Source organism: Pseudoclavibacter sp. 8L, assembly GCF_902506465.1.
In the GTDB taxonomy this organism is placed as follows: domain Bacteria; phylum Actinomycetota; class Actinomycetes; order Actinomycetales; family Microbacteriaceae; genus Pseudoclavibacter.
The window spans coordinates 1-57,671 of sequence record NZ_LR733191.1; the positions used below are offsets into that span (position 1 = coordinate 1).

The following is a 57,671-nucleotide window of genomic DNA, read 5'->3' on the forward strand; positions in this document are numbered from 1 at the left end:
CCTCCGCTGAGGAGGTCACTTTAACCCCGTAGCGGTCGCCAAAACGGGGCGAAAGTGACCCATCCGCGACGAACGCCCCGGCCGATAACCCCTCCACACCACGACCTCCGCCGACTAGGTCACTTTCACCCCATATCGAGCGCCAAAACCGGGTGGAAGTGACCTATCCGCAGCGGACACGACGGCGGAACGGGGTGAAAGTGACCCACCGGCGGCAGCGGCGGCGGGTGCGGGTGCGGCCGCGAAACCGGGGGAAGGTGCCCCATCCGCGACGAACTCGGCGTCGAGCCGGGCGAAAACGACCCATCCGCGGCAGGTGCGGCGGATGCGACAGCCGAGCCGGGCGAACGCGCTCCATCCGCGGCGGACAGCCCGGTCGCCACCCCTCCGCGCCACGACCTCCGCTGATTAGGTCACTTTCACCCCGTAACGAGCGCCAAAACGGGGCGAAAGCGACCCATCCGCAGCGGACACGACGGCGGAACGGGGTGAAAGTGACCCATCGGCGGCAGCCGCGGCGGATGCGACAGCCGAGCCGGGCGAACGCGCTCCATCCGCGGCGGACAGCCCGGTCGCCACCCCTCCGCGCCACGACCTCCGCTGATTAGGTCACTTTCACCCCGTATCGAGCGCCGAAACGGGGTGAAAGTGACCCATCGGCCGCAGAAGGGGCGGCGGAACGGGGTTAATGTGCCCCATCCTGGCGGACGCGACAGCGGAGCGGGGCGGAGCGGGGCGGAACGGGGCGAAAGCGACCCATCCGCGACGAACGCGGCGTCGAGCGGGGCGAAAGCGACCCATCCGGCGGACGCGACGGCGCCCGCGGGGACGTACCGCTACGCGCCGAGCTGGTCTTCGAGGTTGAAGACCTCGACGAGGGGTGACGCCGCCTGGTCGGCGCGGCCCTCGAGTCCGTCGAAGAACTGCGACATGTCCGCTTCCCAGCGCGCCGCGACCGGCGAGGCCGCGAGGTAGGCGTTCGCGGCCGCCTCGTCGTCGACGTCGTAGCTACCGAACAGGGTGCCGTCCGGGGCGAGGAACAGGGAGTAGTTGCGGCGGCCGGCCGCCGCGATCTCGGCGAGCATCTCCGGCCACACCTCGGCGTGACGGCGCACGTACTCGTCGATGTGCTGAGGTGCGACCTTCAGCTGGAATCCGATTCTTGGCATGTGGTTCTTCCTATCTGCGTTCGTGTTCCCGGAGTTCGTGACCCCTGACCGTGCCGGACCGGACCGGACCGGACCGCGCGGATGCGGACGCGGACGCGGAGCGCGCCGGGAGCTGGGCCGGGATGCGCGAACGCCGCGCCGGGAGATGGTCCCGGCGCGGCGTCCGCAGTTCAGCTCAGCGGGGCTACTGGCCCCGCCTTCAGCTCCTAGAAGCTGAAGTCGCCGATGTTGGCCTTGTCGAAGACGAAGGGGTCGCCGAGGAGGACGACGCCGTCGGCGCCAACCGTGTACTCGCCGAGCTTGCCGGCTTCGAAGGTGTCACCCTCGGCGCCGGTGATGTCTCCGGCGATGAGCGCCTGGGCGGCGAACGCCGACAGGTAGCCGAGGTCTTCCGGGTTCCAGAGCGCGAACGAGGTGACGGTGCCGTCCTCGACGAACTCGCGCATCTGGTTCGGCGTGCCGAGACCGGTCACCGCGACCTTGCCCTTGAAGTCAGAGGTCTGGATGTAGCGTGCCGCAGCCGCGATGCCGACCGTCGTGGGCGAGACGATGCCCTTGAGGTTCGGGTGCGTCTGGAGGAGCGCAGCGGTCTTGTCGAACGAGGTCTGGTCGTCGTCGTCGCCGTAGACGGTCTCGACGATGGTGATGTCGGGGTACTCGGTGCCGACGTACGCTTCCATCTTCTCGATCCAGGCGTTCTGGTTCGTGGCGTTGGCCGCGGCGGAGAGGATGGCGATCTCGCCAGATCCGCCGATCTGCTCGGCGATGAGGTCGATCTGCGCCTTCGCGATGCCGTCAGCGTCTGCCTGGTTCACGAACAGGTCGCGGCACTCGGGGTTCGTGTCGGAGTCGAAGGTGACGACCTTCGTGCCGGCGTCGCGTGCCTCGTTGAGGGCGTCGCAGATCGCTTCGGGGTCGTTGGCGGAGATGACGATGCCGCCGACGGCCTGCTGCGTGAGCGTGTTGATGTAGCTGACCTGCGCGTCGGGGGTGGCCTCCGAGGGGCCGACCTCGGCGAACGTTCCGCCGAACTCGGTGGCGGCTGCCTGGCCGCCGACGGAGGACGCCTCGAAGTACGGGTTTCCGAGGTTCTTCGGGAGGAAGGTGACGGTGAGGTTGCCGGTGTCTCCGCCGCCTGCAGCGGTGTCGTCGCCGCCGGTGGTGCATCCAGTGAGCACGAGTGCAGCGCTTACTGCGAGTGCGCCTGCTGCGCTCAGCCGCTTCGTTGCGAGCTTCATGGGGGTTCCCTTCGGGTACTGAGCCGCTCGGTGTTCCGGGCGACGGTTGGGGTGTTGCGTGTTGGGTTTGAGGTGGGGCTGCAGTTCTTGGGAGGCGATCAGCCCTTGGGAACTGTCCCGCTGGTCGTACCGACCAGCGGTTTCTCTGCCTTGGGCCGCTTGCGGCGGATCCTGGGCAGGAGGCTTGCTCCGACGACGGAGGCCACGAGGAGCACTCCGGTGATGATGTTGATGACGTCGGAGGTGACGTTCGCGAGGCGCAGGGCGCTGGCGAGGACGCCGATGAGGAGGACTGCCGCGACGACTCCGTAGAGCTTGCCGCGTCCGCCGAAGACGGACACGCCACCGAGCACTACGGCTGCGATGACCTGCAGTTCGAGGCCGGTCGCGTTGTCGCCTCGCGCTGAGCCGTAGCGCAGCGTGAAGTAGATGCCGGCGAGGGCGGCGAGGCCGCCTGCGAGCACGAAGAGGACGAACTTCGTGCGGCCGACGGGCACTCCCGAGAAGTGGGCGGCTTCCTTCGAGAGGCCGATGGCGTAGACGCCGCGGCCGAAGGGCGTGTAGTGGAGCACGATGATGAAGATCGCGAGCAGGATGAGGAACGGGATCATGATGGCCGGAATGGGAGTGCCCACGATCTTGGCCTTCGCGATGTCCGTCCAGAACTCGGGGAACGAGGTGACCGCGGCGGTGCCGAGCACGCCGACCGCGATGCCGCGGAAGAGCGCGAGGGTACCGATCGTGACGGCGAGCGACGGCAGGCCGACCTTCGTGACGAGGAAGCCGTTGAAGGCTCCGCCGACGACGCCGACGATGAGGGCGGCGAGGGCGGCGAGCTCGAACGGCACCCCGGCCTGGTAGAGGGCACCCGTTGTGACGCTCGAGAGGCCGACCATGGAGCCGACCGAAAGGTCGATCTCGCCCGTGATCATGATGAGCGTCATCGGCAGGGCGATGATGAGCACCGCGGCGACGTCCATGAGCAGGTACGTGATGGTGATGGGCTGCGAGAAGCCCTTGACCGCGGACATCGAGACGACGCACACGACGACGAGGAGGGCGACGATCGCCATCTCGCGGGTGAACAGCATCCGACGCCAGGCTGGCTGCGAGTAGTTCTCGATGGTGCGCTGCGTTGCAGCGGACGACGTTGGGGTCGTGAGAGCGGTCATGATTCCTCCCTCGCTTCGACGAGCTTGCGGGATTGGCGGATGGCGAGGACGCGGTCGAGGACGATCGCGGCGAGGATGAGCACACCGACGACGGCGCGCTGCCAGAAGTCCGGGATGCCGACGAGCGGGAGCACTCGGTTGATGGTCATGAGGAGCATCGCGCCGATGGCGGCGCCCCACAGGGTTCCGACGCCGCCGGTGATGGCGACGCCTCCGATGACGGCAGCTCCGACCGCATCCAGTTCCCAACCGGCACCGGCCTGCGAGCTGACCGTGCCGTAGCGGGCGGCGTAGAAGACACCGGCGAGGCCGGCGAGTGCGCCCGAGAGCACGAACGCGGTGAGCACGCGGCGCACGTCGGGGAGCCCGTAGAGCTTCGCGGCGTCCGGGTCGGAGCCGATGGCGTAGAACTCGCGGCCCGCTCGCGTGTTCTTCATGACCCAGGCGGCGATGGCGAGCACGATGACGGCGATGATCGTGAGGATCGGGATGGTCAGGATCTGACCCGTGCCGAGTGCGAGGAAGTCGCGGGGCATGTCGCTCGCGTTGATGCGGCTCGAGCCGGCCCACATGACGTTGATGCCGCGGTACGCGTAGAGCGTGCCCAGCGTGATCACCATGGCCGGCACTCGCACGTAGGCGACGAGTGCGCCGTTGACGAAGCCGAGGATCGCGCCGAACAGCACTGCCGCGACGACGACGACGGGGATAGGGATGCCCGGGTAGTCGATGAACAGGCGGCCCGTGAGGAAGGCGGTGAGGCCGATCACGGAGCCGACCGACAGGTCGACGTTGCGGGTGATGAGCACGATCGCCTGGCCGACTGCGACGAGCAGCAGGATGGACGGCGTGAGGAACAGGTCTCGCCAGCCGTCGGGGCTGAAGAGGAAGTTCGGGTTGGTGATGGTCGCGACGATGAGGACGACCGCGAGGGCGAGGAGGATGCCGAGCTCGCGGGCCTTGCCGAAGTTGCCGAAGCGGATGGCCTTCTTGGGCGGCATGGGCGCGCCGGCGGTGGGGTGCGGCCCCTGGGTGGTGGTCGTGGTCATCAGAGCACCACCGTCACTGCGCCGGTCGCGGCGCGCATGACGCTTTCGCTGGTCGCCTGGCTGCGGTCGATTTCCTGGGCGATGCGGCCTTCGTGCATGACGAGCACGCGGTCTGCCATGCCGAGGACCTCTGGGAGCTCCGAGGAGATCATGAGGATTCCCATTCCGGTGCCCGCGAGCTCGGAGAGCAGGCGGTGCACTTCTGACTTGGTGCCGACGTCGATTCCTCGTGTCGGCTCATCGATGATGAGCAGCTTGGGGTTCGTCGCGAGCCACTTGGCGATGACGACCTTCTGCTGGTTGCCGCCGGAGAGGGTGCCGGCGATCGTGTCGAGCGCCTGCGCCTTCACTTCGAGCTTGGTCGCCCAGGTGCGGGCGTCGTCGTGCTGCTTGCGGCCGCTGATGACGCCGAGCTTCGTGAGCTGGTTCAGGATGACGCTTGTGATGTTCTCGCCGACTCCGGAGTCGACGACGAGGCCCTGCTTGCGGCGGTCTTCTGGGATGAGCGCGAGGCCGGCCTGCATGGCGGCGACGGGCGAGCCCGGCTTGACGACCTTGCCCTCGACGCTGACGCGACCCGACTTGTACTTGTCGACCCCGAACACGGCGCGGGCGACCTCGCTGCGGCCGGCGCCGACGAGGCCGGCGAGCCCGACGATCTCGCCGGAGCGGACGGTGAAGTTGATGTCGTGGAAGACGCCGGGGCTCTCGAGGTCCTCGACGACGAGCACTGGCTCGCCGATGACGGCTTCCTGCTTCGGGAACAGCTCGGTGACCTCGCGTCCGACCATCTGCTGCACGAGCGCATCCACGGTCGTCTCGCTGATGAGGTTCGTCGCGATGTAGCTGCCGTCGCGCATGACGGTGACCTTGTCGCAGAGGGCGAAGACCTCGTCGAAGCGGTGGGAGATGAACATGAGCCCTCGGCCCTCGTCGCGCAGGCTGCGGGCGATGGCGAAGAGTCGGTCGACCTCGACGCCGGAGAGGGCTGCGGTCGGCTCGTCCATGATGAGCACTCGCGCGTTGAGCGAGACTGCCTTGGCGATCTCGATGACCTGCTGGTCGGCGATGGAGAGGCCTTCGGCCGGACGGTCGGGGTCGATGTTCACGCCGAGTCTGGCGAACAGCGCCTTCGCCTCGTCGCGCATCGCCGAGCGGTTGATGCGGCCGAAGCGGTTCGTGGGCTGGCGGCCCATGAAGATGTTCTCGGTGACCGAGAGGTCGGGGAAGAGCGTCGGCTCCTGGTAGATGACCGCGACGCCCGCGGCCTTCGACTGGGCCGTGGATGTGAAGTTGACGTCTTCGCCGCCGAGCTGGAAGGTGCCGGCGTCGCGCTGGTAGAGGCCAGCGACGATCTTGACGAGCGTGGACTTGCCGGCGCCGTTCTCACCCACGAGTGCGTGGATGGATCCGGATTCGACGGCGATCGTGCCGGATCGGAGTGCGACGACGGATCCGAATGACTTCTGCACATCGCGCAGCTCGAGTACGACTTGCGAACTCGTCACGGTGGCTCCGTTCTCTTCGTTGAGTATTGCGGGGGTGTTGAGGGGTGCTCGGTGGTGAGCGGCGTGAGCCTGCCTGCTGTTTCACGGACTTTGTGAATCGTTTCAAGCGACTGGATGCGACACTACGCGACGCTCGCAGAAAACGTCAAGCCAAGGATGCAGAGTTGTTACCGGAGGGTGCGCCACGCCCCTCGGAAGCTGGCCCCAACAACCCCTCCAACCCCTGGAAAGCTCGCTCGACGGCAGTGTGGGCGGCCTCATCTGCGCTCGCCTCAGTCGCCCACCAGGAGAGCGCCTCGGCCATGGCGGCCTGCACGGCCGCGCTCGCAGCACGCGCAACAAGGCCGTCCGGATGCAGTCCGGCCCTGCGCGCCAGGAACACGGCGACCTCTTGCCGCCAGCCGAGATAGGCATCCGGGCGCGAAGACTGCTCTGGGGGCATGGCTGCGATGGCGCGGAGCCGGAGGCGTGCGGTCGGCTCCTCTTCGACCTCGAGGTCGAAGACCCTGCCGACAGCGACGGCGAGCGCCTGGAGGGGCGCCAACCCCTGGTCGACCGCGTCGAGCTCGCGCCTGAGCGCGTCGTGCCCACCCTCGGCACCCAACCAGACGATGTCACCCTTGGCAGGAAAGTACCGATGCAGGGTGCGCAGGCTGATGCCCGCCTCGGCGGCGAGCTGCGACATGGTGACGTGCTCATACCCCTCGCGGAGGATGATCTCCAGCATCTGCACGCGGAGCTGGCGCGGATCTGCAGACGCGGGTCGCCCGGGCCGACGTGTCTCACTCATGTCCACATTGTTGCTCCTTGCCGGGTTCGGAGTATTGACATACTCTGCCAATACTCGCCTGAACTCAACGTGGAGGTCTCATGCCGCATCCGCTCCCCGACGTCTCGAACGCCCCGATCTCGGACCTCATCTCGCTCGGAGGCCGGCGCGCCGTCGTGACCGGAGGCGCCCAGGGCCTGGGGCGGGCCATCTGCGAACGGCTCGCCGAAGCCGGTGCAGATCTACTCATCGTCGATCTCGACGCGGCTCGTGCGACAGCCGCCGCCGACGAGATCGCCACCAAGCACGGCAACCGCGCCATGGGCGCCGCCGCAGACGTGAGCGTCGCGGACTCCGTCTCCGCCGCAGCCGCCCGCGCCGCCGCTGAGCTCGGAGGAATCGACATCTGGGTCAACAACGCGGGCATCTTCCCGAACACCCCCGTCCTCGACATGCCGGTCGAGATGTGGGACCAGGTCTTCGCGGTGAACGCCCGAGGCGCCTTCCTCGGCTCCCGCGAGGCGGCGAAGCACATGAGCGGGAACACCTCCGGCGGCGTGATCGTCAACGTCATCTCGACGGCGGGGTTCACGGTCGGATTCCCCGGTATGGCCGCCTACGCAAGTTCGAAGCACGCGGCACGCGGACTCACGAAGTCGCTCGCGCTCGATCTCGCTCCCTTGGGGATCCGCGTCCTCGGGGTCGCCCCGAGCTACGTGCCGACCGAGGGCAATATCGCCGCTGCCGCCGCCGGCATGGAAGCCGCGAAGGCCGCCGGCGTGGAACTGCCCGAGCTCGACGTCATGAACCACAGCTTGATCGGCCGCACCGGCACTCCGGATGACATCGCGCGCGTCGTGCTGTTCGCCGCGAGTGATCTGTCGATGATCATGACCGGCAGCACGCTCCTCGCCGACGCCGGGGAGACGATCTGATGTCGACGCAGCACCAGGGGCGCCTGCACGGCAGGGTCGTCATGATGACGGGCGTCAGCAAGGGGCTCGGCAAGCAGAACGCGATCGAGCTGGCGAAGGCCGGAGCGAAGCTCTCGATCTCAGCGCGGAGCGAGGCCGCACTGCGCGAGACCGTGGCGCTCTGCGAAGCCGAAGGGGCAGAGGTGCTCGGCGTGGTCTGCGACGTGACCGACGTGGAGCACCTCGAGCGCTACGTCGCGCGAACCGTCGAACGCTTCGGCCGCATCGACGTGCTGGTCAACAACGCCAACTTCGAAGCTGAACTCACGCCGTTCCTGGAGCAGGACGTCTCGTCGCTTCGCACCGCGTTCGAGGTCGGCGTGGTCGCCGTGTGGCGCCTCATGCAGCTCTGCCATCCGCACATGTGCAGGACGGAGGGGACAGCTTCCATCATCAATCTGGTCTCCGGCGTGTACGAGACCGGGATGGAGGGCTACGCGTCCTACGTTCCCGACAAGGCGGCGATCCGCGGCCTCTCCATGGTGGCGGCCCGAGAGCTCGGGGCGAGTGGCATCCGCGTGAACACGCTCGCGCCGGTTGCACTCACTGACACGATCCTGCACGGCCTCGCGCCCGAGTACTCGGAGTTCGTGAAGCAGCAGATGTCCGTGAACCCGCTTGGCAGGTTCGGCGACCCAGCGACGGACATCGCCCCGGTCCTGATCTTCCTCGCCAGCGACGACAGCCGCTGGATCACCGGCCAGAACTTCAACGCCGACGGCGGAGCCGTCATCCAAGCCTGAGTCCGTCACCCCCGCTTCCTCGAGCAGTCGAGGGAGCGGGGTTCTTCCGGCCCAGTTATGAATCGTTTCACTTTCCAATCGCCCCACTCGAATCCTGCCGAGCGCAGGGAGAGGAACACTCCGTGACCCAACCAAGACGAGGTCGAAGGCGGCGCACCGTCGCCATCGCCACGGCAGCGAGCCTGTCCGTCCTCCTCAGCCCACTGCTCGCCACTCCGGCAACGGCCGACCCGACACCCCCCACGGCCGCGGTTCCCGTCATCGACACCGCCGCCTTCGCTGACCCGCCCTCAGCCGTTCGGCCGATGTTCCGGTGGTGGATGCCATTGGCCTACACGGAGGACAGCGTGCTGCGCGAACAGCTCGACCAGATCGCCGCCTCCGGCGCCGGCGGTGTCGAGGTCGCTCCGTTCATCGTCGCTGGCGAAGGAAACCAGAGCAACGCGTTCCTGGCCGAGTATGGCTGGGGCACCCCCGCGTGGGCACACAAGATGGAGGTCATCACCGAGAAGGCCGCCGAGCTGGGCCTCATCGTCGACCAGAACCTCGGGCCGCACTACCCGCCGACCGTGCCGACGCTGAACAGCTTCAACCAGCCGGAGGCGGAGCAGCAGCTCGTCTTCGGCTGGTCAGCTCACGCAGCAGGCGAGGCCGTCACCGGCGCCCTCCCCTCGCCCCTGACAGCACCACCCTCGGTCGCGACGAAGCTCGCCGAGGGAGCGACCTCAGGCCAGACGGCCCTGACCGTCGCGAGCCTCGGCGGCTTCGCGATCGGCGACGTCGTGACGCTCGGGGCAGAGGGAACGTCCGAGACCGTCACCGTCACTGCCGTCGGCGACCGCCTCGGCGCAACCGGAATGCTCACCGTGACGCCGATCTCCGGCGATCACGCTGTCGATGCGCCCCTCGTGAACGTCGCGGAGACCACGCGCCTCCGCACCGTGATCGCACAGTGCGAAGCCGAATGCGCCCCCGGCAGCGAGGGGCCCGCCGCACTCGTGCCGGGATCGATCGCCGACGTGACCGACAAGGTCGTCGATGGCCAGCTCGACTACACGTTCCCAGCCGACGGCGCACGCTGGGTGATCATCGACTTCCAGCAGACCGCATCCGGTCTGGTCGGACAGCGCGGAGGCTACACGGCGACACAGCCGAACTATGTGGTGGATCACCTCGGCAGGGGCGGCGTCGACATCCAGGCCGACTTCTGGGACGAGAACATCCTCACCGACGCCGTGAAGGCGAACCTCGACAAGGTCGGAGGCGGCGCCATCTTCGAGGACTCCCTCGAGCTCGGCGAGTCGCAGAAGTGGACCTGGAGCTTCCTCGACCAGTTCGAGGAGCGCCGCGGCTACGACGCCACGGAGGTACTGCCCGCACTCGCAGGTATCGGCATCCAGGGCTCGCACGAGGCGGCATTCGAGATCGGAGAGGTCGGCGAGAAAGCCCGCGAAGACTACCGCGAGACCGTCAGCGACCTGTTCGTCGACGAGTACGTGACCCCCATGCAGTCCTGGGCCCAGACGCATGGCCTCGACTTCCGAGTCCAGGCGTACGGCCTGCCCACCTCCACGTCGCACGCTTCCTCCGCATCAGGCATCCCCGAGGGCGAGTCGCTGAACTTCGGCAGCCCGAACCCGCTCGGCGCTGAGCAGAACTACCGCGTCGTCAGCGGTGGCGCCCACCTGGCCGGCAAGGACACCGTCTCGGTCGAGTGCTGCGCCGTGTTCTTCGGCGGCTACCGCTCCGGCATGGCCGGCCCGAACATCGGTGGTCAGTTCTCCGACAGCGGCGAGGGCTCGGTGCTCGGCGGCAAGTACTCGCAGGGTCTCCTCGACAGCGTCTACAAGAGCTACGCGGGTGGTGTGAATCAGCTGGTCTGGCATGGCTTCGCCTACCCGGATGCACCTGCGGGTGTGGGCACAGCGGGCCGCGATGGCGGCACCTGGCCCGGCTACCAGCCGTGGGACATCTTCGGCGCGCTCAACGTGAACGATGTCTTCGGACCCCGCCAGGCCAACTGGGAGGACATGACGGGGGTCAACGACGCCCTCGCCCGCACGCAGTACGTGCTGCGCGAAGGCCAGGCGAAGCTCGACCTCGGCGTTTACTACGAGGACCTGGGCCTCAAGGGCTCGTCGGTGAGCGGACAGCAGGCAGAGCAGCACATGCTCGGCACCGACTCCGCGACCTCATCCGCCGGGTACACCTACGACTACTTCGCGCCCCAGTTCCTCGCGGAAGAAGGACTGGCAGCTGATGCGGACGGCGGCCTGTTCGGCGACCGTTCCGCCTACAAGGCGGTTGTCCTCAACGAGCAGCGCACGATCTCCCTCGACGGGGCACGCTCGCTGCGTAACCTCGCGAAGCAGGGGCTCCGCGTGTATGTCGTCGGCCAGGCGCCGAGCGAGCTGACGGGCGCTGAGCCGGGAGCTGAGGAGCTGGCGACGGTCGTCGCGGAACTCCTCGCGCAGCCGAGCGTCACGCAGCTCGGCACCGAGGCGGAGCTGCCCTCTGCCCTCAGCAGCGACTCGATCGCGCCCGCCGTGTCCCCGAGCGACCAGGGCTCAGCACTCGGCTTCGTCCGTCGCGCGGCAGAAGGCGTCACGTACGACTTCGTGTACAACCGGTCCGGCGAGGCTGTCCAGCAGTCGCTGACCCTCGCGGGCACCGGCCGCCCCTACCAGCTCGACCCCTGGTCTGGAGAGGTGACGCCGGTCGGCGAGTTCACGCAGGATGGTGACAGCGTCACGGTCTCCGTCGACGTCGCCGCTCACGACACGGCGATCTTCGCCCTCGTCGACGACGACGGATCCGCCGTGCACGCGGTGTCCAGCGATGCTGATGTGCTGGCACCGGCAGCTGACGGCAGCATCTCGGTGCGCGCGACCGGCGATGGCACGTTCGGGACGGAGTTCAGCGACGGCTCGTCGACCACGACCGACGTGACCGGCCTGGCGGCTCCGCAGGGACTGAGCACCTGGTCGCTCGCCGCCCAGACGTGGGGCCCGGCGCCCGATGCGACGGGAATGACCGCATCCAAAACCGAGAAGGTCGACCAGCCAGCCATCGACATCACGGCCGACGCCGACGGGAAGCTGCCGTCGTGGCGAGAGGTGACCGGCGAGGTCGACCTGAGCAACGCATCCGGGCTCGGCACGTACTCGACGACCGTCACGCTTCCGGAGGCCTGGACGGAATCGGATGGCGCCTACCTCAGCCTCGGTGACGTGCTCGATACTGCCCAGGTCTGGGTGAACGGCGTGCAGGTCGTCGTGAACCAGGCCGACCGGGCACGCATCGACCTCGGCCACCAGCTGGAGCCGGGCGAGAACCGCATCGAGGTTCGGGTTGCCACGACGATGTTCAATGCCGTCAAAGCGACCGGCGACTCGAACTACCAGACCGCGGAGCAGCAGCGGACCGGCCTCATGGGCCCGGTCACGTTGACGCCGTACCGCGACACGGTCGCGTTCGAGGCACCGACGGCGACGGCCACCCCGCAGCCGACCGGCGAGCCGCAGCCGACCTCGACCGATGGCACCGGGACCACGGCGCCGACCTCGGCACCGGGCAACGGTGGCAGCGGTTCGGGCAACGGCGACTCGGATGCTGGTGGCCAGGACGGCGACCTCGCCACGACGGGCGTCGACGGCAGCCTCGCCGGCTTCCTCGCGCTCCTCGGGGTGGCGCTCGCTGGCACCGGGGCGGCGTTCCTCATCAGGAAGCGCCGCGGACGCGTGACGAGCGAGTAGTTCGGCCCAGAACGCGGCCCCTGCTTCCATGATCGTGTGGATGCAGGGGCCGCTTTCGTTGCACGAGCTCGCCGATTCCTGGCGCGGTTCCTGCCTTACAGCGGCTCGCTCACGTACGACTGCAGCTGCACGCGGAACGCTGCGGCCGCATCCACTTCGGGCGCCAGGAGCCACTGCTGCGTCAGCCCGGCCCTGAGGCCGGCGATCTGGACGGCGGCGAGTTCGACGGGTACGTCAGCGCGAGCGTAGAGCCCCTTCTCCTGCAGATCTGTGAGCGCGTCGAACGCCGTCGACCGGAGGAACTCGTACCACCGCGCGATCGAGGCGTGTGCTGGATGCGTCGGAGCCAACGCCTCCGCGGACACGATGCTGAACATCAGGACCCCGTCCGGCTTCGCAACGTCGCGTTCCGCGAGCGCCAGGAGTCCGCGCAGGTACGAGAGCCCGGTGGAGAAGTCGAGGCCGACCTCCGCGGCGGCGCGCTGGCCACGGCGCTCGAGGAGCGTCTCGAGCAGCACCGCCTTGTCGGGGAAGTGGTGGAGCACTCCCGTGTGGGACATGCCAGCTTCGACGGCGATCTCGCGGATCGATGCCGCGTTGAATCCCTTGACCGTGAAGACCCGCATGGCCGCATCCAGAATCTGGTCGCGCCTCGGATGCGGGGTGACGTCCCTCTGCGAGAACCGCGGGACGGGATCGGCGGCTGCTCCTGAGGACATGGCGACCATTCTCCCTTGCCGAGATTGTCTAACACGTGTTAGGTTCGCGACTGAATCGATTCAACTCCCCGAATCCGGTCTCACTCGCGCCCTCGGACCTCACGAGCTGGCGCGGCAGTTCACACCCCGTCGTTGGCAAAGATGCCAGAGAGGTCACAAGATGAACGATCCACGAAGACGAGGGCGACGAGCCGTTGCGCTCGGCGCAGCGCTCACCGTCGCCTGCACGCTCGCCGTAGCCGGCCCAGCCGTCGGCGACGAGCACACCACGACCACCAGCGCCATCGACCCCACCGAGTTCGCAGAGCCAGGAGTCGACTTCCGCCCAGGCGTGCGCTGGTGGTGGCCCGGCAACGCGGCCAGCCAGGAGGACCTGCTCGCTCAGGTCGACTACCTGCACGAGAACGGCTTCGGCGCCGTCGAGATCGTGGCCTTCTCGAAGGGGTTCCTGACCGAGGAGGGCATCGCGGGCAACGGCGGCAACGGCGGCTCGATCTACGACGCCGCCCCCGGCTACGACACGGAGGCCGTGCTCGGCTACGAGTCGCCCGAGTACTTCGCGAAACTCGACGCAGTCATCGCCCGCGCCAACGAGCTCGGCATCACCGTCGACCTCAACATCGGCAGCGGCTACCTCGCAAGCGACGACTCCATCGACCTCGAGGACAGCCAGAACACGATGGCGCTGGGCCGGGCCACCGTTCGGGTGGATGCGGCCGGCGCGCTCACCCTCGTGTCCGGTGACGTCTCGGTGCCGACCGGCACGGGCAAGCTCTCGCTCGGCATCCCCAAGGCAGAGGTCAGCCCGTTCTTCGCCTCGGAGAAGTTCGGCTTCGAGTTCGGCGAGTGGAAACCGGAGAACGCGCACCTGAACTCCGTCATGCTCGCCCCGATCACGGGCCAGGGCGCTGACCTGACGACGGCCAACCAGACCCTCACCTCCGACTTCAGCTCGGTCAAGACCTACGAGCAGCAATCGGTGCTCGACCTCGATGCCGCGCAGCTCTCCTACCCGAGCGACGGGCAGACGACCTTCGGCGTCGACACTTCGACCCTCGCGGCGGGCGACTACGAGATCGTCGCGCTCTACAGCGCCACGACGGGCGCGTACGGCTTCAACTCGATCATCGAGAACACGACGACAGACAAGCGCAACTACGTCGTCGACCACCTCAACCCCGTCGCGATCACGAAGCTCGTCAACGGCTGGCTCGGCGAAGCCGCGCTGAACGACATCGTCGAGTCGCGCGACATCCGCGCCGCCTTCAACGACAGCTACGAGTTCTACACCGACCGCCACTACAACGACCTCATCCAGGCCGCGGCGGAGTCGCAGGAGCTGCTCGGCTACGACATCACGCCGTACCTCCCCTCCCTCTACTCCATCTACCAGGACTCGTTCCTCATCGACGGAACCCCCACGGTCAAGCCGGAGTACGCAGCTCTCGGACTGCAGACACCGGAGGTCAGCCGCTTCGGCGGCGGCAGCGGAATGCCGCTGCTCGCCAGCAACCTCAGCGAAGAGGAGTCGCAGCGCATCGTGCACGACTACGGAGTGCTCCTCAACGACTCGTTCCTCCAGGGCCTCGAGGCGTTCTCGAGCACCCTCGGCGAGTACGGCATCGACTACCGCCAGCAGGCGTACAACCCGCCCATCGACACCCTGAAGTCGTCGCAGTACGTCGACATCCCCGAGACCGAGGGCCTCGACGAGTACCAGCTGAAGCGCGTGGCATCCGGAGCACACCTCTACGGCAAGAACCTCGTCACCTCGGAGGTCTTCACGCTGGGCTCGGTGCCGTTCCAGATCACGCCGGAGTTCATGAAGCAGGGCTACGACCTCATGGCCACGAGCGGTGTGAACAACTTCTTCTACCACGGGCTCAGCGCAACCTACAGCGGCAACGACGACCCCGCCTTCACGTCCGACGACAACCTCTTCGCCGAGGAGGGCTGGCGCGCCTGGCCCACGATCGGCGTCGAGATGGCCGACACGGCTGGCATCGCCGACTACTACGCGTCGATGAACGACTACGCGTCGCGCGCCAACTACGTCATGCAGTCGGGCAAGAACAGCAGCGACGTGGCGATCTACATGCCGCTCTTCGGGGCGCTGGCGAGCGGCGGCGGCTTCGGCGGCGGCTCCACGCCGCTCGCATCCGTCACCACGGCCCAGGCCAACGGCTGGGCGTGGGATGCCATCAACGACGACACCATCCAGACGGGCCTGAGCTGGGACGGCTCCCAGCTCGTCGCGAACGGCGGCAACGCATCCTTCGACGCCATGCTCGTCGAGAGCGGCACCGTGCCTCTCGAGACGATGCAGGCGCTGCAGAAGCTCAAGAACGCGGGTGCGCCGATCGTCTTCGTCGATTCGGCTCCCGCCGCGCAGCCCGGCTACGCGGGCGGCGAGTACGCGGCACTGGATGCGCAGGTGTCCGACATCGCCGCCGCCATGGGCGGTGCCATCGAGGCAGCCGCCGTCCCCGCGGCACTCGCGGCCTCGGTCGACGCACCCATCTCCTACGAGGAGAACGCGGACATCCGCTTCGGGCGCCGCACGCTCTCGACCGGAGGCGAACTCGCGTACGTGCGCAACACCTCCGCGGAGGCGGCAACGGGGGTCAGCCTGACGGTCGCCGACGACCTCGACTCCTGCTGGTGGCTCGACCCCGAGACGGGCGAGATCTTCGACGCGGAGGTCGACGGCAACGTCGTCTCGGCGACGCTCGACGCGAGCGGAGCGGTTGTCCTGCTCTGCGAGCCAGCAGGCACCGGCATCGCCGATTCTGCGATCTCCGACGGGACCCCCTCGTCGATCGACACGACCGAGCGCGGTGTCGGCCACCAGCTCGGTGCCTTCTCGCTCGAGGTCACGGCCGACAACCTGGGCACGAACGCACCGGGTGAGCCGAGCACGTCCGAGTACACGGGCGAGGTCCTCGGCGACTGGAGCGCCGACGGGTTCCTCGGCAACGAGCTGCGGTACGTCACCGATTCGGGAACGTACCGAACCACGGTCGAGATCCCGGATGCGGCCGACCTCCTCGAGGGCGGTGCGGTGCTGAACCTCGGCACCGTGAACAACGCGGCGACAGTTCGCGTGAACCCCGGCACCGAGCACGAGCTCGTGACGCAGCTGTACGCCGCGCCGTACGAGGTCGACATCGCGCCGGCGCTCGTGAACGGCTCCAATGTCATCGAGATCGACGTGCAGCCCGTGCAGAGCAACCGCCGCGAAGGCCTCAAGGAGCTGTACAACAGCGACCCGGTCGCCAACGTGAAGTACCAGGCGTACAACAGCGTGCACGGCGGTTCCGGTCTCATCCCGGCCGGCCTCGTCGGCCCGGTCACGCTGAACAGCGCGGTCGAGAGCATCGCTGAGCCGAATCCGACGGGCACTGCGGAGCCCACACCGCAGCCGACCTCCACGGACGGTACCGGGACCACGGCGCCGACGTCGAGCCCCGGCAACGGCGGCGGTGACGGGTCCGGGAACGGCGGATCCGACGCCGGCGGCCAGGACGGCGACCTCGCAACGACGGGCGTCGACGGCAGCCTCGCCGGCTTCCTCGCCCTCCTCGGGGTCGTGCTCGCTGGCACCGGAGCGGCGTTCCTCATCAAGAAGCGCCGCGGACGCGTGACGAGCGAGTAGCCGCTCTCGGTCCGAACGAGATCGCCCGGACGGTCGTCACAGCCCCAGCTGACGACCGTCCGGGCGATCCCGTTGACACGAGAGGCACGACGATTGAGGTCGCCTCGAAGGCAGTGCGAGCCTGTCGACGGACGCGGCAGCCCTCAGCCGCGGCCTCCGATCGTGCTTGCGCGCTCGTGCAGACTGGGCGGCAGGACGATCGTGCGATGCTCGTGCCGATCACCGAGAGCGATCTCCTCCATGAGCAGCTCCGCGCCCACCCTCCCCATCTCGAGGCCGGGCTGCCCGACACTCGTGATGCGGACTGGACTGTCGGTCGACATGCGGTTGTTATCGAAGCCGACGACTGCCAGGTCCTCCGGCACCGAGACGCCTGCCGCCAGAAGCGGTTGCATGGCCCCGAATGCCAGGGCATCGGACGCGCAGACGAGCGCATCCGGCCGCTCGTGTGGCGGGCGCTCGGCCAGCATCACGCCGAGGCTATGGCCTCCACGAACGGTGATGCGTGGCGTCTCGATGGTCTCGATCTCGACACCTCGACTCTCCTCGCAGGCCCGGAGCACACCTCGCCGACGCGCCGCGACCGCGGAGAGCGAGAACGGGCCACCCGCGAAGACGAGCCTGCGACGCCCGAGCGCGATGACGTGCTTCGCCGCCAGGTAGCCACCAAGCTCTTCGTCGGCCACGACCCCGCAGGCGTCGCCGCTTCCCGGCCAGTTGACCTGCACGACCGGCATGCCCCTGCCCCGCGCGTGCTGCGCGGCGTCGAGCGGAGCGTCGAGTGGAGCCAACAGGATGCCGGCCACCTGCGTCTCCTCGAAGAGCTCGATGTGCCCTGTCTGCTTGGCGAGGTCGACGTCGCTGTTGGCGAGAAGGAGTCGCTTGTGCTTCGTGTCGAAGGCCTCCTCCGCCCCTCTGGCGATGTCGAGGAACAGCGAGTTCGCGAGATCGACGATGACGAAACCGACCGTGTCAGCCCGTCCCATGGCGAGCGACCTCGCCGTCCGATTCCGGACGAAGCCAAGCTCCTCGATGGCGCGCTCGACTCGTTCGCGCGTTCCTGCCGCGACGAGGTTCGGGGTATTGAGCACGTTGGAGACGGTCCCCAATGACACCCCGGCGAGACGCGCGACGTCAGTCATCACTGGCCGCGGTCGATCCCTGGTCTCATTGGTCGTCGGTGACATGGATCAGAACTCTATACGACAGGAAAGTTATCCGTTCGCTTGCGAATCGTGCAGGTTCGTGGTTGTCTTTGAAGCGCTTCAAGCACGCGAGGTCGACTCGCCCAATCAAGGAGGATTCATGAAGCGAACCCCTCGGGTCGCGCCAACGCGCTTGACCCTGACCGCTCTCGCGGGAGTCTCTGTACTCGCGCTCACGGCCTGCTCTGGTGGAGGTGGCGCATCCGTCAGTGACGATGAGTTATCCGTCTTCATCAACGTGGAGAACACCGAGGTTCCAGCCGTCCTCGAAACCCTAGCTGGGGACACCTGCTCAGCCGAAGCCGGCGCGCAGCCACTGAGCGTCGAGACCGTCCCCCAGACGAACCTCGACCAGCAGCTCCAGCTCAAGGCAGGACAGGGGGACCTCCCCGTGCTGTTCTCAGCAGGCAACGCACCTGCCCTGACGCAGACACTCGCGGAGTCGGGCAACATCGCCGACTTCGAAGCGCTGCTGACGGAGTCCGGACAGCTCGACAAGATCGAGCCGGCAGCCGTCTCCACGATCGAGAACCTCTACGGCAGCTTCGCCGTGCTCCCCTTCGAGTACAACGTCGAGGGCATCTGGTACAACAAGACGATCTTCGATGAGCAGGGCATCGCCGAGCCACAGACGTGGGACGAGCTCACCGCGGCCTCGGAGAAGCTCGACGCTGCAGGCATTCAGCCGTTCTCCGCGAGTGGAGAGCAGGGGTGGCCGATCACGCGCCTGATCTCGAGCTACCTGTTCCGCACCCTCGGCCCCGACGCGATGCAGAAGGTCGCCGACGGCGAGGCCAAGCTCACCGACCCCGAGTACGTCGAAGCCGCGCAGGCGATCGCCGACCTCGGCGCCGCCGGCTACTTCGGTCAGGGCGTCGGTTCGATCGACATGGCGACGTCCGAGAACCAGTTCCTCAACGGCAGCGCCGCGATGTTCTACATGGGCAGCTGGTTCCTCAGCGGCCTCAACGACCCAGAGGCGAACCGGATCGGCGTCGAGAACGTCGGCTTCATGCCCTTCCCCGGCGTCGAAGGCGGCGCAGGCGACCGCTCCCAGCTGGCCGCGAACGTGGGCCTCCCACTCACGATGAACGCGAACGCCACGGGAGAGAACTCCAAAGCATGGCTGAGCTGCATCGTCGAGAACTACGGCAGCACCGCGCTCGCACAGGAGAACCGCGTCTCCGGCTTCGCGCTCTCCGAAGAGGTCGCCGACGTGCCACCGCTGACACAGCTGGTCCAGGACCAGATCGCTGAGACAGAGACCACCGTGCTCTGGTTCGAGGCGCTCTTCTCCCCTGAAGCGACGACCACGAGTCAGCGCAATGCCGCCCAGCTCGTGACGGGCAGCATCACCGCTGAGGACTTCATGGCGCAAGTCCAGGCCGACCTGGGCTAAGTCCCCGCGAGGTGCGGGAGCGTCCGCTCCCGCACCTCCACCGGATTCGGAGATACACATGAAAAACGTGCTCGGCGACAAGCGCACGATCGCCATCCTGCTCGGCCCCGCACTCCTCGTCTACTCAGTCGTGATGCTCGTGCCGGTGCTCGTCTCACTCGGGTACACCCTCTTCGAGGGGAACGCGATCGTCGGCTTCACCTTCGTGGGCTTCGACAACTTCGTGCGACTGTTCGGCGACTCCGAAGTCCACGCAGCCCTCCTCTTCACTCTGAAGTACGCGGTCGTCGTGACCATAGGCCAGGTGCTCTTCGGGTACGGCCTGGCACTGCTCTACGCCTTCGCGCTGAAGCGGGCCTCGGGCCTCATCCGGACACTCGTCTTCTTCCCGGTCGTCATGCCGACCGTCGCCGTGGCCTTGCTCTTCCAGCAGCTCTTCTCCGTCGCCCCCACGCAAGGTGTCGTGAACTCCTTCATCACCTCATTCGGTGGCGTCCCGCTCGACTGGTTCGGCGACGGCGGCAGCGCCTTCTTCGTGATCGCGATCATGGACATCTGGCGCTCCATGGGCTTCTACGGCGTGCTCCTCTACTCAGGGCTCATCGACATCCCCGAAGACGTCATGGAATCCGCCAGACTCGACGGAGCCAGCGGGTGGAAGCTCATCCGCCACATCGTGCTTCCGCTCTCGCTGCCCGTCCTCATCTCCTCGCTGATCTTCTCGATCAACGGAACGCTCAAGGTGTTCGACAGCGTGCTCGCACTCACGAACGGCGGGCCCGGCAGCACCACGAGCCCCCTGACGATCGCGATGTTCGACCAGTCCTTCACCTACGGCCAGTACGGCTACGGCTCGACGATCGCGATGCTCCTGACGATGGTGTGCCTCGCCGTCACGTTCGTCGTCTTCCGCGGGGCCGCCCGCAACCGACAGAGGGCCGCATCATGACCACGACCAACAGCTTCTCGCCGGCCCGTGTCCGCCGGCTGCTCGGCCGGATCCCGGTCTGGATCGGCGTCGCCTTCCTCCTCGTCATCGTCGGCTACCCGCTGCTCTGGCTCCTCCTCGGCTCCTTCAAGACGCAGCGCGAGTTCCTCGAAGAACCCACCTGGGCGATGCCGGAGCAATGGAACTTCGACAACTACAGCGTCGCGTGGGAGACGGCCGGCCTCGGCCAGACGTTCCTGAACAGCGCAGTCGCCGTCCTGCCCTCGCTCTTCCTGATGCTCCTCCTCGGCACGGCCGCGGCGTTCGCGCTGGAGGTCATGGTGTGGAAGGGGCGCAGCAACGTGCTGCTCATCTTCCTCGCCGGCATCATGGTGCCGACCCAGATGATCCTGCTCCCGCTCTTCAGTGCCTACTTCCAGATCGGCCTCACCGGCACCCTCTGGACGCTGATCATCACCTACACCGCGACCGGGCTCCCGCTGACCGTGTTCCTGATGGCGACCTACTTCCAATCCATCCCCAGAGAGATCTTCGAAGCGGCGACCATCGACGGAGCATCCGTCATCAGGCAGTTCTTCTCCATCGGACTGCCGATGATGAAGAACGGCCTGTTCACCGTCGGGCTCGTGCAGTTCTTCTTCTTCTGGAACGACCTGCTCATCGCGCTCACCTTCGCGAACTCCGGCAGCATCCGCACGCTGCAGCTCGGCCTCCTCAACTTCAACGGGAACTTCGGCACGACGCAGTACGGTCCGCTCTTCGCGGCCGTCAGCATCAACGTGTTCGCACTCCTGATCGTCTACCTCATCCTCAATCAGCGAATCCAGAAGGGCCTCACGGCCGGAGCGGTCAAGGGATGAGCATCAACACTCCGAACAGGAACACCGTGCACGTCACTCCCCCCACGATCGAGCACCTCCGCGAGAGCATCGGCATCGGCACCCCCACCCCTCGACTCAGCTGGAAGATCAGCGCCGCTCCCGGGTGGACACAAGATGCCTGGGAGCTCGAAGTGGATCGCGGCGGGCAGCTCAGCCGGTCAGGTGGTCGAGGCCACGAGCAGGTTCTCGTGTCGTGGCCGTTCGAGCCGCTTCTCTCCCGTGAGTCAGCAGCCATCCGTGTCCGCGTGCTCGGCGGCGGCACGTGGTCCGCCTGGAGCGACGCCACAACGGTCGAGGTCGGCCTCCTCGAGGAGGCCGACTGGCAGGCGATGCCCGTCGGCGCAGCCTGGGAGGAAGAGGCCGGGACCGACCGGAGGCCATCCCTCGTCCGTCGCGAGTTCCACCTCGCGAAGCCCGTCCGAAGCGCCCGCCTGTACGTCACCGCGCACGGTCTCTACGAAGCGGAGATCAACGGGCAGCGCGTGGGCGACCACGAGCTGTCTCCAGGCTGGACGAAGTACGACGACCGCCTCATCTACTGGACCTTCGACGTCACCCAGCACGTCCAGCAGGGCGCGAACGTCATCGGCGCCTGGCTCGGGGACGGCTGGTACCGCGGCCGGCTCGGCTTCAACGGCGGCTACCACGACCTCTACGGCACCGACCAGTCCCTCATCGCTCAGCTCGAGATCGAGCACACCGACGACTCCCGCCACGTCGTCGCGACCGACGCCGATTGGGTAGCGGCGCTCAGCCCGATGACCAGCGCCGGCCTCTATGACGGCGAGAAGCACGACACCCGCGAGGAACAGGACGGGTGGAGCACACCCGGTGCCTCCGATGACGGATGGACCCCCGTCAAAGTCCGCTCTCGCGACGCCGCCACTCTTGTCGCGCCGTCGCTCCCGCCGGTGCGATGCACGCAGGAGATCGAGCCTGTCTCGGTCACTCGAACCGCAGAGGACTCCCACCTCATCGACTTCGGGCAGAACCTCGTCGGTCGGCTCCGCGTCGAAGTCGACGGGCCGGCCGGACACCGCATCGAGCTGCGTCACGCCGAGGTGCTCGAGCACGGCGAGCTGGGCGTCCGCCCGCTCCGCCTCGCTGACGCCCACGACATCATCACCCTGGATGGCCGCGGCCCACGCCTGTGGGAGCCGAAGTTCACCTTCCACGGCTTCCGCTATGCCGTCATCACCGGCCTTGCGGAGCTGCCCGTCGGAGGTGTGATCGCGCGCGTGCTGCACAACGACATGGAGCGCACGGGAACGCTCACCACCTCATCCGATGACCTGAACCGGCTGCACGAGAACGTCGTCTGGGGCATGCGCGGCAACTTCCTGTCGATCCCCATGGATTGCCCGCAGCGCGACGAGCGGCTCGGCTGGACGGGCGACATCCAGGTCTTCGCCCCCACCGCGTCCTTCCTCTACGACTGCGCCGGGTTCCTGGAGAGCTGGCTCGCGGACCTCGCCCTCGAGCAGCTGCCCGACGGCACCGTGCCGTGGTTCGTGCCCGTCGTCCCGGGCGGGCCCACCTGGACCCCAATCGAGACCGGCGCTGTGTGGGGCGACGCCTCTGTGCTCACTCCTCTGGTGCTGCACGAGCGATTCGGCGACCGCGGCATCCTCGCGCGTCAGTTCGAAAGCGGGCGAGCTTGGGTCGACCGGATGATCCTCCAGTCGGGCGACTCGCGACTCTGGAAGTCGGCACACCAGCTCGGAGACTGGCTGGACCCTGCTGCTCCGCCTCATGACCCGGCAGACGGGCAGACCGACAAGTACCTCGTCGCCTCTGCGTACTTCGCGTACACGACGAGGCGTCTCGCCGACATCGCCATCACCCTCGGCCGAACCTCGGAAGCGAGCAGGTACGCGACGATCGCGTCCCAGGCGCGCGACGCATTCCGCGGCGAGTACGTCGTGGATGGCGGCCTGCTCACGAGTGACGCGCAGACCGCATATGCACTCGCCATACGCTTCGATCTCCTCTCGGCCTCGGAGAAGCAGGTTGCGGGTGCACGGCTGGCCCAGCTCGTGCGCGAGGCGGGCCACCGCATCGCGACGGGTTTCGCCGGAACGCCCGTCATCAGCGACGCCCTCACCGCAACCGGGCACCTCGACGATGCGTACGCACTGCTCCTCGAGGACTCGTGCCCGTCCTGGCTCTACACCGTGCGCATGGGCGGCACCACGATCTGGGAACGGTGGGATTCGATGCTCCCCGACGGCAGCATCAACCCGGGTGAGATGACCAGCTTCAACCACTACGCGCTGGGCTCCGTGGCCGATTGGATGCACCGCACCATCGGGGGGCTGGCTCCCGCGCAGCCTGGCTATCGGCGGGTCGTCTGGGCGCCACAGCCCGGCGGCGACCTCACGAGCGCGACGATCGCCTTCGATTCCAGGTACGGGAGGATCACTGGCTCGTGGACGCGAACCCTCGAGGGGGTCAGCTACGAGCTGCAGCTTCCGACCGGCGTCACGGGGCAGGTACGACTCCCAGGGGCCGATGAGCGATTCGAGCTCGTGTCTGGCGCGAAGTTCGAGCACCGCGTCGCGGCCCCCGCACTCGAGACGCGGGTGCGCTAGGGAGAGCTGGCTCACCGTGTCCGGCACGATCTCCCTCGCACGCGACCCCAGAGCGCAGCTCGTGCTCGGGACGCTCGGCTTCGGCACGAAGCAGGACCGGGATGCTTCGTTCGCCCTCCTCGACGCGTTCGTCGAGGAGGGCGGGCGGACCATCGACACGGCGCACGTGTATGGCGATTGGGAGCATGCGGCCCCGCCGAGTGCGAGCGAACGCATGCTCGGTGCATGGCTGTCGTCCAGGGGCATGCGCACAGTTGTCAACGCCACGACCAAGATCGGCCACCCCTCGCTGGATGACCCCGCGGTGACGCGCCTCGACCCCGAGTCGCTGCGCCTCGACATCGAGGAGGCACGCGACAACCTCGGGCTCGAGACGATCCCGTTGGTGTACCTGCACCGGGACAGCACCGCGATACCCCTCGAAGAGCTCCTGGCGCCGTTGGAGGAGTTCACCCGAGCAGGCCTTATCGGTGCGTACGGCGCCTCGAACTGGACGACCACGCGTCTTCGGGAGAGCCGTGTGGTCGCGGCGGCTCGCGGCTGGACCGGATTCGTGGTCAACCAGCCCAGCTGGGGGCTCGCGCGCCCGCTCGAGACGGCACTCCCGACCGGGATGGTGGCGATGGACGGGACGATGCATCGTTTCCACGAGCAGTCGGGCCTTCCAGCCAGCCCCTACTCGTCGCAGTCGAAGGGGTATTTCTCGCGCTGGAGGCGCGGTCCAGCTGACGCGACGGTTCGGCTCTTCCACGACAACCACAACAGGGCGACCGCACGGCTGCTCGACGAGCTCGCGTCTCTCTACGGCGTACCCGCGACCGAGTTGTCGGTCGCCGTTCTCCTCGCCTCTGCGTTTCCAGGCTCTCCGGTCATTGGCGCTGGCACCGTCGAGCAACTGCGATCCAGCTTCCGCGCCGCCTCGGTGGGCTTGTCTGCGGCCCACCTCGAGGCCGTTCGCACGCTCTGCAAATTGCCCGTTGTGTAACAGCATGGCGACTGATAATTTCGTGTCACCCGGATGTTGAAGCGTTTCAACACATCGCTGCGTTCATCGACGAACGCCCCATCCGCGTGCCTCCACTCCCGATGAAGCACCTCAACGAAGAGAACGGAAGATCGCACTTGATATCGAAGACCCCCCACGGCAGAGGCCGATCATTCAAGGCCGCGACAGCCCTGACGCTCGGCACCTGCCTCTTCGCAGGATCCTTCGTGAGCGCGCAGCTCGCCATCGCCGCTCCGACCGACACCACTCCTGTCGTACTTCAAGTCGACCGCCAGGAGTCCCCCATCCTGGTCGACTCCACACCGAGCTTCAGCTGGCAGATGGATGCGGCGCATCGCGGCGCCGCACAGACCGCCTACCGCCTCGTGGTCGCGACCTCGGCCGAGAAGGCCTCCAACGGCGAGGGTGACGTCTGGGATTCCGGCGTCGTCGAATCAAACGCCAGTTCAGCGGTTGCCTACGCTGGCCCCGAGCTGTCGCCGAAGACCAGCTACTTCTGGGCCGTGCAGGTGACGGATGAGCGCGGGGAGACGCTGCCCACCGCCACGTCGTCCTTCCGGACCGGGCTCAAGGCGACCGACGGGAGCACAGGTTGGAACGGCGCCCAGTGGATCACCCAGCCAGGCGCCGAGCCCTCGCTCGCTGACGATCGCTCGCTCGCAACGACGTTCGATGTCTCGACGAGGTTCCAGATCCTGCAGGGGTCCGCCGGCCTCACCTTCAACGGGATCGACGACGACTTCATCCTCCTCAACGTGGCTGAGGTCGACGGTCAGTACCGGCTGAAGCTACACGAGGGCAGCGCACAGGGCATCCGAGACTTCACCCGTGACAACGGCGCGGCCGAGAACACGGACAGCCCCCGTGGCTTCGACCCCGTGAATGTCGACGTCGCACTCGACGGCTTCGACCCCGCCGCCGAGCACACGCTCACGGCGAGCCTCGTCGGAGGCGGAGGGGTCTTCCCCTCCGGGTCGACGTGGAAGATCAGCCTCGACGGTGCAGTGCTCGCCGAATTCGAGCTGCCGGGCAACCGGCAGATGGTGCGAGCGGGTCTTGTCGGCCTGTACAACGACAACGGGACGAGCGCCAAGTACACCGATGTCTCCCTGACGGTGCCCGATGCGGCCGAGAAGCTCGAGGAGACCCAAGCGAAGCTCACCGCAGATCCCAGCGCATCCGCCTTCGCTGAAGCCGACGGTGCGAAGATCGCCGACGGCTGGATCACGGTTGCGGACAGCCTCGCTCAGGAGGCCGACACAAGTGCGTCGGATGGCCTCTTCCGCGAGGAGTTCACCACCAGCGGGAAGACAGTCGAGTCGGCCCACCTCTACGCGAGCGCCCTCGGCGTCTACGAATTCGAGCTCAACGGCGAGAAGGTCGGTGACTCCTACCTGGCGCCTGGCACCTCCGACTTCTTCAAGACAGCGCTCTACAACGCCTACGACGTGACCGATCAGATCGCGGCCGGCGACAACGCGATCGGCGCGCAGCTCAGCGATGGCTGGTACTCGGGATCCTTCGGCGCGCTGCAGAAGCCTTACGGAGCGCAACCGGCGCTCATGGCGAACCTCGAGATCACCTACACCGACGGCAGCACCGAGTCGGTCGCGACGGGACCCGATTGGTCGTACTTCGGCGAGGGCCCGATCACCGACAGCAACCTCATGGACGGCGAGAACTACGACGCTCGGCTCGAGCCAGCAGTCGCAGGATGGTCGCAGGGCGGCTTCGATGAATCAGGCTGGGCAACACCCGCAACCACCTCGCTGCCCGCAGGACTCAAGGTCGTCGGCGACAGCGCATCCGCGATCAAGAAGGTTGAGGAGCTCTCGCCCGTCTCCCGCACGGTCGATGCAAACGGCAACCTCGTCTTCGACTTCGGCAAGAACATCGTCGGCAACGTCGCGATCAACGTGTCTGGGCCCGCCGGTTCGACTGTCGAGCTCAACTACGGCGAGATGCTGAACGACAGCAGCGCAACAGCCGACGGCCCCGCGGGCACGATCTACAACGAGAACTTCCGCTCGGCGAAGGCCAACGACTTCTACACGATCGGCGACTCGGGCTCCGGCTCGTTCGAGCCGACGTTCACCATGCACGGCTTCCGCTACCTCGAGGTCTCCGGCTTCGACGGATTCGACGCGAACTCTGTCGACACAGGCGACGTCACGGCGCACGTGCTGAGCTCAGCCACCGAGCTGACGATGGACCTCGAGACGTCGAGCGACGGTCTCAACGCCCTGCACGAGAACACGATCAACGGCCTGCGCGGCAACTTCAACTCGATCCCGACCGACACTCCGGCCCGTGACGAGCGGATGGGCTGGCTCGGGGACATCCAGGTGTTCACGTCGACCGCATCCATGACCGCGGATGTGCGCAACTTCCTGCAGAAGTACACGGAACTCGACCTCGCGGACGCGCAGTTCGCGGACGGCCAGTACCCGCGCTTCGCGCCGTACCACTCCGGCTGGGAGTTCGTGCACGGCACGTCCGACCCGTGGACAGACGCCAGCATCATCGTGCCCTACGAGCTGTGGAGGGCGTACGGCGACACCGAGATCCTCGAGGTCAACTACGAGCAGATGAGTGCCTACGCGACGGCGCTCAACGAGGGCCCGCGCGGGTTCGTGCTCGGCGACTGGCTGTCGTTCGCGAAGACCGACACCGAGTTCGTGATGCAGGCGTACAAGGTGCACACGATCGCACTCATGGCCGAGGCCGCAGAGGCCCTCGGCAAGACCGAGGACGCGCAGAAGTTCAGCGGCTGGCACCAGGACTGGAAGAACACCTTCGTCTCCACCTACTTCCCGAGCGGTGGCTCGCAGATCGAAGGCGTCGACCTCGAGACGCAGGCCGCCTACGCCATCGTGCTCGACTTCGGCCTCTACCCGGATGGCAGCCAGGCTGGGCTCGCCGAGCGCCTCGCACAGCTGAGTCTCGCCGGCGAGAACGGAGAGCCCGCGCTCACGACGGGCTTCCTCGGCACTCCTGCCATCCTGCCGGCGCTCTCCGGCAGCGGCCAGCTCGACGCCGCCTACGACCTCGTGCTCAGCAACGCCTACCCGAGCTGGCTGTACACGGTCGACCAGGGCGCCACGACCTACTGGGAGCGCTGGAACTCGTACACGCTCGAGGACGGCTTCGGCGACGTGAGCATGAACTCGTACAACCACTACGCCTACGGCGCGGTCAGCGAGTGGATCTACAACACGGTCGCCGGCATCAACCAGGACCCGGCGAACCCCGGCTATCAGCACTCCGTGCTCAAGCCGCAGCCGGATGCCGACGGCCGCGTCACGTGGTCGAATGCCGCGTTCACCACGAACTACGGCACGCTCGTCTCCGACTGGACGACCGAGAACGGCGCGTTCGAGTACCACGTCGTGGTTCCCGCGAACTCGTCCGCGACGGTCTACGTGCCAGTTGCCGACGAGAGCATGACCGTGCTTGAGGGCGGACTCGCCGCGGCCGATGCCGAGGGCGTCACGCTTGTGGGCATCGAGAACGGGACGGCTCAGCTCGAAGTCACCTCCGGCAGCTTCGACTTCACGGTCGGTGTCGCCCCGGAGCCGACAACTGAGCCCACGCCCCAGCCGACCTCCACCGACGGCACCGGGACCACGGCGCCGACGTCGAGCCCCGGCAACGGCGGCGGCAACGGGTCCGGGAACGGTGGATCCGACGCCGGCGGCCAGGACGGCGACCTCGCAACGACGGGCGTCGACGGCAGCCTCGCCGGCTTCCTCGCCCTCCTCGGGGCTGTCCTCGCAGGAACCGGAGCGGCGTTCCTCATCAAGAAGCGCCGAGGACGCGTGACGAGCGAATAGGCGCAAGCGGACCGACAAAGACGCCCGGGCGGAAGGACTGGCACTCATCAGTTCATCCGCCCGGGCTTTTCTGCACCCCTGGCGGCTGCCGACGCAAGGGCGGTCTGCTCGCGCGAAGGCGGCAGCTTCAACCGGGGTTCAGCGCGTGCCCTCGAGCTCGGTCAAGACGGCGTCGATCGTCTCGACGATCTGGTCGCACTGTGCCGGCGAGATCGGGAGTGGTGGCCGGATCTTCAGCGATGCCGCGCTTGGTCCTGAGGCGCTGATGAGCACGCCTGCTTGACGCATGCCGTTCACCACCCGAGCGGCGAGCTCCGGGTCCGGGGTTGTCGGCGTGCCGAGATCGAGGGCCGCGAAGAGCCCGGCACCGCGTGCGTGCTGTGCGGATTCGTGGCTCCGGACGAGCTCCTGCAAGCCGTCCAGGAGCCGCGTTCCCATCGTGGCCGCGTGGGCGACGAGCTCGTCGCCCTCGATCACGTCGAGCACCGCCGTGGCTGCGGCAATCGAGACGGGGTTGCCGGCGAAGGTGTTGAAGTATCTGACTTCGGCGCCGAACGATGCTTGGGCATCCACAGTGCCCACGACGGCCGCGATGGGCATGCCGTTGCCCATCGGCTTGCCCAGGACGACGAGGTCGGGGACGATCCCGTGACGCTCGAACCCCCACCACGTTCCCGTGCGCCCGAATCCGGGCTGCACCTCGTCGGCGATCCAGAGCGCCCCGAGTTCCCGGACCACGGCTTCGGCGGGCTGCAGGAAGCCCAATGGATGGGTCTGCACGCCGTCACTCGAGAAGATCGAATCGAAGACGACTGCGGCAACCCCCGCCCCGGATTCCTCGAGCAGCGCGGCGGCCGCCCTCACATCCTCCGCGAGCTTGGCGCCGACCTGATCGGGCGGGGTCGTCGCGGTATCGATAGACGGGATGGTGACGACGTCGGGCCCCAGCGGGTTGTTCGGGCCGAGAGACGGGGACATGCCTGCGGCCGTCACTGTCGTGCCGTGGTACGCGTGCTCGGAGATGATGAGCCCCCGGCGTCCGGTGCGATGGCGAGCGATGCGAACCGCGAGATCGACGGCTTCGCTGCCCGTGCAGGTGTAGGTGATCCGCTCCAGCGATGCGGGGAAGTGCCCGAGCAGTCGTTCCGAGTAGTCGAGGATGGATTCGGTGAGGTACCTGGTGTGCGTGTTCAGCGTCTGCAGCTGCGCGCTCACGGCGGCAGTCACGGCCGGGTGACTGTGCCCGATGACCGGAACGTTGTTGTAGGCGTCGAGGTAGGTTCGCCCATCGATGCCGAGCAGCTCAAGACCGCTCGCCGATGCAAGCGCGACCGGCTCGTCATAGAAGAGGCGGTAGGACGGTCCGAGCGCTCGGTCTCGACGCGCGACGAGTTCGGCGATCCTCGGCTCGAGGCGCGTGCCCTTCGCGGGGTCGAATCCGTTTGCCATGTGGACGCCTGCACCGGTGGCTTGCTGCACGATGTCGTGTTCCTCTCTAGAGATCGCCGTGGGTCGGTTTCCCGCCCACCAGCGTGGTCAGGACCCGCGTCTTGCTGAGTTCATCCGGGGTCGAGGTGAGTGGTGATCGATCGAGGACAGCGAGATCAGCGAGTTGTCCGCGCCAGAGAGAGCCCGTGTCACGGCTCCCCGTGGCCTTTGCCGCATCTCGCGTGTACGAGGCGAGCGCCTGCTGCGCGGTCAGCCGCTCCTGCGGAGCGAACTCCTGCCCCGAGGCGGTTCGCCGCTCGATGAGCGTGCGCATCGCAAGGAACGGGTTGCCGTCGATGCACGGGCGATCCGAGCTTCCCGCAACGAGCACACCCGCATCGAGCAGGCTCCGTGCTCGATAGATGCCAGGAACGCGCTCCTGCCCCATCGACTTCACGAACTCGTCGCCGAACCTATGCACGAACATCGCCTGAGGAGTGACGGCGATCCCGAGTCGGGCGAGCCGTGGAAGCTGGTCGTCTCGCAGGTAGCTCGCGTGTTCGATCCGGTGCGGCGTCGACGGCGTCCCGTTCGCCGCGATGGATGCTTCGATCGCGTCCATGGCCAGGTCTATCGCCGCATCCCCGATGGCGTGGGCAGCGATCGACCACCCGCTTGCGGCCGCCGCCAGGATCTTGCGCGTGATGTCCTCGGCATCGCCTTGCAGGAAGCCCGTATTGTCAGGCTCGCCGCAGTACGGGGCGGACATCGCTGCGGTGCGCCCAGTCAGGGAGCCATCCACGAAGAGCTTCAGCGGACCGAGACGGAGCCGGTCATCTCCGAGTCCTGTTCGAGCGCCGAGGGACAGACCTATCGAACCTGGGGTTGCCGGATTACCGTGCGCGAGTTCGAAGGAGTCCAGCGTTGGCATGACCTGCGCCCTTGCCCGCAGCACTCCGCAGTCTCGGGCCATCTGGTAGGCGCCGAGCTCGGCGGTGCTGTTGCCGATCCACCCCGCCCCGATGCCGGCCTCCGTGAAGGAGGTGATGCCCTCGGACGCGTAGATGCTGGTTGCCAGGTCGAGCGAACGGACGATGTCGGCGTGGGACATCGGCTTGAGGAGGTCGAGAACAAGAGCCTGCGCCGTTTCCTCCAGACGGCCGGTCACCTGACCGCGGGAGTCGCGCTCGATGCGGCCACCATCGGGATCAGAGGCGTGGAGAGCGCCAGACCTTCGGAGCGCTTCAGTGTTGGCGATCACGGCATGCCCCGAGGACTGCTTGATCACGGCAGGGCGCCCTGCCGTGACGGCGTCGAGGGACGCCAGATCGGGGTACGCACCGCCGACGAGGTGCTGGTTGTAGCCGGCCGCCTGCACCCACTCCCCCGCAGGCACTGTCTCCGTGTGGGCCGCGATCAGCGTGAGCGCCTCGTCCACAGTGCGAATACGCGACAGGTCGAGATCGATCTGCGTGCGGCCGAACCAGGTCGTGTGGCAGTGCGCGTCGATGATCCCGGGGATGACCGTCACCTCCCCCAGGTCCACACGACGGGTCGCCTCGACGCCGTCGAGATCTTCATCAAGGCCCACGACTCGACCCTGGTGGATGCCGAGGCGCCGCGCTTGCGGTCGTCGCTCGTCCATCGTGATGATGTCGGATGCCTCGATGACAAGATCGATCTTCACGCGTTCGCTCGATCCGCCGCGACGACGTTGTCGACGATCCGAAGACGTCCTCCGAAGTACCCGCCCAACGCGGTCAGCACTGCGACGAGAACCAGAAGCAGCGCGGCGATCCAGGACCCACCGCCGGTCACTCCGAGCAGGGCAGTCGCGATGAGCGGCAGGAACCCGCCGATCGCGCCGGCGATGTTGAAGCTGAGTGAGACGCCGGAGTACCGCTGCTCAGGCGGGAAGAGCTCGCTGAGCAGGGTTCCAGCCGCCGCGTAGACGATGTCGATGGAGGCGGTGCCGATCGTGATGGCGAGTGCGATCAAGAGGAACTCCCCCGTGTCGATCAGCCAGAAGACTGGGAACGCGACCACCGCGGTGACGATGCCGCCAACGACGCTCATACGCCCCGCGCCGAAGCGCTCGGTCAGGCGCCCGCAGATCAGGAGCGCCCCGATCTGGACGACCGCGGCGATCAGGGTGGCATTCACCAGCCACTCTCGCGGCAGGCCGAGCGTGGTGGTCCCGTAGCCGACGACGAAGGTCGTCATGATGTAGAAGCCTGCGACGCCGAGGAGGCTCGCGCCGATTCCCGCGAGAAGCCGGCCGGGCGAACGCCGGAACACGACGAGTGCAGGAACCTTGGGCATCGACTCGGCCCGCTTCGCGAGCTCGAGGAACACCGGGGACTCCTCCATGCGGTTGCGCATCCAGAGGGCGATGAGCAGCAGCGGGAACGCGGCGAGGAACGGCAGGCGCCATCCCCAGGCGTCGAACGATTCGGGCGGCATGAGGAGGACAAGAGCGATCGCTCCGGAGGACAGCAGGGTGCCGACCGGGGAGCCCAGCTGCGGAAGGGCAGCGAAGCGGCCCCGTTGCTCGATCGGCGCGTGCTCGACGGCCATGGTCACGGCTCCGCCCCATTCTCCGCCGACCGCGAGCCCCTGCAGGAGACGCAGGACAGCGAGCGCGATAGGAGCGAGGACGCCGATGGCAGCGTAGTCGGGCAGGAATCCGATGAGCCCGGTCGCGACCCCGATCAGGACCACGGTCAGGATGAGGGCGGGCTTGCGTCCGATCCGGTCCCCGATCGCCCCGAAGAGCACCGCTCCGATCGGACGGGCGACGAAACCGACGCCGAACGTCGCGAAGGCGGCGAGCAGGGCGGCGACCGGATCGAGGGTCGTGAAGTAGAGGCGGTTGAACACGATGGCCGCGGCCGTGCCGAACAGGAAGTAGTCGTACCACTCGAGCGCGGTACCAGCGAACGCAGCGACGGCGATGCGGCGAGCATCGGTCGTCGTCACGGTGATTGACTTCGTCGTCATGTGGGGAACCCTTCATTGATCACCAATAATGGAAGCTTCGCAGAGCGGTCACGGGGTGTCAACTGCCACATACGCGCAATGACAGTGTTCTTGTTTCGTGTTACAGCGGTATTTCAAACCCCTCGGCCTTGCAACAGGATCTTTGATGATCAATACTTGGCAACCATGAAGACTTCTGACTTCGCCACCGTCGGCGACCGGTCCGCACCTGTTCCCCCGAATCTCGAGCTTCGACAGGTGGCGAGGATCGCAGCGAGCACTCACGGGCTCGACGTGCGGAGCGCGAGTGCGCTCGGAGGCGAGTGGGCCAGCAATGCTCGCCTCGACCTTTCCGACGGGACCAGTCGGATGTTCAAGGCGGTTGGGGCACGCGACGCTCATCACGCCGAGCAGCTGCGCGCGCGCCTGGAATGGAGAAGCTCCCTGGCCCGCACGGCGGCCACCGTAGGAATCCCCGCCGCCCTGCCGGAGCCCTGTCTCGTCGGTGGCGATGTCGCGATCCTCGAGCACGACGACTCGACGCTGCTCGTCGTCGTCTCCGAGTGGATGCCCGGCATCCCGTTCGCGGAATACCGCCCGACCCCGCTGAACGCCGCGTCGACCCGTCGCGAGATCGGTCGGGCAGCAGCCGCGATGGTCGAGGCGCTCTCGGGACACCCGGGCTCGCAGGAGGATATCCAGCACGAATGGGCCTTCGAGACGATGCCTGAGACGATCCGGGGCGCCCTGGGAACGGACGCTGCGCGCACGAGGATCTCCGAGACGGACCGCTCTTGCGTCGAGAGGCTCATCAGCCGATTCGAGGGGCTGCATGAAGTCGTGCTCGCAGCACCGCACGGCCTCACGCACCACGACTTCAACGATTTCAACCTTCTCGTCGATCCCGAAACAGGCCACCTCACCGGTGTCGTGGACTTCGACGACGCTCGACTGGCGCCGCTGATGTCCGAGGTGAGCATCGCAGCGGCGTACGCGATGCTGGGAGCAGACGCAGACCCGCTCGCGGCGCTCAGCGACGTCGTCGACGGCGCGTCGGAGGTGCGCGCGTGGTCCGATGACGAGGTGTCGGCGATCTTCGCGGGCGCGGCCGTGCGTCTCTGCCTGAACGCGGTGGTGTGGACCGTGCGATCCGAGGGTCACAACGCGAGCTACGGAGCCGCACGCATGGCACGCACCTGGCCGATCGTGCGCCTTCTGGCAGCAACGGGGGTCGAAGACGGCACCGAGGTTGTGCATGGGACGTCAGCTGGTCGCGCAGAATGATCCCATGACCGAGGCAGCAGTCCCCACCCACGCGTCCACGGAGAACAAGGAAGCTCTCCGCGGCGCTGAAGGCACCGCGGAGTCGATCGCGACGCTGCTCGGGGATGAGATCTACCAGGGCAAGCACGCACCGGATGCACCGCTGCGGGAGATCGCGCTTGCGACCCGACTGGGGGTCTCGAGGCGCTCGGTCCGGGAGGCGCTCCTCCTCTTGGAGCGCCGAGGCCTGGTCCTCCACGAGCACAACCGCGGCGCGCGAGTGCGCCGCATGCGCCAGGCCGATGTCCTGGATCTGTACCGCGTCAGGCGCATCCTCGAGGTGCAGGGTGCCCGAGCGGCGCCGACCGCGTCCGTCGCAGCACGCACCCACCTGGCCCGTGCGTACGAGACTCTCGTGGCCAGCGGCGAATCGAACGACTCCTTCGAGATCATTCGTGCTGACCTCGCCTTCCACGGTGCCGTCGTCGGGCTCGCGGACAGCCCTCGCATCGACGAGTTCTTCCGCCACATCGGCGATGAGATGCGGTTCGCGATCGCCCTGCTCCGCGAGGACGAGACACGATCGGGAGTGGCTGACATCGACGTCGTCGCCGACCACTCGGCCATCTACCGGCACCTGCTGGACGGGGACGTGGTGGAGGCGCAGCTCGCGATCCTGCAGCACATCGAGTTCAACGAGCGCCGACTCCTGCGGCTCGTCGCAGCCTGATCCCGAGGGCAAACGCTCGACACCATCGCCGCAACGAAAGCCGCTGGCGGAGCACCCGAGAGCGCCGTGGGCTGGACCCGTCGGCGCAACCACAAGGAGTCCCGATGAAGATCACGACCACGACCCTGGAGATGCTCGAGCAGCCCCGAGACGAGCCTCGGGCGTTTCCCGACGACGTCCGCCTCGACCGAGCGAGTTCGATCTCGCCGGAGTACGCACGGTTCCTCTACGGACTTGTCGGCGGGCCATGGTTCTGGACCGAGCGTCTCGACTGGACGAGGCACCGGTGGGTGGATGAGCTCGCCGAGCCAGGCACCGAGTTCTGGATCCTCTACGGCGACGGCAATCCGCTCGGTTACGTCCACCTCCAGCCGAAGCCGTCCGACAAGGGGACCGAGGTGGAGATCGGATACTTCGGCCTCGCCGAGGCGGCCCAGGGTCGCGGCCTCGGGGGACGATTGCTCGAGCACGGCGTACTCGCCGCGTGGACGCTGTCGGAGCGCGCCCAGCTCGCACCCGTCTCACGGGTGTGGGTGCACACCTGCACCCTCGACGGCCCGCTCGCCCTGGCGAACTACCAAGCACGTGGATTCGTGATCACCGGAACCGAGGAGACCTTCGAGGACCTCCCAGATCGACCGGTCGGGTCCTGGGTTTCCACGGGTGGGCGGGCAGCGCAGCCATAACCGCCGGACACAGGGGCAGCGGCTAGCGTGAAATGCATGCCGGATGCTCTGCCAGACCAGCCCACACATGACGCGCCACGCGACCGAGGCACCTCGATGCGGGCGGTCGTGAACTCGACGGATGGCGGCCCGCGGCGCTTGCAGCTCCGCGAGGTGCCCGTGCCCCACCGAGCTCCCGGTCACGTGCTCGTGGAGGTGCGGGCGGGCGGCGTCGCGTTCCCCGACGTGCTGCAGTCGCGCAGCGAGTACCAGCACCGCATCCCGACTCCGTTTGTGCTCGGCAGCGAGTTCGCGGGCGTCGTCGCCGAGGCCGGCGAAGACTCCGGGTTCGCGGCAGGCGACCGGGTCTTCGGCGTCGCCAGCCATGGCGCCTTCGCCGAGTACGTCGTCGCACCGGCCGACCGGGTGCTGCCGCTGCCCGACTCGATCAGCTTCGTGGATGCCGCGGCCCTGCCCATCAACCTCCTGAGCGCCGACTTCGCCATCCGCGACCGAGGGCAGGTGCGGCCAGGCGAGACCGTCCTCATCCAGGGGGCCGCTGGCGGGCTCGGCGTCGCGCTCATCCAGCAGGCGAAGCTCATCGGCGCCACCGTCATCGCCGTCGTCTCGACCGAGGAGAAGGCTGCGCTCGCACGCTCGGTCGGCGCAGACCACACGGTCTTCGCCGCCGACTTCCTCACCGAGGTCCGCCAGCTCACCGACCACCGCGGCGTCGACGTCGTCCTCGACCCCGTCGGCGGCGACCGCTTCACCGACTCCCTGCGGTGCCTCGCGAAGCGCGGGCGCCTCGTCGTGCTCGGCTTCACCGGCGGCAGCATCCCGACCGTCAAGACCAACCGGCTGCTGCTTGGCAACATCTCCGTCGTCGGCGCGGCCTGGGAGGGGCTCATGCCCGAGTGCCTCGTGTCGCTCCCCGAGCAGTGGGCGCGGCTCTCGCCCGCCGTCGAGCGCGGCGAGCTGCGCGCCTCGATCACCGCGGTCGTCCCCCTCCGCGAAGCGGCCGAGGCCGTCGCGAGCCTCGAGGAGCGCCGCACCCGCGGCAAGGTCGTGATCGACCTCGGCCTGGAGTAGTGGGGCGCGCAGACGAGCACAAGGTCTGCCCGTCAACCGAACCCCGCGCGCACGTCGCGCAGCCGCGCGTCGATGACGGCAGCACGGGGGGCACCGAGCCGCGCTTCGTCCGCGAACTCTCGCCACCGCGCGACGGCATCTGCAACCTCCCCTACAACCGCCCGATAACCGGGCACATCAAAGCGGTCGCCGAGCGCGTGGAGCTGGCGACGCGTGATCATGCCGAACTCACCGTCGACGCTCATCAGATGCTGCGACGTCCACGCACCTGCCGGGTTGTACGCGAAGGTGAGGTCATAGGCCGGGGCGAGAGACCAGACACCAGACTCGTCCATCAGGAACGCGTGGTTCTTCGTGTGATCGTCGTTGTTGCTCGCGAGGACATTGAACGAGGCCCGGCGCAGGAGCTGCACCCCAACAGGGCCCGCTACCTCCAGACCAAGCTGCCGAGCTGTGGTGAAGAGCGATGCATAGTCGTGGACACCGACCTGGTTGAAGTCCGCGCCGGCCAGAGCACAGAGCGACTGCATGTGCAGTCTCTGCTCATCAGCACCCGTGCCGATCCGGTCGAAGCGCTTCGTGAAGAAGTGGGCACGACCGCCCTCCTCGACAAGCTGAGTCTCGGACATCTCGACACCAGCAGCGGCAGCCATGCGCGAGTACGCGAATTCGGTTCTCCCGTACTCACCGCCCGCGCCCAGCTGCTGGTCCGCGCCGACTCCATCGAGCTTGAGGAGCCACTGCTCGAACCCGTCAGGTGCCGCGATCCCACCGGCGCGCATCTCATGAGTGCTCGGGTTGTAAGCCACAACGGCTTTCGCTCGCGCTCCTCCCGCGCTCGTTCCCACTGAGAGCAGCTGATTCAGGCTCTCCGTCGAGCCCCTCTCATCGAGGGTCCCGTCAACCGCAGCCCGCGCCGCCTCGACGAGACGCTGCAGCTCAAGAGACGTCGGCTCCAGGCGCGGAGCGGTGTCCGGGATGAACGTGAGCGCCCCCATCCCGCGCCTTCCCACGTATGAGAGGCGATCAAGCGCGCTGACTTCACCAGGCGCGACGCCCTCACGCGCAAGCGCCGCATCGATGATCCCGTTCCCGAAGCGATCGGGGGCGCTGTCAGCCAGCATCGGCGGCAGCCCCATGAACGTCTCCGCATTGAGCTGCGGGAACTCGAACTGACGACGGCCACGCGTTTGGGCTGGCATGAGGAGCGGAGCGAGCTGCAACCCGCTCCGCAGCCACGACGGTTCGTACTCGAAGGCAAACACCCGACCCGTCGCGCTGGCCGCAACAGCCCCGACCCTCCGACCGAAGATCTCCACGCGGAGGACCTCCACGTTGCGGTAGGCCACTACAACCTCCTCCGGTTGCTTGCACGCCGCGGCTCGTGGCTTCTCTCCTGCGCGCGCGCCAGCGCCAACGGGCTCCTGGCCCGCTCAGGCTCAAGGGAGGCGAGCCAGTCCTCACGCCCAAGCGCCCGGCAGACACGAATCAGCGTCTGCACCCTCGCACCGCGTCCGTGTTCAAGGTTGGCAAGCGCACCGACGCTGACGTTCGCGCGCTCAGCGAGACTGGCCTGGTCGACATCTTCGATCAGGCGGGCTCGCCGCACCTGCGCACCGAGCGCGGCCTCCCATTCCTCGACCGAGGAGTCTCGTTTTATCTCCATAAAAATGACAATAACAGCCGTAGCGGCGGGTAATCAATACTTTTCTGTGGATAATCCACCCGAGCGCGATGGCCCGAATCCGCTTGCCATGTCTCGAGGATGTGGTTACAGTGACAGCGGCTTGTCACTGCTTCCGCAGGCAACACCGCAGCTGTTTCGACGACGATTTCAGCAAGCGTGTTCCTAGGAGAGCAAGATGATCATTCGGCGGGTACTCAACAACAACGTTGTTGACGCGTTGGACGACTCCCTGCAGGAGGTCATCGTCTTCGGCAAGGGACTCGGGTTCCGCTCGAAGCCGGGCGAGCGTGTCGACCAGTCGCTCGTCGAGAAGGTCTTCCGGCTCGAGGACGACGCGGCCAGCCGGCACTTCGCCTCCATCGTCGACTCGATCCCGGCCGAGATCCTCACCGCCACCGCCGACCTCGTCGCCCGCGCGCGCGCCGAGTTGAGCGCGAAGATCAGCGACAGCCTCTACGCGAGCCTCGCCGACCACTTCGTGTTCGCCGTGCAGCGCGCCCGCGACGGCGGCGACTTCACCGTGCCGCTCGCCGTCGAAGTGCGCCGCTACTACCCGAGCGAGTACGCCTTCGCGAAGAGCGCCGTCGCCGAGCTCAACTCGCGCCTCGACGTCGACCTCCCCGAGGAGGAAGCGACGAGCATCGCCCTCCACGTCATCAACGCCCAGGTCGGCGGCGCCGCCGACAGCGCGGCCCGCCTCATGGAGCTCACCCACTCGATCCTCGACATCGTGCGCCTCCACTTCGGCCTGCACTACGACGACGCCAACTCGTCGTACCTCCGCTTCGTCACCCACGTGCGCTTCTTCGCGCAGCGCGTGCTGCTCGGCGAGACCGTGCAACGGGACGACGCCGAGCTGCTGCGCATCCTCACCGAGCAGAAGCCGGCAGCGTTCTCGAGCGTCGACAAGGTGGATGCGTTCGTGAAGCGCAGCCACGGGCACGCGATGAGCGCCTCCGAGAAGGTCTACCTCGGCCTGCACATCGCGAACTTCCTCTGACACGGCACCGCCGCATCCACCCACAGTTTTCAACACCCCCAAGAATCCACCGCAGCGTGAGGGCAACCGCGTGAAGCCGGGATTCTCCCCAACCAGGAGACACCCCATGAAGTATGAGAAAGACGCCGCAGCGATCATCGCCGCCGTCGGCGGCGAAGAGAACATCTCCTCGCTCTACCACTGCGTCACCCGCCTGCGCTTCGGCCTGAAGGACAACACGAAGGCAGACCAGGCCGCGCTCACCGCGATCGGACCCGTCGTCGGCGTCAACGACGCCGGCTCGCAGTACCAGGTCATCATCGGCAACGACGTGCCGCTGGTGCACAAGGCGATCGTCGCCGAGCTGCCGCGCCTCGCGAGCTCCGAAGAGGGCGCAGCAGCTACATCCGCCGGCACCGAGGGCGGCAAGCAGAAGCTGCACACCCGCTTCTTCGACTTCATCTCCGGCGTCTTCGCCCCCATCCTCCCGGCCATCGCCGGCGCGGGCCTCCTCAAGGGTGTGCTCGCCCTCATCAACGCGTTCGGCTGGGTCGACCCGAGCTCGCAGACGTTCCTCATCTTCTCGGCCATCGCCGACGCGGTCTTCTTCTTCCTGCCGATCGTCGTCGCCGTCTCGGCAGCGCGGAAGCTCAACGCGAATCCCTACGTCGCGGCGTCCCTCGGCGCGGTGCTCGTCTACCCGGCGCTCACGACCATGCTCAGCGCCGGCGAGCCGGTCGCGCTCCTCGGGGTCACGGTCACCTCGGTCTCCTACGCGTACTCCGTCATCCCCGTGCTGCTGGGCGTCTACCTCATGTCGTGGGCTGAGCGCCTCTTCACGAAGATCATCCCGTCGTTCCTGAAGCTGACGTTCGTGCCCATGCTCACGCTCGTCACGGTTGTCCCGATCACCCTCGTCGCCCTCGGCCCGCTCGGCACCTTCGTCGGCAACGGCGTCGCCGGCGGCATCAACTGGGCGCTCGACAACGGCGGCGCACCCGCCGGCTTCGTGATCGGCGCGCTGCTCCCGCTCATCATCATGACCGGGATGCACTACGCGCTCGTCCCGTTCATCCTGCAGAACCTCGCCACCCTCGGCTACGACAAGTTCCTGCCCCTCACCTACGTGCAGACCTTCGCGACCGCCGGTGCCGTCTTCGGCGTCTTCCTCCGCGCCAAGAACGCGCAGATCAAGGCACTCTCCCTCTCGACGACCTTCACGGCTCTCATGGGCGTCACCGAGCCTGCCCTCTACGGCCTCGCACTGCCGCTGCGCCGCCCGCTCATCGCCTCCATGGCGGGAGCCGGCGTCGGCGGCGCCATCTCGCTCGGCTTCGGCGTGCAGGCCTACGTGCTCGCCGGCAACGGCGGCCTCCCCGGGCTGCCGGGCCTCGTCGGAGCCACCTTCGGGTGGGCGATCCTCGGCATCGTCCTCGCGTTCATCGTCTCGACCGTCATCTCCGCCATCCTCGGCATCGACGAGTCGATCCTCGCCAAGGCCTCCCAGACCGTCGCGGCGAACGAGAAGCCGGCGTCCGCAGCCACCGCAGCCAGCGCCACCTCGACGACGGATGCGCCCCTCGCGCCCTCCAGCGGCGAGCTCATCGCCTCCCCCATGGCGGGCGACCTCATCTCCCTCGACGAAGTGCCAGACAAGACGTTCTCGCAGCGTCTCGTCGGCGACGGCGCCGCCATCCGCCCGACAAGCGGTCACGTCACGTCGCCCGTCACGGGTGAAGTCGTCACCGTCTTCCCGACCAAGCACGCCGTCGCCATCCGCAGCGATCAGGGCACCGAAGTGCTCATCCACATCGGCATCGACACGGTCTCCTTGCAGGGCCGTGGCTTCGAAGCGCACGTCGCGGAGGGCGACCGCGTCGCCATCGGCGACCCGCTCATCGACGTCGACCTGGACGCCGTCAGCGCCACCAACGACACCGTGACGGTCATCGTCATCACCAACCTCGGCCTGCGCTCGATCGTGCCGAGCACCCCCGGCACGCGCGAGAACGGCGACGCGCTCATGCACGTCCTCTCCACCATCGACGCCGAGGCCAGCCACAAGGAGGCAACCGCATGACCCGCACCACCGAGCAGCTCACCGCAACCGACCCGAGCCCGCACGGAGCATCCGGCGCCTTCCCAGACGGATTCCTCTGGGGCACCGCGTTCGCCGCGAACCAGGTCGAGGGTGGCTTCGATCAAGACGGCAAGGGCCTCTCGCAGGCCGACGTCATCCCGTTCCGCAAGACGGGCGACTACGTCGACATCACCTCGCTCATGAAGGCGACGGATGCGCAGATCGCCGAAGCCATCGCCACCCCGGGCGCAGCCGGCTACCCCAAGCGCTCGGCAAGCGACTTCTACAACCGCTGGGAGGGCGACGTCGAGCTCTTCGCGGAGCTCGGCCTGAAGTCACTGCGCATGTCGATCGCCTGGTCGCGCATCTTCCCCAACGGCGACGACGCCCAGCCGAATGAGGAAGGCCTCCTCTTCTACGAGCGTCTCTTCACGCGCCTCCGCGAGCGCGGCATCGAACCGGTCGTCACGATGTCGCACTACGAGATGCCCCTGCACCTCGTCACCGAGTACGGCGGATGGTCGAACCGCGCCGTCGTGGGCCTCTTCGAGACGTACGCGAGGACCATCCTCACGCGGTACCGGGGACTCGTGCGCTACTGGCTCACGTTCAACGAGATCAACACGACCCTCGTCGAGCCGTACACGGGCGGCGGCATCATCGAGCGCGAACCCGAAGACGGCGTCGACCCACGCCAGGTCGGCTACCAGGCGCTGCACCACCAGTTCGTCGCGAGCGCCCTCGCCACGAAAGCCGCCCGCGAGATCGCCCCGGATGCGCAGGTCGGCTGCATGCTCGCCCGCATGGCCCACTACCCGGCCACCTCGGCGCCCGCCGACATCGTGCGGGCCCAGTGGGACAACAACATGAACCTGTTCCACACCGACGTGCAGGTGCGCGGCCGGTACTCGGGAACCGTGCGGCGCTTCTGGCGCGACACGGGCATCCACGTCGCCATGGAGCCGGGCGACGAGGCGCTCCTTGCCGCCAACACGGTCGACTTCATCTCGTTCAGCTACTACATGAGCCTCGTCTCCTCCGTGAGCCCCGAGCAGTACGGCGCAACGGGCGGCAACCTGTTCTCGACGATCAAGAACCCCCACCTGCAGACCACCGAATGGGGCTGGCACCTCGACCCCGAGGGCCTGCGGTTTGTGCTCAACGACCTGTGGGACCGCTACCAGGTGCCGCTGTTCATCGTCGAGAACGGCCTCGGGGCGACGGATGTGCTCGAAGGCTCCGGCGACGAACGGGCGGTGCACGACGAGTACCGGATCGACTACTTCCGCCAGCACCTGCAGCAGGTTCGGGAGGCCATCGAGGACGGCGTCGACCTGCTCGGCTACACGTCGTGGGGCGGACTCGACATCGTGAGCGCCTCCACGTCGCAGATGACGAAGCGGTACGGGGTCATCTACGTCGACCTCGACGACGAGGGCGCCGGCAGCGGCGACCGCGTGCGGAAGGACAGCTTCCACTGGTATCGGGAGCTCATCACCTCGAACGGCGCGACGCTCGAAGCGTTGCCCGCAACCGGCGCGTAGGCACCGGCCGGCGACCGCGGCCATTCGTCCCGAGAGGGCCGCCATGCGCGCATGGCGGCCCTCTCCTGCTGCGCCGCATCGGCCAGCCGGGCGATACGCTCGAAGCCACGCCCCCCATCTGAGACGGACCCCAATTGCCCGCTTCCCCCCAGCGCCGCCGCTTCGCGCTGTTCGTGCTTTTCTTCCTGCCGGGCATCACGATCGCCTCCTGGGTGACCCGGACCCCCGACGTTCGGGATGCGCTCGGCGCGTCGACCGCGGAGATGGGGTTGATCCTCTTCGGCCTGTCGGTCGGGTCGATGGTCGGCATCCTCAGCTCGGGCCGCCTCGTCAGCAGGTTCGGCGCGCGCCCGGTCATCGCCGTCGGCATGACCCTCGTCGCGGCGAGCGCGCTGACGATCGGGGCGGGTGCGGCGCTGGCCTCCGGCGTCGTCGTGGCCCTCGGGCTCGCCCTCTTCGGCCTCGGCATGGGCGGCGCCGAGGTGGCGCTCAACATCGAGGGGGCCGACGTGGAGCGGCAGCTCGGCAAGTCGACGCTGCCCGCCATGCACGGCTTCTTCAGCCTCGGCACCACCATCGGCGCGGTCGGCGGCATCGTCGCGACCGCCACGTCCTTCCCCATCCTGGCTCACCTCAGCATCGCCGCCGTGGTCGTCGCGGTGGGGCTCGTCGCCTCCATCCGCCTCCTTCCCCCGGCTACCGGCAGGGCGGCGCTCGAGGCGAGCGTCGTCAGGGAAGATGCGCCAGCCAGCAGTCCGCTCTGGCGCGACAGGACGCTGCTGCTGATCGGCGTCATCGTGCTCGCGCTCGCCATGGCGGAGGGCAGTGCCAACGACTGGCTCCCACTGGTCATGGTCGACGGGCACGGCTTCGACGCGGCCTGGGGCTCCGGCATCTTCGCGGTCTTCGCCCTGTCGATGACCGTCGGACGGTTCGTGGGCGGCTCGTTCGTTGACCGCTTCGGCCGGCCCGCGGTGCTGTGCGCGAGCGCGCTGATCGGCGCGGCAGGGCTCGCGCTCATCATCTTCGTCGACAACCAGGCGGTCGCCGCCTGCGCCGCGATCCTGTGGGGCCTCGGCACCGCACTCGGCTTCCCCGTGGCGCTCTCGGCCGCAGGCGCCTCGGGCGACCGGCCGGATGCGCGCGTCGCATTCGCCGCGACGCTCGGCTACATCGCGTTCCTCGTCGGGCCGCCCGCACTCGGCTTCCTCGGCGAGGACTTCGGGCTCCGGTCCGCGCTCATCGCCGTGCTGGCCCTCGTCGCCGTCGCGGCCGTCGCGAGCTGGCTGGTCGGCCGCAGGGCACCGCGGCAGGAGCGCTCCGACGTCGCAGTCGCATCACGATAGAACTCCGAGAATTCGACCTCGCACCACTGAAGACGCTCGCGCGCGCCAGCTACCCAGATCGTTGCGACACAGGCCGATTCAAGCCGCCCGCCGGAACGCCTGTGCGTTGGCGACCACGACTCCGACGATGACGATCGCCCCGCCCACGAGCTGCCCGATCGTGAACGGCTGGCCCGCCAGCAGGGTGAACGCGACCGTGAACACGGTGATCAGGTTCAGGAACACCCCTGCTCGAGCCGCCGGGATGACAGCGAGCGCGCGGTTCCAGAGCAGGTAGGACAGCACCGACGGGAACACGGCAATGAGCAGCAGCGACGTGAGCGCTTCCGCTGAGACCGGGAGCTGCGGGCCGCCCGTCGCGAGGGTGACCGGCGCGACGAGGACCACGGTGATGACCGCCTGGATCGATGTCGAGGTGATCGGCGGCAGCGGCGGCGAGCGGCGGCCGATGATCGTGTAGGCCGTCCAGATGCCGACGGCGCCGAACATGAGCAGCTGCCCGATCCCGAACCCCGCCTTCAGGAACGCGCCGACATCGCCGCCGCTGACGACGACGAACACGCCGACGAGGGCGATCACGACGCCCCAGATGCCGGTACTGGTGAGGCGTTGGTTCAAGAAGACCGCGGCGGCGACTGCGATCACGGCGGGGTTGAACGCGTTGATGAGGGACGCGCTGAAGGCGTCGCTGTACTGCAGTGCGGCGTAGAGCGTCAGGTTGTAGCCGACGAGCCCCGTGCAGCTGAGGGCGAGCAGCCACGGCCAGGCTCGCAGCACCTCACGCCATTTGGGACGCTCCACGAAATGCGCGATCGCGAGCAGCGGCACGGCGGCGAGCGTCCAACGCCACAGCACGAGGCTGAGCGGGTCCATGGTCTTGAGCACTGCCTCGCCGACGATGTAGTTGCTCGCCCAGAACAGGGTCGCCCCGAGCAGCGATAGCACCGCGATCACCAGCGAGCGACGAGCGGATGCATCCTGCGCCGCACCCAACGAGCCCACACTCACGAGCACCCTCCCTGACCCGGGCAGCGGAACGCGGCTCGACCACGTCAGCCTAGCCAGGCGGTACCGCGAGTACGGTCGCTTCGCACCGGACGGAACCTGGCCGCGTGCTTCTGAGCATCCACGAAATGTACAACGGGTGTTATACACTCGATCATGGTCAGAATCACCTGGGACCCTGACGCGGTCGCGCACATGCGCGACCGTCATGGAGTCGAACCCCACCAGGCTGAGGAAGCGCTCGACGACCCGGAGGCTCTCCTCCGCTCACCGGACCCAGCAAGTCGATCCGGCAGATCAGACCGGTACATCGGATGGAGCACATCACTTCAACAGCTACTTGTGGTGATCGTGATCAGGCACGATGGATGCCTCTTCGGCGGCAACGCCTGGCCTGCCAATGCTTCCCATCGAAAACTCTACGAAGAACGGCGAGACAATGACTGACGCACTCCCCCAGGACGCACGCGACGCGATCCGCGCCGAGCTCGAAGCGGACAGCCCCGAGTATCGAGAGGCCACCGCTGAGGGGCAGTGGACGAAACCCAACCATGGGCCATCTCCGCTCTTGACGCTCCGGGTACCCGCGGAGACGCTTGAGGCACTGCAAGCACTTGCGGCGAAGAATGGCGTGTCGCTGTCGACACTCACTCGAGGGTTCATCTTGGAGGGGCTCGCCGCGCACCAGGGCGACGATCTGCGCGTCGCGATCGAGCGCCTCGAGCGTGACCTCGCAGCTGTGAAGGCGCGCGCCCTCGCGAGTTGAGGAGACCTGGCGCGAGTCGCAAAGGGGCCCAGTCGCGTTCCCGTAGCGTTGCTCGTGTGAGAACCGTTGGCGTTGACCTGGCCGCCGAGCCCACCCGGACGGCGCTCGCCGCCATCGAGTGGGGAGCGGATACGGCCCGTGTGGCCGAGCTGCGGCTCGGCATCCACGACGCGGACATCGTCGACCTGTCGGTGGATGCGACGAGCATCGGCATCGATTGCGCGTTCGGCTGGCCCATCGAGTTCGTCGAGTTCGTGACGGCGCACGCAGGACGGGCGACGGGGGCGCGCACGCACTCCGGCATCGACCTGCGTCGGCGTCTCGCCTACCGAAACACCGACCGGGTCGTGCGCGAGCGCACAGGGCGGTGGCCGCTGAGCGTATCCACGGACCGGCTCGGCATGACGGCCATCCACTGCGCCGAGTTGCTCGAGGCGTTCGAGTCGACCGGCGAGGAGGTCGACCGCTCCGGCGGCGGACGCTTCGCCGAGGTCTACCCCGCCGCAGCCCTGCGCGCCTGGGGGCTGCTCACTCCCGGGTACAAGACGAAGCCGGAGGCGCGCGTCCTGGCGGCGGCGGCGCTGCTGGATGCGCTCCCCTGGCTCGAGACGACCGCCGAACAGCGAACGCTCCTCGGCCACTCCGACGACGCCCTCGATGCCCTCGCCGCGTCACTCAACGCGCGCGCCCACGCGCTCGGCAAGACGCTGCCCGTCGCACCAGACCTGCTCGACGCCGCGAAGGTGGAAGGCTGGGTCGCCCTGCCGACCTGCTCCATCGCCGAGCTGGCACCCCACGCCTGACCCCTGACTCCTGACTCCAGCCGGAACCGCCGCCGAGCGCTCAGCCGCCGCACCTAGCATCAGCGCATGACTCGAGCTGCGCGCAACTGGTTCACCGAGGGCGGGCGGGCCTACGCCGACTTCCGCCCCAGCTACCCCGCTTCCCTGGCGGCTGAGCTGGCCGAGCTCACGCCGAGCCCGCACCTCGCCCTCGACGTGGGCTGCGGGAACGGCCAGTTCACGACCACCCTGGGCGACGTCTTCGACGAGGTCATCGGCCTCGATCCGAGCGAGGAGCAGATCGCCAACGCCGCGCCGCATCCGCGCGTCGAGTACGTGCAGGCGCCCGCCGAGTCGCTGCCGATGAGCATCCACGACAACTCCGCCAGCCTGGTCAGCGTCGCCCAGGCCGCGCACTGGTTCGACCTACCCCAGTTCTACGACGAGGTCACCCGAGTGAGCGCCGACGGCGGCATCCTCGCACTCCTCTGCTACGGCATCCTCCACGTCGACGATCCGGCAATCGACGACCGCGCTCAGCGCTTCTACGCCGATGACCTCGACGCCTACTGGCCACCGACGAGGCGCCTCGTCGAACGCGAGTACCGCGACCTCCCCTTCCCGTTCGAGGAGCTCGAGTTCCACGCCCCCAGCATCGAGAAGAACCTCACGCTCGATGCGCTGCTCGGCTACTTCTCGACCTGGTCGGCCGTCCGCGCTGCCCGCGAGGCCGGCCGGGAGCATCTCCTCGAAGACGTCGGCCGTGACCTCGCAGAGCTCTGGGGCGACCCCTCGACCGAGCGCCGGACGACCTGGCCCATCGGCGGTCGGGTCGGACGAGTGAACCGGTAGCGCGGGTCCCGCATCCGCTCGGCAAAGCTGAGTAGCATGCGGACCATGCCCATCAAACTCGAGAACGTCGGCATCGCCGTCCGTGACCTCGAAGCGACCATCGCCTTCTTCACCGACCTTGGCCTCACCGTGCTCGGCCGCGACGAGGTGAGCGGCGAGTGGGCATCCACGGCCGTCGGCCTCGACGGGAACCACGCGAAGATCGCCGTGCTGCAGACCCCGGACGGCCACGGACAACTCGAGCTCTTCGAGTACCTCAACCCCGAGGCCATCGAGACCGAGCCGACGCTGCCCAACGAGATCGGCATGCACCGCGTGGCGTTCTCCGTCGACGACCTCGACGCTTCGCTCGCCATCGCCGCCAGGCACGGCTGCCATCCGCTCCGCGGCGTCGCGAACTACCAGGACGTGTACAGGCTCACCTACCTTCGGGGGCCGAGCGGCATCATCGTGATGCTCGCTCAGGACCTCACGAAGAGCTGACACGCCGCGCAGCAACCGCGACCCCGGTGCCCGGATCGCCGACGAGCGGAACTGAGGACGGAGACCGAGTCGGCAACCGAACTCCAGACCGCTCCCGCCACCTCCGCGGCGTCGCCTACCGTGACCAGCATCAGTGCAAAATCGCTCGAAACCGAGCGCAGATTGGCCAAGCGGGCCGAATCTGCACTGATGTTGGTCAGCCTCCGCCCGAGTCGCCTCCGGTGAAGCGGATTTTCGGCAGCACAACCTGATCCCCGTCGGAGACGGACGCGTTCGACGCGGACTGGAGGTCCCTGACCGACGCGAACCTCGTCACGGAGCTCCGCGTGCGCTCGTCCCTGATCGCGCGCCTGGAGATCGGCGCACTCGGGGGTTCCGCGATCGGTGACGTCGGCTACGCTCTCGCCAGGTACTGGGCGAACGAGACGGGGGTCCTGCCCGTGACCCGTTCGACGTCGACCGAGACCCTCGACAGCTCACCGCTCGCGATCGCCGTGTACGTGCTCACCCAGGCATCGTTCTGCCAGGGCGGCGCGCCCCACTTCACCCGCGACTCGTACGCCTCCTCGAGCGTCTCGTCGTGGAACGTGACGGCGGTGCCGCTGGCGAGCGCGATCGCGTCGGCAATCTCGGCTGCACTGAGGGCCTCTGGCCCCGTCAGGTCGTAGATCGCACCCTGGTGCGCATCAGGTGCGAGCAGCACGCTCGATGCGACCGCGGCGACGTCGGCGCGGCTCACGATCGACACACGCCCGTCTCCCGCGGGGCCGCGCAGCACGCCATCGTCGCCCACGAACATGGGCATGACGTCCATGTAGAAGTTGTCGCGTAGGAAGGTCCATGCTATCCCCGACGCCTTGAGGTGCTCCTCCGTCGCGAAGTGGTCTCGCGCCAGCGTGAACGTCGAGTCCGGCGACGCCCCGAAGAACGACGTGTAGACGACGTGCTCCACTCCGGCGTCTGCCGCCGCGTCGATGAACGCGCGATGCTCGTCGAGACGGGTCTCGCTCTCGGACGCCGACACCATGAAGAGCGTGCGCGCTCCTCGCAGGGCGGCCGTCGAGGCGGCACGATCCGCGTAGCTGAAGGGAGCGACGACGCAACCCGGCAGCTGTGGCGCCTTCGCCGGCGTGCGCGCGAGGAGGAGCTGCGGGGCTCCCGCATCCGCGAGCTGCCTGGCGACGCGTCCGCCGACAGCGCCCGTGCTGCCGGTCACCGCGATGCGGTCCACACGTGATTCGCTCATGCCGCCCTGCTCTCGTCGTACCGGAGCTGCGCATCCCCGACGTCGGACATGTGCTCGGCCGCCCAGTCGGTGAGGATGCGGAGCGGGCCGAGCAGGCTGCGGCCGACCTCCGTCAGCTCGTAGTCGACACGGGGCGGCACCTGCGGGAAGACGGTGCGCGTGACGAGGCCATCGCGTTCCAGTCCGCGGAGCGTCTGGGTGAGCATCTTCTGCGAGACGCCATCGACGGCCGCCTGGATCTCCGAGAATCGCTTCGGCCCGTCGTGCAGCGTGCCGACGACCAGCACCGTCCAGCGATCGCCGATTCGATCAAGCAGTCGCCGCGACGGGCAGTCACGGACGTACGGGTCCCACAGCGGCTCGGACATGGCCCACCCTTCTTCGGAGTATCCACAGGTTACTCAGTCACCAGCAGAGACTCAAGAGCTGCACAAAGGGCACTTCGCGGTAACCGACTCCCCGCAAAGTGCCTTCTTCCCCTCCCCGCAGTCGGTCTCCTACGGTGACCTTCGGCGGCTGAAACGGCCGCCGCGACGAAAGGACCATCATGGCCAAGATCACCATCCTCGGCGGAACCGGATACGCCGGCAGCCACCTCGTCCGGGCGGCAGCCGCCGCTGGCCACGAGGTCACCTCGTTCAGCCGCTCGCGTCCCGCAGAGCCGATCCACGGCGTCAGCTACGTCAACGGCAGCGTGCTCGAGGACGGCACGCTGGAGCACGCGATCGACGGCGCCGAGGTCATCGTCTCCGCACTGGCACCCCGCGGCGAGCTCGAGGGAAGCACCCGCGGACTCCTCGCGAAGGCCGCCGAGCTCGCGGCTTCCAAGGGAGTGCGCTTCGGTGTCATCGGCGGCGCCGGCTCGCTGTTCGTCGCCGAGGGTGGCCCGAGACTCTTCGACACGGAAGGCTTCCCGGATGCGGTGAAGCCCGAGGCCTCCGAGATGGCGGGCGTGCTCGACGACCTGCGCGCATCCGCCCCCGAACTCGACTGGTTCTACGTGAGCCCTGCCGCCGCGTTCGGCGCCTGGGCGCCGGGCGAGGCGACCGGCGAGTACCGCATCGGCGGCGACGTGCTCCTCACCGACGCGAACGGCGACTCGAACATCTCCGGCGCCGACTTCGCAGCGGCGATCGTCGCCGAGATCGACACCCCCACCCACCGCCGCGCCCGCTTCGGCGTCGCGTACTGACTGACGGCAGCCCCAGCCTCACGCTGCTTGCACTCTTCCTCATCCAGTCGCAGACCTGGGGGTTACGCATGCTCGTTGCTCGGCAAGCATGCGCAACCCCCAGGTCTCCGGGAGATGCGACAGCCAGGCGGCCAGACTGACCGGCGGGCCGGTGACAGTCAGGCGAGGGCTGCTTACGGGACGATGACCGCGCGACCGCGGATCTCGCCCGCGTGCAGCTTCTCGTAGGCGGTGGTGGCCTCGTCGAGGGAGAACCGTTCGACGTGGATGTTGATGGCCCCGCGCTTCGCGAGCTCGACGACCTCCATGAGCTCCGTCCTGGAGCCCCAGTTGATAGCGCGGCCGGTGACGTCGAGCGGCACCGTCGTCTGACCGATCGGCACCGCACCACTCGCGACGCCGACGACGACAACGGATCCGGCGGCCGCGACCATCTTCGCGGACAGGTCGGCCGTCGGCTGGATGCCGACGAAGTCGAAGACCACCGTCGCGCCCAGGCCGCGGGTGAGGTCCTTGACCGCGGGGACGGCGTCCGGGTTCGACAGGAACGTGTGGTCCGCGCCGACGGTGCGGGCCAGCTCGAGCTGCGGCTCGCCGACATCGAGCACGACGACCGTCGACGCTGAGAGCGCCTTGAGCAGCTGGATGGCGACGTGGCCAAGGCCGCCTGACCCGATGACCACGGCAGTCGAGCCGGGGACGAGCTTCGGCAGCGCCGACTTCACGGCGCGGTACGGGGTGAGGCCGGCGTCGGTGAGCGACACGTTCTTGACCGGGTCGAGGTCGCCGATCGGCACCAGGTGCCGGGCATCGTCGACGATCATGTACTCGGCCATGCCGCCGTCGCTGAAGATGCCAGGCGCGCGCATCCCCTTCTCGCAGTTCTGCTCAGCTCCGCTTGCGCAGTGGTAGCACCGGCCGCACCCCCACGGGCCGTAGACGATGACCGATTCGCCGATCTCGACGTCGTGGACGCCGCTGCCGATCGCCTCGACGACGCCCGCGACCTCGTGGCCGAGCGTGAGCGGGAGCGGCTTGAAGTAGTACTCCTCCTCGGAGGCACCCATGATGAACTCGTCCGAGTGGCAGGCTCCAGCGGCCGTCACCTTGAGCAGGATCTCGCCGGCAGCAGGCGTCGGGGTGTCGATCTCGACGAGTTCGGGGCGCGAGCCGATCGCGCGGTACTGCAGTGCTTTCATGGCGCTGCCTCTCTCCGGGCGGAGGGACGGCCCGGCGTCATCGGGCGACGCGAAGCGCCGCGAACCCGGAAGGGGGGTTCCGTCCGATGCTACGCCTCGCTATGTGCCGAGTCAGCGACTAAGCGTCGAATCCCGACGCTCCGCGCCGCCTTTCGCAGACCGGCTTCGACCGCCAGCAGCAGCAGAGCCAGGAAGGCGCATCCGCTCACGACGAACAGCACGCCCGACCAGCCCGAGTGGTCGCCACCGCTGGTTCCGAAGCCGTCTGCGATCGACATCCCGATCGGGAACGACGCCCAGAAGTAGGCTGGTGCGCCCAGCATCAGGATGAGGAAGCCGCACGCGGCACTCTCCCGCCACGTTGCTCGGCGACGAAGAGCGATCAGCAGGTTCCCCACGCTGAGCGCAACGCCGATCACCGCGAACGCCACGACCCACCCCACCGCGAACGGCTCGTTGGCCGCCGCCGCATCTCGATAGATCTCAGGCAGGGTTCGGTCGGGAACCGCGGCAAGCGGGTTCAGCACAAGGACCTGCAGCGCGCCGAGCGCCACGTACGCGAGGACGAGCAGGGAACCAGCGGAGCCGATCACGATGGCCACGGCCGACCGCTGTGCTTTCTCGATGCTCATGCGAGCGAGACTATCGATCGTCGCGAGAGACATCGTCACCATTCAGATGAAGAACAGCGCGACTGCGAAGCAGCCAGCCGCGAGCGCGAAGTGCAGCGCCGCCATCTTGCGACTCGCTCTCACTTCCCCTGTCGTGAGACGCGCGTACACCTCGCGGAAGCGCTCCCGGGGTCGATCCTTGAAGAGGATGCCGAGCACAAGCGCGATCACGGTCGGCACCGCGTAGATCACCGTGTATCCCGCGAGGGCTGCAACCGCGGTCGGGGCCGAGACCTCGGCGTCGATGAGGCGCTCCACGGCGAAGAACATGGGGAACGCGTTCGGCAGATCCGCGACCGTCGCGACGACGCCGAGCGGAAACGCGGTGCCCGGATTCACCCAGCGCAGCAGCGGGTAGCCGCGGCGCTCACGAGTTCGGAAGCGTCGCACCCCGAACACGAGGAACATGACCCCGAAGCCGAGAAAGATGATGCGGCGCATCCACGTGGCGAGGTCGTCGACGAGCGTCCCGGCGAAGCTCGCCCCGAAGTACACGAGCATCGTCAGCCCGAAGAAGGCGACCGCCGCGCCCGCCGCGTAGACCCAGCCCGTCGGGACGGGTCGCTGCACGGTGAGCAGGATGAGGATGACAACCGCGATCGTCGACAGGTTCAGCGAGTCGATGACGGCGAGGCCGATGAGCGCCGCGACCAGACCGCCGCTCACCCCTCGCTCCCCCGCATGCCGTGGACTCTACCGGGCGGGCCGTCCGCCGACTCACCTCGCCCGCCTCGATGCCCGTCGCCCCTGACCAACTTCAGTGCTCATTCGGCTGAAAACGCTCCTCAAAGCCAGCCAGACCCCGGATGAGCACTGAAGTTGGTCAGGCGGCCCGGGGCAGGGCAGGCGGGTCGAGCAGGGCACGGCAGCTCAGGCAGGCAGCGCGACCGCAGTCCGCGACCGCGCGCCCTCGCCTCAGCGCACCGGCACGTCCGCGAGCGCCGCGGCGAGTGCATCCGTGAACCGGTCGATGTCGTTCTCCTGGAACGACAGGGGCGGCCGCACCTTGAGCACGTTGTTGCTGGGACCTGCCGTCGAGGTGAGCACGCGGTGCTCGCGCAGCGCGTTGACGAGCGCGAGCGCCGTCACCCCGTCAGCTTCCTTGCTCGATGCGTCGGAGACGATCTCGACGCCCGTGAACTGCCCGGCGCCGCGGACGTCGCCGATGCGCGCGTCCCCAACCGAGCGGATCGCGGCGCGCAGCTGGTCGCCGACGCTCGCCGCACGTTCCGGCAGCCCTTCGTCGCGCAGCACATCGAGCACCGCCTGCGCGGCGGAGATCGCGACCGGGTTCCCGCCGAATGTGTTGAAGTACGGGATGTTCGTGGCGAACGGCTCGAGCACCTCGGGGCGCGCGGCCATGCCGGAGACGGGGATGCCGTTGCCCATGGGCTTCCCCATGGTGACGATGTCGGGCACGATGTCGTGCCTCGCGAAACCCCACATGCGTGGCCCGAGGCGACCGAAGCCCGGCTGCACCTCGTCGGCGATCCACACGCCGCCTGCCTCGTGCACGGCGTCGAACGCCGGCTTGAGGAAGCCGCTCGGGTCGGCGGCGACGCCATCGGAAGAGAAGACGGAGTCGGCGAGGAAGGCCGAGAACTTCACCCCGTGCCTGGCGAGGTCGGCGATGGCCGAGCGGATGTCGGCGGCGAGCTTCTCGCCGACGAGCTCGGGGGCGGTTCGGTAGGTGTCCGGCCCCGGCACGGTGCGCACCTCGAGCCCGAGCGTCTGCCCACTGCCGAGGGCCGGGGAGACGCCCGAGGTTAGCCCAGAGGTGCCGTGGTAGGCCTCGCTCGTGACGATGACGCCGCTGCCGCCGGTGTACGCCGCGGCGACACGCAGGGCGAGGTCGTTCGCCTCCGACCCCGTGCACTGGTACATGACCTGGCCGATCTCCGCCGGCATCGTCGAGAGCAGGTCCTCCGTGTAGTCGAGGATCGCCTCGTGCAGGTAGCGGGTGTGGGTGTTGAGGGTGCCAGCCTGCGCCGCCATCGCCGCCACGACCCGCGGATGCGCGTGGCCGAGGCTCGCGACGTTGTTGTACATGTCGAGGTACTCGACGCCGTCGTTGTCGTAGAGGTACGTGCCGCTGCCCCGCACGAGGTGGACGGGGTTCGAGTAGAAGAGGCGGTAGGAGGGTCCGAGGAGCCGCGTTCGCCGCTCGACCATGGCCTCGGTCTCTGCCGCTGCTGAGGACTCCCCCACCCGGTAGCTGTTGCCGTCCATGATCGTCGATCTGCTCACGTGACGTGTCCTCTCCCGCGGGCGCACTTCGCCCGGTCGGCGCTTCGATCCTGTCCGGCCCAGTCGAGCACACTGTTTCCTCCCGGTAAATCGTGTGTAACGAGTGCCCGTACATCGCTCATCTTCAGCGAATCAGCACCTAGACATGGATCACCCCGCACTCAGCCGGCACACACCAGAGCCGCCGCGATCTGCACGTCCGCTGCACGAATCGCCCCAGCCCGAGGAGACGACCATGATCGAGGCAACGCTCAAGCAACCCGTCTCGGGGCTGCGCGTCTTCGACGCCCTCGTCAAGGGGGAATCGGCTCCCGCCTGGCTGCACGACGGGATGCTCGCAGCCTTCGGACTCCCGTCCGAGGCTGCGACGAAGCTCATCTCCGTCTCCGAGAACGCGTCGTACCTCGTCGAGCTGGCAGGGCAGCCGATCGGGGTCGTTCGCCTGCAGCAGCCCGGCTACCAGGAGGGCGAGGGGCAGCTCCGCTCGGAGATGCTGTGGGTCGAGGCGATCCGCGACTCGGGATGCGCGGAGGTTCCCTCTCCCATCCCGGGCGCCGACGGGCAGGTGACGCAGAGCATCCCGTCGCCGGACGGGATGGCCCTCAAGGCGGTGTACTTCGAGCATGTTCGCGGCTCGATCCTGCAGGACGTCGAGGACGCGACGCCGTGGTTCACGGAGCTCGGGCAGATCACGGCCCGCCTCCACGACCACGCGCGCAGCTGGCGACGACCCGCGGGGTTCGACCGGTTCACGTGGGGTCTCCCCGACCTCCTCGGCTCGACCGCGAGGTGGGGAGATTGGCGCCGCGCCTCGCTGACGCCGGCGCAGCTCGATCTGCTGGAGCGCGCCGAGATGTCGGCCCTCAGCCTCGTGCAGGCGGCGCCAGCTGGCTGGCAGGACTGGGGGCTCGTGCACTCCGATCTGCGCCCCACGAACGTGATCCGGGACGGCGATCGGCTGGTCGTCATCGACTTCGACGACTCCGGCTTCAGCTGGTTCCTCTACGACTTCGCGTCCGCGCTCACCTTCCAGGAGCACAAGCCCGAGGTGCGCGTCATGGCCCGCAACTGGATCGATGGGTATCGATCCGAGGGGCGCCTGACGGATGCGCAGCTCGAGCTGGGCTGCGCGCTCTCCATGGTGCGCACGCTCACGATGCTCGGCTGGAGCACGACCCACCGCGATGAGGCGCTCCCGCCGGACCTGCAGGGCGGTGGTGTCATCGACGCCGCGCTGTTCACCGCCGACCGGTTCCTGACCTCCCCGACCTGGCTCATCGACTGACCCTCGCGGCCGACCTCCGCCGACCGCCGCCGCGCACCCGAGGCCGAAGGCCCCACGAGCGTGGCACGCCCGCGAGCCGCCCGCTCCCCAGACTGCTCCACCCGTGCATCCCGCACGCCATCTCCCTCCATGACCCCAACACAAGGAGCCATGTATGCCCGCTGCCGATCTCGCCTGGATGCTCGCCGCATTCGGACTCGTCCTCCTGATGTTCCCCGGAATCTCGTTCTTCTACGGAGGAATGCTCAACAGCAAGAACATGCTCAACATGGCCATGATGGTCTTCGGCTCGATGGCCGTGGTCGCCGTCATCTACGTGCTGTTCGTGCACGGAATGGTGCTCGGAAACTCGGTGGGGGGCGCCGGAATCATCGGTGACCCGCTCGCGTTCGTCGGCATGGAGTCGTTCATGACCGACTCGTCCGAAGGCGACATCATCGCCGTCGACGCCTACTGGGGTGCCTTCTACATCCTGTTCGCCGCCATCAGCATCGCGATCGTCGCATCCGGTGCGGCTGGGCGCATGAAGTACTGGGCGTGGCTGATCTTCGCCGCGCTGTGGACGATCCTCGTCTACGCGCCCCTCGCCCACTGGGTCTTCGCGTTCACGAGCGACGACGGCGAGACGGTCGGCGGGTGGATGCGCAACGTCCTCGGCCTGCACGACTACGCGGGTGGCACGGCGGTGCACATGAACGCCGGCGCTTCGGCAGTTGCCCTCGCGCTTGTACTCGGCCGCCGCAAGAACACGGAGCTTCGCCCGCACAACATGCCGCTTGTCCTTCTCGGCGCCGGCCTGCTCTTCTTCGGCTGGATCGGCTTCAACGGCGGAACGGCCGCAGGCGCGAACTTCCTCGCCGGCTACGTGGTGCTCACGACGACCCTGTCCGCCCTGACCGGCGCGTTGGGCTACCTGCTCATCGAGCGCATCCGCGACAAGCACGCCACGACGCTCGGCATGGCGACGGGCATGATCTCGGGCCTCGTCGGCATCACCCCGGCAGCGGACGCGGTCACCCCGCTCGGCGCGCTGGCCCTCGGCTTCATCACGGGTGCCGTGGTGGCGCTCTGCATCAGCTGGAAGAACCGTGCCAAGGTCGACGACGCGCTCGACGCGTTCTCGGTGCACGGCATCGGCGGTATCGTCGGGGCCCTGTTCGTGGTGTTCCTCGGCGCAGCCGCGGCACCGGCTGGCATCGCGGGCCTCTTCTTCGGCGGGGACCCGAGCCTCCTGTGGCGTGAGCTCGTCGCCATCGTCGTCACGTGCGTCTACGCGTTTGTCGTCACGTACCTGATCGCGTGGGTCATGAACAAGATCGTGCCGATCCGCGTGCCCGACGAGGTGGAGTCGGTCGGTCTCGACCGCGGCATCCACGCTGAGAGCGCCTACGAGTTCGAGGCACGTTGACCATGATGGAGACAGGCCGCTTCGGGGCGCTCGGCAGGTCCGAGTTCACCCCGCGCGATCAGAACACCCAGTCGACGCGCGTCCCCCACGACCAGAACGCACAGACAACGCCAGCACAGAAGAGGAG

At 67.8% G+C, this 57,671-nt stretch carries 45 protein-coding genes; 25 read left to right on the forward strand and 20 right to left on the reverse strand.

All coding sequences use genetic code 11. The features are described from left to right. Positions 1–836: 836 nt before the first annotated feature. The 6 genes from GV007_RS16335 to GV007_RS16360 form a co-directional block, all read right to left on the reverse strand. Positions 837–1,169, reverse strand: coding sequence for an L-rhamnose mutarotase (locus tag GV007_RS16335; RefSeq protein WP_104244631.1), 333 nt, complete (start codon positions 1,167–1,169; stop codon positions 837–839). 206 nt (positions 1,170–1,375) lie between these two features. Next, a complete protein-coding gene (gene rhaS / locus GV007_RS16340) occupies positions 1,376–2,407 on the reverse strand; it encodes a rhamnose ABC transporter substrate-binding protein (RefSeq protein WP_104300943.1) in 1,032 nt (343 codons plus the stop codon). 98 nt (positions 2,408–2,505) lie between these two features. Next, the gene (locus GV007_RS16345) at positions 2,506–3,579 is read right to left on the reverse strand and encodes an ABC transporter permease (protein WP_104332712.1); all 1,074 of its coding nucleotides are present in this window, start codon (positions 3,577–3,579) and stop codon (positions 2,506–2,508) included. Beyond that, positions 3,576–4,628, reverse strand: a complete 1,053-nt coding sequence (locus GV007_RS16350) for an ABC transporter permease (RefSeq protein WP_160074501.1) — start codon at positions 4,626–4,628, stop codon at positions 3,576–3,578. Before GV007_RS16350 ends, GV007_RS16345 begins: the two co-directional genes overlap by 4 nt. Beyond that, on the reverse strand, positions 4,628–6,136 hold the full coding sequence (locus GV007_RS16355; protein WP_104307828.1) for a sugar ABC transporter ATP-binding protein: 1,509 nt from the start codon (positions 6,134–6,136) through the stop codon (positions 4,628–4,630). The genes GV007_RS16350 and GV007_RS16355 overlap by 1 nt, the downstream gene beginning before the upstream one ends. Before the next feature lie 145 nt (positions 6,137–6,281). Beyond that, entirely contained in the window at positions 6,282–6,926 is a 645-nt protein-coding gene (locus tag GV007_RS16360) for a TetR/AcrR family transcriptional regulator (RefSeq protein WP_160074503.1), read from the reverse strand. 80 nt (positions 6,927–7,006) lie between these two features. Here GV007_RS16360 and GV007_RS16365 point away from each other — a divergent pair, with 80 nt between their 5' ends. From GV007_RS16365 to GV007_RS16375, 3 genes are all read left to right on the forward strand, one after another. Then, complete coding sequence (locus tag GV007_RS16365; RefSeq protein WP_160074505.1) at positions 7,007–7,840, forward strand: SDR family NAD(P)-dependent oxidoreductase; 834 nt, start codon at positions 7,007–7,009, stop codon at positions 7,838–7,840. Continuing rightward, a complete protein-coding gene (locus GV007_RS16370; RefSeq protein WP_160074507.1) occupies positions 7,840–8,622 on the forward strand; it encodes an SDR family NAD(P)-dependent oxidoreductase in 783 nt (260 codons plus the stop codon). The genes GV007_RS16365 and GV007_RS16370 overlap by 1 nt, the downstream gene beginning before the upstream one ends. Before the next feature lie 122 nt (positions 8,623–8,744). After that, positions 8,745–12,377 carry a glycosyl hydrolase gene (locus GV007_RS16375; RefSeq protein ID WP_160074509.1) on the forward strand — a complete coding sequence of 1,211 codons (3,633 nt, stop codon included), beginning with the start codon at positions 8,745–8,747 and terminating at the stop codon, positions 12,375–12,377. A gap of 95 nt (positions 12,378–12,472) precedes the next feature. Here the strand turns inward: GV007_RS16375 and GV007_RS16380 are convergent, their stop codons facing one another. Continuing rightward, complete coding sequence (locus GV007_RS16380; protein ID WP_160074511.1) at positions 12,473–13,096, reverse strand: TetR/AcrR family transcriptional regulator; 624 nt, start codon at positions 13,094–13,096, stop codon at positions 12,473–12,475. A 160-nt stretch (positions 13,097–13,256) separates the two neighbouring features. Here GV007_RS16380 and GV007_RS16385 point away from each other — a divergent pair, with 160 nt between their 5' ends. Continuing rightward, entirely contained in the window at positions 13,257–16,751 is a 3,495-nt protein-coding gene (locus GV007_RS16385) for a glycosyl hydrolase (RefSeq protein ID WP_160074513.1), read from the forward strand. 143 nt (positions 16,752–16,894) lie between these two features. Here GV007_RS16385 and GV007_RS16390 read toward each other — a convergent pair whose 3' ends face one another. Then, complete coding sequence (locus GV007_RS16390; RefSeq protein ID WP_228503047.1) at positions 16,895–17,893, reverse strand: LacI family DNA-binding transcriptional regulator; 999 nt, start codon at positions 17,891–17,893, stop codon at positions 16,895–16,897. Positions 17,894–18,056: 163 nt separating this feature from the next. Between GV007_RS16390 and GV007_RS16395 the strand changes: the two genes are divergently transcribed. From GV007_RS16395 to GV007_RS16420, 6 genes are all read left to right on the forward strand, one after another. Continuing rightward, positions 18,057–19,355 carry an ABC transporter substrate-binding protein gene (locus tag GV007_RS16395; RefSeq protein ID WP_160074515.1) on the forward strand — a complete coding sequence of 433 codons (1,299 nt, stop codon included), beginning with the start codon at positions 18,057–18,059 and terminating at the stop codon, positions 19,353–19,355. A 58-nt stretch (positions 19,356–19,413) separates the two neighbouring features. Further along, positions 19,414–20,304 (forward strand): carbohydrate ABC transporter permease, encoded by an 891-nt coding sequence (locus GV007_RS16400; protein ID WP_160074517.1) that lies wholly within the window; start codon positions 19,414–19,416, stop codon positions 20,302–20,304. After that, on the forward strand, positions 20,301–21,164 hold the full coding sequence (locus GV007_RS16405) for a carbohydrate ABC transporter permease (protein ID WP_104332703.1): 864 nt from the start codon (positions 20,301–20,303) through the stop codon (positions 21,162–21,164). Before GV007_RS16400 ends, GV007_RS16405 begins: the two co-directional genes overlap by 4 nt. Next, entirely contained in the window at positions 21,161–23,776 is a 2,616-nt protein-coding gene (locus tag GV007_RS16410; RefSeq protein WP_236558591.1) for an alpha-L-rhamnosidase, read from the forward strand. Before GV007_RS16405 ends, GV007_RS16410 begins: the two co-directional genes overlap by 4 nt. A gap of 16 nt (positions 23,777–23,792) precedes the next feature. Beyond that, entirely contained in the window at positions 23,793–24,761 is a 969-nt protein-coding gene (locus tag GV007_RS16415) for an aldo/keto reductase (RefSeq protein ID WP_160074519.1), read from the forward strand. 227 nt (positions 24,762–24,988) lie between these two features. Continuing rightward, positions 24,989–28,615, forward strand: coding sequence for a family 78 glycoside hydrolase catalytic domain (locus tag GV007_RS16420; protein WP_160074521.1), 3,627 nt, complete (start codon positions 24,989–24,991; stop codon positions 28,613–28,615). A 138-nt stretch (positions 28,616–28,753) separates the two neighbouring features. Here GV007_RS16420 and GV007_RS16425 read toward each other — a convergent pair whose 3' ends face one another. The 3 genes from GV007_RS16425 to GV007_RS16435 are packed head-to-tail and all read right to left on the reverse strand — an operon-like array spanning position 28,754 to position 33,043. Continuing rightward, the gene (locus GV007_RS16425; RefSeq protein WP_160074523.1) at positions 28,754–30,064 is read right to left on the reverse strand and encodes an aspartate aminotransferase family protein; all 1,311 of its coding nucleotides are present in this window, start codon (positions 30,062–30,064) and stop codon (positions 28,754–28,756) included. A 46-nt stretch (positions 30,065–30,110) separates the two neighbouring features. Beyond that, entirely contained in the window at positions 30,111–31,730 is a 1,620-nt protein-coding gene (locus GV007_RS16430; protein ID WP_160074525.1) for an amidohydrolase, read from the reverse strand. Then, a complete protein-coding gene (locus tag GV007_RS16435; protein WP_160074527.1) occupies positions 31,727–33,043 on the reverse strand; it encodes an MFS transporter in 1,317 nt (438 codons plus the stop codon). The genes GV007_RS16430 and GV007_RS16435 overlap by 4 nt, the downstream gene beginning before the upstream one ends. A 165-nt stretch (positions 33,044–33,208) precedes the next feature. Here GV007_RS16435 and GV007_RS16440 point away from each other — a divergent pair, with 165 nt between their 5' ends. The 4 genes from GV007_RS16440 to GV007_RS16455 all read left to right on the forward strand — a co-directional run bounded on the left by GV007_RS16440 (position 33,209) and on the right by GV007_RS16455 (position 36,772). After that, entirely contained in the window at positions 33,209–34,306 is a 1,098-nt protein-coding gene (locus GV007_RS16440; RefSeq protein ID WP_160074529.1) for a phosphotransferase, read from the forward strand. 4 nt (positions 34,307–34,310) lie between these two features. After that, entirely contained in the window at positions 34,311–35,015 is a 705-nt protein-coding gene (locus GV007_RS16445; protein ID WP_160074531.1) for a GntR family transcriptional regulator, read from the forward strand. A gap of 104 nt (positions 35,016–35,119) precedes the next feature. Continuing rightward, complete coding sequence (locus tag GV007_RS16450; protein ID WP_160074533.1) at positions 35,120–35,701, forward strand: GNAT family N-acetyltransferase; 582 nt, start codon at positions 35,120–35,122, stop codon at positions 35,699–35,701. A 36-nt stretch (positions 35,702–35,737) separates the two neighbouring features. Next, positions 35,738–36,772, forward strand: a complete 1,035-nt coding sequence (locus GV007_RS16455) for an NADPH:quinone oxidoreductase family protein (RefSeq protein ID WP_236558592.1) — start codon at positions 35,738–35,740, stop codon at positions 36,770–36,772. 32 nt (positions 36,773–36,804) lie between these two features. Here the strand turns inward: GV007_RS16455 and GV007_RS16460 are convergent, their stop codons facing one another. Both GV007_RS16460 and GV007_RS19470 read right to left on the reverse strand, forming a co-directional pair. Then, a complete protein-coding gene (locus GV007_RS16460; RefSeq protein WP_201297756.1) occupies positions 36,805–38,121 on the reverse strand; it encodes a type II toxin-antitoxin system HipA family toxin in 1,317 nt (438 codons plus the stop codon). Continuing rightward, on the reverse strand, positions 38,121–38,438 hold the full coding sequence (locus GV007_RS19470) for a helix-turn-helix domain-containing protein (protein ID WP_160074535.1): 318 nt from the start codon (positions 38,436–38,438) through the stop codon (positions 38,121–38,123). Before GV007_RS19470 ends, GV007_RS16460 begins: the two co-directional genes overlap by 1 nt. Positions 38,439–38,634: 196 nt before the next feature. On the opposite strand from GV007_RS19470, the gene GV007_RS16470 reads away from it, so the two are divergent. From GV007_RS16470 to GV007_RS16485, 4 genes are all read left to right on the forward strand, one after another. After that, entirely contained in the window at positions 38,635–39,459 is an 825-nt protein-coding gene (locus tag GV007_RS16470) for a PRD domain-containing protein (RefSeq protein WP_104332752.1), read from the forward strand. A 106-nt stretch (positions 39,460–39,565) separates the two neighbouring features. Then, complete coding sequence (locus tag GV007_RS16475) at positions 39,566–41,518, forward strand: beta-glucoside-specific PTS transporter subunit IIABC (RefSeq protein ID WP_160074537.1); 1,953 nt, start codon at positions 39,566–39,568, stop codon at positions 41,516–41,518. Continuing rightward, positions 41,515–43,062 carry a glycoside hydrolase family 1 protein gene (locus tag GV007_RS16480; protein WP_160074539.1) on the forward strand — a complete coding sequence of 516 codons (1,548 nt, stop codon included), beginning with the start codon at positions 41,515–41,517 and terminating at the stop codon, positions 43,060–43,062. Before GV007_RS16475 ends, GV007_RS16480 begins: the two co-directional genes overlap by 4 nt. Positions 43,063–43,196: 134 nt before the next feature. After that, positions 43,197–44,408 carry an MFS transporter gene (locus tag GV007_RS16485; protein WP_160074541.1) on the forward strand — a complete coding sequence of 404 codons (1,212 nt, stop codon included), beginning with the start codon at positions 43,197–43,199 and terminating at the stop codon, positions 44,406–44,408. Between the two features lie 78 nt (positions 44,409–44,486). Here GV007_RS16485 and GV007_RS16490 read toward each other — a convergent pair whose 3' ends face one another. Beyond that, a complete protein-coding gene (locus tag GV007_RS16490) occupies positions 44,487–45,416 on the reverse strand; it encodes a DMT family transporter (protein WP_236558593.1) in 930 nt (309 codons plus the stop codon). Positions 45,417–45,852: 436 nt separating this feature from the next. On the opposite strand from GV007_RS16490, the gene GV007_RS16495 reads away from it, so the two are divergent. The 4 genes from GV007_RS16495 (at position 45,853) to GV007_RS16510 (ending at position 48,296) form a co-directional block, all read left to right on the forward strand. After that, positions 45,853–46,179 (forward strand): ribbon-helix-helix protein, CopG family, encoded by a 327-nt coding sequence (locus GV007_RS16495; RefSeq protein ID WP_160074545.1) that lies wholly within the window; start codon positions 45,853–45,855, stop codon positions 46,177–46,179. A gap of 56 nt (positions 46,180–46,235) precedes the next feature. Continuing rightward, positions 46,236–46,982, forward strand: coding sequence for a DUF429 domain-containing protein (locus GV007_RS16500; RefSeq protein WP_160074547.1), 747 nt, complete (start codon positions 46,236–46,238; stop codon positions 46,980–46,982). A gap of 66 nt (positions 46,983–47,048) precedes the next feature. Next, complete coding sequence (locus GV007_RS16505; RefSeq protein ID WP_160074549.1) at positions 47,049–47,813, forward strand: class I SAM-dependent methyltransferase; 765 nt, start codon at positions 47,049–47,051, stop codon at positions 47,811–47,813. 45 nt (positions 47,814–47,858) lie between these two features. Continuing rightward, complete coding sequence (locus GV007_RS16510) at positions 47,859–48,296, forward strand: VOC family protein (protein ID WP_160074551.1); 438 nt, start codon at positions 47,859–47,861, stop codon at positions 48,294–48,296. A 394-nt stretch (positions 48,297–48,690) separates the two neighbouring features. On the opposite strand, the gene GV007_RS16515 is transcribed toward GV007_RS16510, so the two are convergent. Both GV007_RS16515 and GV007_RS16520 read right to left on the reverse strand, forming a co-directional pair. Continuing rightward, on the reverse strand, positions 48,691–49,542 hold the full coding sequence (locus GV007_RS16515; protein WP_160074553.1) for an SDR family oxidoreductase: 852 nt from the start codon (positions 49,540–49,542) through the stop codon (positions 48,691–48,693). Continuing rightward, positions 49,539–49,910: a winged helix-turn-helix transcriptional regulator gene (locus tag GV007_RS16520; protein ID WP_104244573.1), complete on the reverse strand. Its 372-nt coding sequence runs from the start codon at positions 49,908–49,910 to the stop codon at positions 49,539–49,541. The genes GV007_RS16515 and GV007_RS16520 overlap by 4 nt, the downstream gene beginning before the upstream one ends. 179 nt (positions 49,911–50,089) lie before the next feature. On the opposite strand from GV007_RS16520, the gene GV007_RS16525 reads away from it, so the two are divergent. Further along, a complete protein-coding gene (locus tag GV007_RS16525; protein ID WP_160074555.1) occupies positions 50,090–50,734 on the forward strand; it encodes an NAD(P)-dependent oxidoreductase in 645 nt (214 codons plus the stop codon). A 173-nt stretch (positions 50,735–50,907) separates the two neighbouring features. Here the strand turns inward: GV007_RS16525 and GV007_RS16530 are convergent, their stop codons facing one another. The 4 genes from GV007_RS16530 to GV007_RS16545 all read right to left on the reverse strand — a co-directional run bounded on the left by GV007_RS16530 (position 50,908) and on the right by GV007_RS16545 (position 54,851). Then, the gene (locus tag GV007_RS16530) at positions 50,908–51,933 is read right to left on the reverse strand and encodes an NAD(P)-dependent alcohol dehydrogenase (RefSeq protein ID WP_160074557.1); all 1,026 of its coding nucleotides are present in this window, start codon (positions 51,931–51,933) and stop codon (positions 50,908–50,910) included. Between the two features lie 89 nt (positions 51,934–52,022). After that, a complete protein-coding gene (locus GV007_RS16535) occupies positions 52,023–52,565 on the reverse strand; it encodes a hypothetical protein (protein WP_160074559.1) in 543 nt (180 codons plus the stop codon). Between the two features lie 42 nt (positions 52,566–52,607). Then, a complete protein-coding gene (locus tag GV007_RS16540) occupies positions 52,608–53,270 on the reverse strand; it encodes a GAP family protein (RefSeq protein WP_160074561.1) in 663 nt (220 codons plus the stop codon). A gap of 249 nt (positions 53,271–53,519) precedes the next feature. Next, positions 53,520–54,851, reverse strand: a complete 1,332-nt coding sequence (locus tag GV007_RS16545; protein WP_201297757.1) for an aspartate aminotransferase family protein — start codon at positions 54,849–54,851, stop codon at positions 53,520–53,522. A 235-nt stretch (positions 54,852–55,086) separates the two neighbouring features. Here GV007_RS16545 and GV007_RS16550 point away from each other — a divergent pair, with 235 nt between their 5' ends. Both GV007_RS16550 and GV007_RS16555 read left to right on the forward strand, forming a co-directional pair. Next, the gene (locus GV007_RS16550; RefSeq protein ID WP_160074563.1) at positions 55,087–56,136 is read left to right on the forward strand and encodes a phosphotransferase enzyme family protein; all 1,050 of its coding nucleotides are present in this window, start codon (positions 55,087–55,089) and stop codon (positions 56,134–56,136) included. A 154-nt stretch (positions 56,137–56,290) separates the two neighbouring features. Further along, on the forward strand, positions 56,291–57,544 hold the full coding sequence (locus tag GV007_RS16555; protein ID WP_160074565.1) for an ammonium transporter: 1,254 nt from the start codon (positions 56,291–56,293) through the stop codon (positions 57,542–57,544). Positions 57,545–57,671 lie beyond the last annotated feature (127 nt).

Excerpts from the sequence above, each read along its gene's own strand:
- GV007_RS16505 (WP_160074549.1), top strand. The coding sequence starts at position 47,049 with ATGACTCGAGCTGCGCGCAACTGGTTCACCGAGGGCGGGCGGGCCTAC.
- GV007_RS16530 (WP_160074557.1), bottom strand. The coding sequence starts at position 51,933 with ATGAAAGCACTGCAGTACCGCGCGATCGGCTCGCGCCCCGAACTCGTC.
- GV007_RS16370 (WP_160074507.1), top strand. The coding sequence starts at position 7,840 with ATGTCGACGCAGCACCAGGGGCGCCTGCACGGCAGGGTCGTCATGATG.
- GV007_RS16440 (WP_160074529.1), top strand. The coding sequence starts at position 33,209 with ATGAAGACTTCTGACTTCGCCACCGTCGGCGACCGGTCCGCACCTGTT.
- GV007_RS16515 (WP_160074553.1), bottom strand. The coding sequence starts at position 49,542 with ATGAGCGAATCACGTGTGGACCGCATCGCGGTGACCGGCAGCACGGGC.
- GV007_RS16365 (WP_160074505.1), top strand. The coding sequence starts at position 7,007 with ATGCCGCATCCGCTCCCCGACGTCTCGAACGCCCCGATCTCGGACCTC.
- GV007_RS16345 (WP_104332712.1), bottom strand. The coding sequence starts at position 3,579 with ATGACCGCTCTCACGACCCCAACGTCGTCCGCTGCAACGCAGCGCACC.
- GV007_RS16495 (WP_160074545.1), top strand. The coding sequence starts at position 45,853 with ATGACTGACGCACTCCCCCAGGACGCACGCGACGCGATCCGCGCCGAG.
- GV007_RS16470 (WP_104332752.1), top strand. The coding sequence starts at position 38,635 with ATGATCATTCGGCGGGTACTCAACAACAACGTTGTTGACGCGTTGGAC.
- GV007_RS16425 (WP_160074523.1), bottom strand. The coding sequence starts at position 30,064 with ATGGCAAACGGATTCGACCCCGCGAAGGGCACGCGCCTCGAGCCGAGG.
- GV007_RS16480 (WP_160074539.1), top strand. The coding sequence starts at position 41,515 with ATGACCCGCACCACCGAGCAGCTCACCGCAACCGACCCGAGCCCGCAC.
- GV007_RS16475 (WP_160074537.1), top strand. The coding sequence starts at position 39,566 with ATGAAGTATGAGAAAGACGCCGCAGCGATCATCGCCGCCGTCGGCGGC.
- GV007_RS16385 (WP_160074513.1), top strand. The coding sequence starts at position 13,257 with ATGAACGATCCACGAAGACGAGGGCGACGAGCCGTTGCGCTCGGCGCA.
- GV007_RS16335 (WP_104244631.1), bottom strand. The coding sequence starts at position 1,169 with ATGCCAAGAATCGGATTCCAGCTGAAGGTCGCACCTCAGCACATCGAC.
- GV007_RS16445 (WP_160074531.1), top strand. The coding sequence starts at position 34,311 with ATGACCGAGGCAGCAGTCCCCACCCACGCGTCCACGGAGAACAAGGAA.
- GV007_RS16435 (WP_160074527.1), bottom strand. The coding sequence starts at position 33,043 with ATGACGACGAAGTCAATCACCGTGACGACGACCGATGCTCGCCGCATC.
- GV007_RS16380 (WP_160074511.1), bottom strand. The coding sequence starts at position 13,096 with ATGTCCTCAGGAGCAGCCGCCGATCCCGTCCCGCGGTTCTCGCAGAGG.
- GV007_RS16395 (WP_160074515.1), top strand. The coding sequence starts at position 18,057 with ATGAAGCGAACCCCTCGGGTCGCGCCAACGCGCTTGACCCTGACCGCT.
- GV007_RS16400 (WP_160074517.1), top strand. The coding sequence starts at position 19,414 with ATGAAAAACGTGCTCGGCGACAAGCGCACGATCGCCATCCTGCTCGGC.
- GV007_RS16405 (WP_104332703.1), top strand. The coding sequence starts at position 20,301 with ATGACCACGACCAACAGCTTCTCGCCGGCCCGTGTCCGCCGGCTGCTC.
- GV007_RS16390 (WP_228503047.1), bottom strand. The coding sequence starts at position 17,893 with ATGACTGACGTCGCGCGTCTCGCCGGGGTGTCATTGGGGACCGTCTCC.
- GV007_RS16525 (WP_160074555.1), top strand. The coding sequence starts at position 50,090 with ATGGCCAAGATCACCATCCTCGGCGGAACCGGATACGCCGGCAGCCAC.
- GV007_RS16520 (WP_104244573.1), bottom strand. The coding sequence starts at position 49,910 with ATGTCCGAGCCGCTGTGGGACCCGTACGTCCGTGACTGCCCGTCGCGG.
- GV007_RS16410 (WP_236558591.1), top strand. The coding sequence starts at position 21,161 with ATGAGCATCAACACTCCGAACAGGAACACCGTGCACGTCACTCCCCCC.
- GV007_RS19470 (WP_160074535.1), bottom strand. The coding sequence starts at position 38,438 with ATGGAGATAAAACGAGACTCCTCGGTCGAGGAATGGGAGGCCGCGCTC.
- GV007_RS16510 (WP_160074551.1), top strand. The coding sequence starts at position 47,859 with ATGCCCATCAAACTCGAGAACGTCGGCATCGCCGTCCGTGACCTCGAA.
- GV007_RS16360 (WP_160074503.1), bottom strand. The coding sequence starts at position 6,926 with ATGAGTGAGACACGTCGGCCCGGGCGACCCGCGTCTGCAGATCCGCGC.
- GV007_RS16455 (WP_236558592.1), top strand. The coding sequence starts at position 35,738 with ATGCCGGATGCTCTGCCAGACCAGCCCACACATGACGCGCCACGCGAC.
- GV007_RS16350 (WP_160074501.1), bottom strand. The coding sequence starts at position 4,628 with ATGACCACGACCACCACCCAGGGGCCGCACCCCACCGCCGGCGCGCCC.
- GV007_RS16555 (WP_160074565.1), top strand. The coding sequence starts at position 56,291 with ATGCCCGCTGCCGATCTCGCCTGGATGCTCGCCGCATTCGGACTCGTC.
- GV007_RS16450 (WP_160074533.1), top strand. The coding sequence starts at position 35,120 with ATGAAGATCACGACCACGACCCTGGAGATGCTCGAGCAGCCCCGAGAC.
- GV007_RS16550 (WP_160074563.1), top strand. The coding sequence starts at position 55,087 with ATGATCGAGGCAACGCTCAAGCAACCCGTCTCGGGGCTGCGCGTCTTC.
- rhaS (WP_104300943.1), bottom strand. The coding sequence starts at position 2,407 with ATGAAGCTCGCAACGAAGCGGCTGAGCGCAGCAGGCGCACTCGCAGTA.
- GV007_RS16535 (WP_160074559.1), bottom strand. The coding sequence starts at position 52,565 with ATGAGCATCGAGAAAGCACAGCGGTCGGCCGTGGCCATCGTGATCGGC.